Genomic DNA, 47948 nt, shown 5'->3' with positions numbered 1-47948 from the left:
ACAGCGACAATGACGGCACCGACGACGTGATTGAAGGGGGCTATGTTGACGGTGACGGCGATGGAGAAGTCGATGGCCCCGATACAGACAACGATGGTATTTCGGATGTGGTCGATGGTGCGCCCAGTACCTTTGGTGATGCGGGCACCCCCGGTTCTCAAGATACTGACAACGACGGTGTCTCGGACATCTATGACCTCGATTCTGATAATGACGGCATTGTTGACACCAAAGAGGGCACGGGTGACCTGGATGGCGATGGTATCCCCAACTACCTCGACCTCGACACCGATGGCGATGGTCTCAGCGACCTGCAAGAGTCAGGACTCAGCCCGGCGGACATTGCTGCCCTGGATACCGATAACGATGGCGTCATTGACCCTAGCAATGCCTTCGGCCCTAACGGTCTATCTGACGATGTTGAAACTGCGCCTGAGTCTGGCGTGCCGGACTATGACGGTGATGGCACACCCGATGAGCCAGCCGATACGGATGGCGACGGGGTTGATGACTACAAAGACCTCGACTCGGACAACGATGGCATCAACGATGTCTTGGAAGTGGGAGGTACGGACACCAACGGTGATGGCCTGGATGACAATACCGGGGGCGCTGACACCGATGGCGATGGCATTCCCGATGCGCTAGACCCCAGCAACGGCGGCACGCCTGTTACCAATCCCGACACGGATGGCGACACCATTGCTGACTTCCGTGACCTGGATTCTGATAATGACGGCATCAACGATGTGCTGGAAGCGGGCAACGCTGACAGTGATGGTGATGGTCTGGTTGACGGTAGCGACACTGACGGTGACGGCATTCTCGATGCAGTTGACCCCAATGCGGGCTTCGGCGACAGTGGCGATATGCCTGCGCCTGACACGGATGGTGACGGCATTGCTGACAACCTAGACCTAGACAGTGATGGCGACGGCATTAACGATGTCCTGGAAGGCGGTAACACGGATAGCGATGGGGATGGCTTAGTTGATGGGCCTGACACAGATGGCGACGGCATTGCTGATGCAGTTGACCCCAATGCGGGCTTCGGCGACAGTGGCGATGTGCCTGCGCCCGACACGGATGGTGACGGCATTGCTGACAACCTAGACCTAGACAGTGATGACGACGGCATTAACGATGTGTTGGAAGGCGGTAATACCGATGGCGATGGGGATGGCTTAGTTGATGGTCCCGACACGGATGGCGACGGCATTGCTGATGTGGTTGACCCCAACGGTGGCTTTGGCGACAGTGGCGATACGCCTGCACCAGATACCGATGACGATGGGGTTACCGACAATTTAGATCTAGATTCCGACAACGACGGCACTAACGATGTCATTGAGGGCGGTAATCCTGATACGGACGGCGATGGTTTAGTCGATGGCCCCGACACGGACGGTGACGGCATTGCTGATGCGGTTGATCCTAATCCTGGCTTCGGTGACCAAGGTGATCCGCTACCGCCCAACAATGACACGGACCCCACTCCTGACTATCTTGACCCCGACAGCGACAACGACGGCACCGATGACGTCATTGAAGGCGGCTACACCGACACTGACGGTGATGGTGAAGTGGATGGTCCTGATACCGATGGTGATGGGATTCCCGATGATGTTGATGGTCTGCCCAATACCTTCGGTGACAGTGGCGATCCGGGTGCTCAAGACACCGATGGCGACGGCATCCCAGACATCTATGACCTGGACTCCGATAACGACGGCATTGTCGATACCGAAGAGGGCCTAGATGACCTCGACGGCGACGGTATTCCTAACTACCTTGATTTGGATACCGATGGCGACGGTCTCAGTGACCTGCAAGAGTCGGGCCTGAGCCCAACCGAAATTGCAGCACTCGACACCGACAACGATGGTGTCATTGACTCCAGTAATACCTTTGGTCCCAACGGTCTTGCCGATGATGTTGAAACTGCGCCTGGGTCTGGCGTGCCGGACTATAACAATGATGGTGTGGCCGATGAGCCAGCGGATACGGACGGCGACGGGGTTGATGATTACAAAGACCTCGACTCTGACAACGACGGCATCAATGATGTCTTAGAAGTGGGGGGCACTGATACCAACGGTGATGGTCTCGACGACAATACCGGCGGAACAGACATCGATGGCGATGGCATTCCCGATGCGCTAGACCCCAGCAGCGGCGGCACGCCTGTCACCAATCCTGATACGGATGGCGATACCATTGCCGACTTCCGTGACCTGGACAGTGACGACGACGGCATCAACGATGTGTTAGAAGGTGGTAACCCGGACGGTGATGGGGATGGACAGATCGATGGCCCCGACACGGATGGTGACGGCATTGCTGATGCGGTTGACCCCAACGCCGGCTTTGGCGACAGTGGTGACATGCCTCCACCGGATACCGATGGTGACGGCATTGCCGACAATGTTGATTTGGACTCCGACAACGACGGCACTAATGATGTCATTGAGGGCGGTAATCCTGATACGGACGGCGATGGTTTAGTCGATGGCCCCGACACGGACGGTGACGGCATCGCTGATGCGGTTGATCCTAATCCTGGCTTCGGTGACCAAGGTGATCCGCTACCGCCCAACAATGACACGGACCCCACTCCTGACTATCTTGACCCCGACAGCGACAACGACGGCACCGATGACGTCATTGAAGGGGGCTACACCGACACTGACGGTGATGGTGAAGTGGATGGTCCTGATACTGATGGTGATGGGATTCCCGATGATGTTGATGGTCTGCCCAATACCTTCGGTGACAGTGGCGATCCGGGTGCTCAAGACACCGATGGCGACGGCATCCCGGACATCTATGACCTGGACTCCGATAACGACGGCATTGTCGATACCGAAGAGGGCCTAGATGACCTCGATGGCGACGGTATTCCTAACTACCTTGATTTGGATACCGATGGCGACGGTCTCAGTGACCTGCAAGAGTCGGGCCTGAGCCCAACTGAGATTGCGGCGCTTGATGTAGACAATGACGGTGCCATTGACCTAACCAATAGCTTTGGTCCGAATGGTCTTGCCGATGGCGTCGAAACGGCTCCTGAGTCTGGCGTGCCGGATTACAACAATGATGGCGTTGCCGATGAGCCTGCCAATACGGACGGCGATGGGGTTGACGACTACAAAGACCTCGACTCCGATAACGACGGCATCAACGATGTCTTGGAAGTGGGGGGCACTGATACCAACGGTGATGGTCTCGACGACAATACCGGCGGCACCGACACGGATGGCGATGGCATTCCTGATGCGCTAGACCCCAGCAACGGCGGCACGCCTGTTACCAATCCCGACACGGATGGCGACACCATCAAGGATTTCCGTGACTTGGACTCTGACAACGATGGCATCAATGATGTGCTGGAAGGCGGCAATCCTGATGCTGACGGTGATGGTCTGGTTGACGGAGGCGACACGGACGGTGACGGCATCCTGGATGCGGTTGATCCTAAAAATGGCTTTGGTGATAGTGGCGATACGCCGGCACCGGATACGGATGGTGATGGCATTCCCGACAACGTCGATTTAGATTCCGATAATGACGGCACCAATGATGTGCTGGAAGGCGGCAATCCTGACGGCGATGGAGATGGTCTAGTCGATGGCCCGGATACGGACGGTGACGGTATCCCCGATGCTGTTGATGCGGACCCCGGTTTCGGTGACCAGGGCGATCCGCTTCCTCCTAACAGCGACACGGACCCCATACCCGACTATTTGGACCCTGATAGCGATAACGACGGCGAGAACGACGTTGTTGAAGGGGGGTATCCAGACAGTGACGGTGATGGCGAGGTTGATGGGCCGGATACGGACGGTGACGGCATTCCGGATGTCGCTGATGGTCAGCCCGATCGCTTCGGTGATGACGACAGTGCTGGACCTCTCGATAGCGACGGTGACGGTGTACCCGATGCCCTCGACGTGGACTCCGACAACGACGGCATCATTGACACCGAAGAAGGCAATGCCGATCTCGATGGCGATGGCATCCCCAACTATCTTGACCTAGATAGTGACGGCGATGGCCTCACCGATTTGAAAGAGTCCGGTCTCAGCCCTGCGGACATTGCCGCACTGGATACCGATAACGATGGCGTCATTGACCTCACGAACCCGTTTGGTTCCAACGGTTTAGCGGACGCTGTGGAAACGACTCCTGACTCTGGCAGCCCCGACTATAACGGCGATGGTGTTCCTGACGAGCCGGTGGATACCGATGGCGACGGCGTTGACGACTACAAAGATCTCGATGCTGACAACGACGGCATCAATGATGTGCTGGAAGTCGGGGGCACGGACGCTAACGGTGATGGCATTGATGACCATACAGGGGGTACCGATAGCGATGGCGATGGTATTCCCGATGCCCTCGATCCCAACAGTGGTGGCACTCCTGTTCTGAACCCTGACACCGACGGTGATGGAATTGTTGATAACCGCGACCTTGACTCCGATAACGACGGCATCAACGACGTGCTTGAAGGGGGTAATACTGATGCCGATGGCAATGGGCTAGTCGATGGACCGGATACCGACGGTGACGGTATTGCTGATGTTGTTGACCAGGCCAATGGCTTTGGCGACAGTGGCGATGTGCCCGTGGACACCGATGGGGATGGCATTATCAATAGTCGTGATTTGGATTCTGACAACGACGGCGTCAATGACGTCCTGGAAGGGGGCAACGCCGATGCGGACGGTAACGGGCTCGTCGATGGTCCCGATAGCGATGGCGATGGTATTGCCGATGTCGTTGACCAACTGAGTGGCTTTGGCGACAGCGGCGATACCCCTGCACCAGATACCGATGGCGATGGCGTTGCCGACAGTGTTGATTTGGATTCCGACAACGATGGCATCAATGATGTCTTGGAAGGAGGCAACACCGATGCGGATGGTAACGGCCTCGTGGATGGTCCTGACACGGACGGTGATGGCATTGCGGATGTCGTTGACCCTGTAAGCGGCTTCGGTGATGGTGGCAACCCACCTGCACCAGATACGGATGGTGATGGTGTTGCCGACATTGTTGATTTAGATTCCGATAACGATGGCATTGGTGATGTTCTGGAAGGGGGCAACACCGATGCGGACGGCGACGGTCTTGTAGATGGTCCCGACACGGATGGCGACGGCATCGCCGATATCGTTGACCCAGTCTCTGGATTTGGCGGTAGCGGCACGACAACTGCTCCCGACACCGATAGTGACGGCAAACCCAACTATCTCGATCTTGATACCGATAATGACGGCATCTTTGATATTGCTGAAAGCGGCAATGGAGATAAAGACAGTAACGGTGACGGGATTGCTGATGGCCCTGACACGGACGGCGACGGCATTATTGACAGCGTCGATCGCACGAACGGGTTTGGTGGTGTTGACAACAGTGGCAATCTAGACGCCAACGGTGACGGTATTCCTGATTACTTGCAGACTGTCACTAACCGGGGCAGCGGTGGTCAAGACAACATCACAGGCGGCGACGGGAATGACATCATTAACGGCCTGAGTGACACTGATACCCTCGATGGTGGGGGTGGCGACGATATCGTTAATGGCGGTAGCGACCTCGACAAGGTTCTGGGGGGCACTGGCAACGACATTCTGAACTCGGGTAGCGATAACGATAACGTTGAGGCTGGCAGCGGCGATGACATCGTCAATGCGGGCAGTGGTCACGACACGGCTTACGGACAGGAGGGTAAAGACCTGCTGAACGGCGGCAGTGGTAACGACACGCTGGATGGCGGCGCAGGGGATGACCTATTGGACGGGGGTAGCGACAATGATGTGCTTCACGGTCAGGAGGGTCAGGACCTGCTCCGAGGCGGTTTAGGCAACGACGTTCTAACAGGAGGACTCGGACCTGATCTGCTGTTTGGCGGCCAAGGGGACGATGTGTTCCGCTATGAGCAGGTCGGTGATTTTGGCGACATGATTCTCGACTTTGAGATTGTGCGCGATCGCATCGACCTCAGCACCTTCCCAGAAGCAACAGCAGACGCCCTTCAGCTTGAGCAGGCCGGCGTCAATACCCTGGTCAAGCTGAACATCAACGGTTCTCCCCAAACCGTTGTGACCTTGCAGAATGTCAATGCCGATACGTTGAGAGATGAGCATTTCATTCTGCATGGCGAAAGCGTTGTCTTGACTGCGGGAGCACCGACCACGGTCAATAGCACGGCAGCTGCTTTACCCGCCAATCAGGCGGATGATTACATTGCCTCTCATCCAGACCTCATTGCTGCCTTTGGTTACAACCTGGAAGCGGCCCAAGCCCACTATGCTCAATCGGGGTCCCAAGAAGGGCGTGCTGTAGATACCTTTGCCGAAGACCTCTATCTGGCCTCAAACCCAGATTTGATAGCTGCCTTCGGGTACAACTTAGAAGCTGCAACCCAGCACTATATCGAGCGTGGCTTTGCTGAGGGGCGTAATACAGCCCTCTTTGACCCTCAGCGCTATTTAGCAGCCTATCCAGACCTGCAAGTCGCTTTCGGAAATGATTGGACGGCTGCCACTCGACACTATATCGAGTCGGGACATGCAGAAGGTCGTGACCCGCTGCTGGGCGTTGATTTTGGGGCCTACGTTGCCTCTTATGATGACCTCACTAGCGGCATTGGTTATGACTTGGGTATGGCACGGCAGCACTATGCCGAGTTCGGAGTCAAAGAGGGACGAACCATCTCCTTCCAGGCAGATGACTACATCGCCTCTCACACCGATTTAATCCCTGCCTTTGGGTATAACCTCGATTTGGGAACAGAGCACTTTGTTCGCTTTGGTATGGCGGAAGGACGTGCTCGTGATGGCTTCGATGAGTCAACTTATCTAGGTCAGTATGCTGACTTGCAGGCCGCTTTTGGTAGCGATCTCCAAGCCGCAACCCAACACTACATTGAGTTTGGTTTCTTTGAAGGCAGAACGGTTGGGTAGTTGATGGTTTAAGAGCGGTCTGACTCAGTCAAACCGCTCTCGGTGGAGTTCCTGATCATTGTTCGACAACCGAGCCGCAATAGAGAGGATGCTTGTCCTCCTGTTGCGGCTTTATCAATAAAGGAGGGAGGTTAACTTGAACTCTGGCTGCCTAGACGAGGTTCGGTTCCAGCCATCAGTCGCTGGATATTAGTACGGTGGCGGAGAATGACATAGAAGCTACCGGCGATCGCCAACAGAATATACGGCAACGGCTGATGAAGAGCCAACATGAGTACGACGGAGGCCAAGGCGGCCATAATCGACCCCAAGGAGACAATTCTAAAGACGGTCAGAGTCAACGCAAAGATCCCAGCGACACCGAGTCCCACAGGCCAGGACAAAGACAGTAACACCCCTAACCCCGTCGCCGCCGATTTTCCACCAGTCCAGTTCAACCAGACAGAACGGCTGTGCCCCACGATGGCTAATAGGCCAGCGATCGTCATCCACCAGGGAACAGTCTCTAGAAAGGTCGGAAAATTGGCGTAGGCGATGGTCAAGATCCATTGGGTTAACAGAACTGCGGAGACCCCTTTTAATAGGTCAACCACTAAGACACTCGCGGCTGCTTTTTTGCCGACAACTCTGAGAACGTTAGTTGCGCCTGTATTACCGGAGCCGTGCTCTCGAATATCAATTCCTTTAACTGCTTTGGTCGTCAAATATCCCGTCGGGATTGACCCTAGGAGATATGCCGTAAGTAGTAAGAATACTCCAAAAATCCAAGCCATTCTCCGTCTCTCTGACAGAACTCCACTGTTCAGTTTACTGTTCAGCGTTAACCTGGAAATTTCCTTCACAATGAAGTTTTGCGAAGGAAAATCGTGCTTTGAGAGGTCAAATCTGAGCCTTTGATTTCGCTGATTTCTGCCTTCAGTCTTGATGCGATCAATCGGTGCGATCCGCTTAGCTGAGAAACTCCGTTCCAGAAAGCTTATATAGCAAACGCTTTGCTTTATGTTCTATGCTTCCTAAGCCACCGTTCTGAATGTGCCCAATGGAATAATGGGCGTTATTTTCCGACGCTATAAAAGAAAGATTATTGGATTCATTTATGATTCTTTTTCATCTGCATGAGGAGGATTAATCGAAAGTCTAGGATGGCCTCCGTCGATGCGAGTAGACGATCTGTTTTTTTCCAAAAAGTCGACGATCCAAGCTTCTTCAATCCAAGTTTTACAAACGACCGCGAGAGGTAATGCCAAAATTAACCCTAGTAGCCCCAAAAACTTGGCAAAGAAAATTTGAACAATCAAAGTTGCTGCGGGTAATAAAGCGACTCGCTTTTGCATCATCATTGGGCTAAACCAATAGCTTTCCAAATTCTGAATGAAGATATAAAGAATGAGGACCGCGATCGCGCTGCCAAAGGTTTGCGACAGAGCAACAATAATGGGGAAAATCGCACTCAGGGCTGGGCCGATATTAGGAATGAAATTGAACAGTCCTGCCAGCACAGCATTGGCAAATGGATAAGGAACCCGCAGAAGAACTAGCCCGACAAAGCTCAACGTAGCAACAAACAAGGCATTGATGGAAACGCCCCCCAACCAGCACAGCAAGGCCTGCTCGCACTTCGAGAGAATTTCATCAGCACGTCGTCGATAGAACGAGGGAAATAGACGTAGGAGTAAGTTGCGATAGGCATGGGGATCGCTCAAAAACATCAGTGTGAGCACGACTAGAAGCAAAAGCTGTAGCAGAGTCGCCACTGAGCCAGAGAAAAAGCTGACGAAGTTGCCAAAGAATTGACTGCCAAACGTTGCAAATTGCTCAATCAACTCGGATGGTTCTGGCAAATTGAATTCGGCATTAGTGTCGATCCACCAGCGCGGCGGATTTTCCAGCGTCCTTGCCAGCCAGCTATCTAAGCGGTTGAGACCTTCGGGTACGAGCTGTAGAAGCTGCTCGAACTGTCCCACAAAGAGCGGCAGCACCAGCACAATAAAAATCGTCAACCCCAAGAACACGAGACCGAGCGTGGCTAAAACAGCCCTGGAACGGCGGAGATGAAAGGTATTCATAAAGCGCCGAACTAGACTGTTGAGGGCGATCGTCAGAACCACTGCCGCAAACACCAGCAGCAACACTGCGCGGAACTGCCAGATCATGACCAAAGCAATGACAAAGCAGACCAGACCAATCCAATCCGAAAGCTTCATCTTGTAACCCCGTTATCGCGATTGACTATCGTGACGGCAGACGCTTTGAGCCTCGACTCAAAATTCAAAACTCAAACCTGATATCCAAAAGTACCCTAGCGATCGCCCTACTCTGACCCGCTAAGCACTGAAGTATTTTGCAACCGGATGATAAGCCATAATCGCCGTCGTCGATTGTTCGGGATAGAGCTGCTCACTCTCATCCATATACATGCCGATGCGATCGGTCTTTAATAGATCGAGCTGTATGGCCTGGTCAGGAATATAGGGGCAAGCAGGATAGCCGAAGCTGTAGCGAGACCCCTGATAGCGCTGTTGCAAAACCTCACGAATCGTCTCTGGCTCCTGATCGCCGTACCCCAATTCATGACGGATACGGGCGTGACCCCATTCCGCCAGTGCTTCAGCAGTCTGCACCGACAAACCATAGTAATAGAGATAGTCAGTGTACTGATCGGCCTGAAAGAGTTTCTGAGCAAACTCCGTTGCCACTTCACCGACGGTGACCGCCTGCATCGGGAACACGTCAAATTGTCCCGGCTTAGCTTGGTCTTTGGGTAGAAAGAAATCGGCAATGCAGAGACGGCGGAGGGATTTTTGACGGGGGAAAGTGAAGGTCGCCAGGGGAGCCGGTGCAGACGACAGAATAGGGTTTGTCGTGACCGCTGGATCGTAGATGTGAAGGGAGTTGCCCTCAGCTAAGCAAGGAAAATAGCCATAGACAATTTGAGGATGCAGCAGGTTTTCAGCTAGAATCCGCGCCTTCCAAGTGTGCAGGATGGGATATACCTTTTCTTTTAGAAAAGCATCGTAGTCCTCCCGTGACTGATCTTTGGGTTTGCGGAACTGCCATTGACCTACAAAAAGAGCCTGCAAGTCGAGATACCAAAAGACCTCGTCTAAAGGAATGTCGTTTGGCTGCAAAATGCGCGTTCCCCAAAAAGGAGGCGTTGGACGAAGAATATCAGCGTCAACCGCCTCAGACCGTTGAGTATCTAAAATGAATGGCGGTGCCTCGGAAGCAGCGGACAGATTATCCCCCGTTTCAACCTCTGCCTTCTCTTCTGACGGCTGACTCCCATCTCCTGACTCTACGGGCTCCACTTCATCTAAAAATCCCTGTAAATCATCCCAATTGTCAGCGGACTTTGCCGGCATGAGCTTGTCCATAAAGTGGAGATCTGCAAAGGCATCTTTGCCATAAATGACCTGTCCTTTATAGGTATTTTGACAGTCGCCATGAACAAATTTGGGGGTGAGGGCAGCTCCTCCCAAGATGACAGGAACAGTGATGCCCTCCTGATTGAAAGTCTCCAGGTTATCTTTCATGAAAGCGGTGGACTTCACTAAAAGACCACTCATGGCAATGCAGTCAGCCTGATGTTCTCGGTAGGCCTGAATGATGGTTTCAACAGGCTGTTTGATACCCAAGTTGACGACTTTGTAGCCGTTGTTGGACAGGATGATATCAACTAGGTTCTTACCGATATCGTGAACGTCGCCTTTGACTGTGGCAATCACGAACGTACCCTTGCCGGAACCATTACTGTCAGACTTGTCCATAAAGGGTTCCAGATAGGCAACAGCCGCTTTCATCGTTTGGGCTGATTGCAGGACGAACGGTAACTGCATCTGACCCGAACCAAACAGTTCTCCAACAACTTTCATGCCGTCTAGCAGAAACACGTTAATGATATCGAGGGGGGCGTATTGCTGAAGGGCATTCTCTAACGCTTCTTCTAAACCAATGCGTTCGCCATCAATGATGTGCTGCTTAAGGCGTTCTTCGATGGGCAAATCCTTAGCGATCGCCTCTTTCTTTTTCAGGCTCTTACCTTCAAACAGTGTCGTGAGCTTAGTGAGGGGATCATAGGTGACAATATCGCCATCATATTGGCGGCGATCGTAGATCAGGTCGCGGCAGATTTTCTGATGCTCGGGGTCAATCTTGGCGAGGGGCAGAATCTTGGCCGCGCTGACGATCGCACCATCCAGCCCGACCTGCATCGCTTCATGGAGGAATACCGAATTGAGGGTGACGCGAGCCGCTGGGTTAAGGCCAAAGGAGACATTTGAGACGCCCAGCATAATGTGGCAGCCTGGTAGAGCTTCCCGAATCATACGAATCGACTCAATGGTCTCCTGTCCATTGACACGGTCTTCCTCAATGCCGGTAGAGATAGGTAGGGCCAGCGTATCGAAGAACAGTTCGTGGGCGGGAAGGCCATATTCCAGCGCATCGCGGTAGGCTCGCTGGGCAATCTGGAACTTTTTCTGGGCAGTTCGGGCCATGCCGTCCTCGTCGATGGTGCCAATGACGACCCCAGCACCGTACTTCTTGGCAAGTTCCAGCACTTGAAAAAAGCGCTCCTCACCATCCTCATAGTTCGTAGAGTTGAGGATGCACTTACCGCCAGCTACTTTCAGACCAGCCTCCATCTTGGTCCACTCAGTGGAGTCCAACATCAACGGCAGCGTGACGTTCGTGACGAGGCGAGACACGAGTTCATGCATGTCTTGTTCACCATCGCGCCCAACGTAGTCCACGTTGACATCCAGGACGTGGGCACCTTCTTTGACCTGCGATCGCGCCAGCGCCACCAGACCATCCCAGTCTTCGTCGTTGAGCATAGTGCGGCACTTCTTGGATCCACTTGCATTCAAGCGCTCACCCACAATGAGAAAGGAGTTGTCTTGATCGTAGGGCTGCGGGCTGTAGATAGAGGCGGCAGAAGGGACGTAGTTGAGGGCAGGACGAGGGTCGGTCTCTTTGGATAAATTTTGAATTTTGAATTTTGAGTTTTGCATGGTCTGCTCTCCCCGCACGGGTCGTTCTTTGGGGTGTAGAGTTTTGGCAATTTCTGCCAGTTGAGCAATGTGATCGGGGCGGGTGCCGCAACAGCCGCCAATAACTTGGACACCCAAGTCCTCAACAAAGTGCATAAGGGCCATCCGCAGCTCTATGGGAGAGAGATGGTACACGGCGTGTCCACCAACGTTTTCGGGCAGTCCTGCGTTGGGAATACAAGAGATGGCGAAAGGAGACTGCTCTGAGAGGTGTTTGACGTGATCTTTCATCAGGTCCGGACCGGTGGCGCAATTCAGCCCCAAAACGTCGATGGGGTAGGGTTCCAGAATGGCAAGCGCGGCGGCCATTTCGGTACCGACCAGCATGGTGCCCTGCTGTTCCATCGTGACGGAGACCATCAGCGGAATCCGCTCTCCCCGTTCCTCAAAGACTTCCAGAATGGCGTTGAGGGCAGCTTTGATTTGCAGCACATCTTGACAGGTTTCCACCAGCATGAGATCGACACCACCATCCAGCAGTCCCTGAGCCTGCTCCACATAGGCTGCTTTCAGCGTATCGAAATCAATGTGTCCCAATGTGGGCAGTTTGGTGCCCGGCCCCATGGACCCGGCTACAAATCGCGGCTGTTCTGGAGTGGAATAGTCTTCGGCAATTTGCTTGGCTAGAGCGGCAGCTGTTTTGTTAAGTGCGTAGGCGCGATCGGCCAAGTCATACTCAGCCAATACAATAGACGTCGCGCCAAAGGTGTCTGTCTCAATAACATCGGCACCGGCTTCTAGAAAACCACGATGGACTTTCGCGACCGCTTCGGGTCGAGTCATCACCAAGTATTCGTTACAGCCCTCATACTCTGGCCCACCAAAATCTTCTGCGGTGAGGTTTTGGACTTGCAGATTAGTGCCCATGGCCCCGTCAAACACGATGACAGGACGCTCAGGGCTATGAAGGCGATCAAGAAAAGTGCTTGGCATGATTCCACGGATGGGGTGTCAGACAGCGGTTCGTTGAGAAACAGCTCTAGGTGCAAACCGTCGAGACTTCTATTATTCAACAATCTTAAGACTTACGCACCAGCCGCTGCGCTCGTAGAACTGATATCGCTAAGGAATGGAATCGCTTAGGACAGCAGTAAATCAAATAGGCCGTCGTCGATTTCGTAGCCCAGCATTTGAGTCATGAATTTTAAGCGCGTCATTTGCTGAACGCCTTGCTGCTGCAGCCAGTTTGCCACGACAAAGATCTTGTTCATCACAAAAATTTCCAGCGCTTCAGGGTTGTAGCGGATGCCGTCTTTGGGGCTGAACTGATGCGGCACCAGCATCGCTGCATAGCGTCCCAGCTCGCCTGCCTCCCAATCCAACACAAACGGCAACCACGGATAAGTCGCGTCCAAACGGATAAACCAAAGGCGAATCTCGGGGATTTCGGAGAGTTCTCTCGGGTCGGTGGGGTCGCGAGGAAAATCAATGTCAAAAGCGAGTCGGACGTCGGAGTCAAGCAGGGTTCCTTTTTCGATCAGTGAGTCAATCAGCTGCTGTGCTGCGGTGATGTCTAATTGGGTCAGCACATCTGCTGTGAGTTTGAGCGTGTGGGCCATGAGCGATCGCGTCCAATTGCGTCTTCTCTATTTTGGCAGGAACTCTGGCGAGTCTAACCAATCGTGCCATGATAGTGAGGTTTGTTAGCGGTCTTGCAGGCTGCGATCGCTGTCGTCTGAATTGCGCTGGTTTATGTCTACGTCGCCCATCCGAGTTTGTATCACCCTTGGCACTCGTCCTGAAGCCATTAAGCTGGCCCCAGTGATTCAGGCCTTTCGTCAGGCTGGCGATTTTGAAACATGCGTTGTCCTCACTGGGCAGCATCGTGAGATGGTAGCTCAGGTGATGGAGCTGTTCCAGCTGAGTGCTGATGAAGATCTCGACATTATGCAGCCGAAGCAGACGTTGACCGATATTACCTGCCGCAGTTTACAGGGCTTAGAGCAGTGCTTTCAGCGACTACAGCCTCAGCTCGTGATCGTTCAGGGCGATACCACAACGGCCTTTTCAGCTGCCCTTGCTGCCTTCTATCAGCGCATTCCCGTCGGTCATGTGGAAGCGGGTCTGCGAACCGACGACTTGCTGAATCCGTTTCCCGAAGAAGCCAATCGACGATTAATTTCCCAAATAACGCGCCTGCATTTTGCTCCCACGGAAACAGCGGTTGGCCATTTGGCTAAGTCTGGCGTTATCGGTCAGGTTCATCAGACGGGCAATACCGTGATCGATGCCTTGCTGACGGTTGCGGATCGCAATCCCCCCTGTTCGATCAACGGTTTGGATTGGAACCAGCATCGTGTTTTGCTCTCCACGGTTCACCGCCGCGAGAATTGGGGTGCGCCTTTGCAAGACATCGCGAAGGGATTTCTCAATATCCTGGAAGCCTGCCCGGATACGGCTTTACTGCTGCCCCTGCATCGCAATCCGACTGTCCGGGAGCCTCTCACTCAGGCGTTAGGCCATCATGATCGCGTCTTCCTCACGGAACCGCTGGACTATGGTCAACTGGTGGGAGCCATGCAGCGCTGTACGCTGCTGCTAACCGATTCGGGTGGTCTTCAAGAAGAAGCACCTGGATTAGGCAAGCCCGTTCTGGTGTTGCGAGAGACCACTGAGCGGCCAGAGGCGATCGCCGCAGGTACCGCTAAGCTGGTTGGCACCAGTCCGCAAGCCATTGCGACGACTGCTTTAGATCTGCTCAACTCGTCTGACGCTTATGATGCTATGGCAAAAGCCGTCAATCCTTTCGGAGACGGTCGTGCCTCTCAGCGGATTGTGGAGAGCGTGCGCCAGTATTTCAGTTCGCTGTAAGGGATGTCATCCATTCTAGATAGAGGACCCTTCTGAAATCGCCCCTATCCCGCAATAATGAATGATGACCCTCAGCGACTCCCCTAGCTATGAAGCGTAATCTGACGGAGGGCCCGGTTGGTCCCCATCTTGTAAAACTCACTTTGCCAATGGTGTGGGGCCTGTTCGCACTTATCGCGTTCAATCTGGTAGACACCTATTTCGTGGGGCAATTGGGCACTGCCCAACTGGCGGCCATGAGCTTCACGTTTCCTGTCGTTTTGACGTTGGGTAATCTCGCTTTCGGATTGGGGGTTGGCACCACTTCAGTGATTGCGCGGGCGATCGGAGAAGGGGACATGCAACGGGTGCAGCGCTTCACAACCAATAGTTTGACCCTGGCGCTGACGGCTGTCCTGCTCTTTGCCAGCATCGGCTTGTTCACGATTGATCCGCTGTTCCAGGCCCTGGGAGCGGGTCCCGACATCTTACCTTTCATTCGCGAATACATGCGGGTTTGGTATTTCGGCATCGTGTTTTTGGTGGTGCCGATGGTCGGCAACAGCGCGATTCGGGCCGCAGGAAACACCCTCACGCCCAGCATCATCATGACTGTGGCAGCGGGCACCAACATTGTGCTCGATCCTCTCCTCATCAACGGCGCTTTGGGCTTTCCTCGACTGGAGCTACAGGGGGCAGCGTTGGCGACGGTCATTGCCCGGGCGGTCTCGCTGGTAGCTGCCTTGCTTGTTTTACGCTTCAAAGAAAAACTGCTTTCGACCCAAATTCCCAGCATCCAGGAAACGCTTTGGTGCTGGCGCGACATTCTCACTGTGGGTTTGCCGGCTGCCGCTGCCAGCATGATTACACCCATTTCGATTGGCGTCGTCACCAGTTTCCTCGCGATCCACGGAGCCGCTGCCGTCGCTGGGTTTGGCTTGGCGTCTAGAGTCGAATCATTGGCCTTGATTGCTATTTTTGCCCTGGCATCAAGTATGGGACCCTTTGTCGGGCAGAACTGGGGCGCCCATCACATTGGCCGAGTCCGTCAGGCTCTGAGCCAGGGATACCGCTTCTGTCTTGGCTGGGGACTGCTGATGGCGGTCATATTAGGGGTGGTTGCGAGACCCTTGGCCGGTATTTTTAATCCTGACCCCACGGTGATTGCGATCGCCGCTCGATACTTGTGGCTAGTTCCCATTAGCTACGGGGCGGCAGGTATGCTCCAAGTGACCAGCTCTGCCTTCAATGCTATGGGGAAGCCGATTCCATCCATCATTATCACCAGCGCTCACATGGTCGGATGCTACATTCCGCTAGCCTACATCGGTAGCCGTGTTGCGGGTCCTGTTGGCATCTTTGGTGCAGCGGCGATCGCGAATCTCTTGGTTGGATTTAGCGCTTATGGGTGGAGCCGCAGAACCTGCCTACGGCAGACAAAAGTCGTATCGGCTAGCGGCTGAGATACTTGAGTCTTAGTCTCTTGCTCATAGGACTTACGCACGGGCCCCCTTGCATCCCCCAATTTTGGGGGACGTTGCATCCGGCTTCCCCATATTTGGGGATTAAGGGGCCAAAGTCGGATGCAACTGCGTAAGTCCTGGCTCAGTTGAATTGTCCAGGCATAAGGTTGATTGTGAATTTTAAGTCTGCACAGCAGTCATTACTCAAATGATTACCTTTTCTGAGCGGCGTGATATTGCGATTAGCCAGATCTTGCCGATTTATTTTGCCAACAGTTGGTCTTCAGCCCAGAAACCTCAAGCGCTGCACCAGGCTCTGCTCAATTCTCACAGTCTGATTTCAGCCTGGGACGGGGCTAGACTGGTTGGCATTGGCAACGCGATTTCTGATGGTTTCCTGGTGGTTTATTACCCGCACCTGCTGGTGCATCCAGACTATCAAGGGCAAGGCATCGGTCAGGGCATCATGGATATGATGAAGCAGCGCTATCGGGCAATGCATATGCAAATGCTGGTGGCTGATAGTGAGGCGATCGCATTCTACGAAAAATGTGGATTTACCAGAGCGGGTCAAACAGAACCCATGTGGATCTATGCCGGGACTGATCATTAGGCCAAAGCGCAGGAAGCGGAATGGGGAACTGTGTCGAACTTGGGCCGAAATTGGTTTGATAGAGTGAAAGCAACGATCAGGATACGTTGAACCCATGACTCTTGCGATCGATCAGCAAATCCAACAGGGACCGCTAAATTTTGAGGAGTTTCTGCTTCGATACAGTGGCGACAACCGTTATGAACTGATCGATGGAGAGGTATTTGATTTGGAGCCAACAGGGCCGCATGAAGAAGTTGCAGCCTTCATCACCACCAAGATTTGCGTTCAAATTGACCGAGCAGCTTTGCCCTGGTTTGTGCTTCAGCGAAGTTTGCTGAGACCTGCCAATGTGGGTATGACAGCATTTCGCCCTGACGTCGTGGTGATCAAACGGGAAGAACTGGTTAATGAGCCGCTTTGGGCTGATCAGTCAATCTTGACTCTGGGTAGCGCTATCCCATTTGTGGCAGAAGTCGTTAGCGGCAATTGGCAAAACGATTATGCCCGTAAAGTGGAAGACTATGCAGTTCTGGGCATCCCCGAATATTGGATCGCCCATTACGCTGGGCTAGGGGGGACTCGACATATTGGTAAACCCAAATGCCCTACCCTCTCTATCTGCACATTGGTCGATGGAGAATATGTAATTCAGCAATTTCGCGGTGATCAGACCGTTGTGTCTGAAACCTTTCCAGACTTGCGATTGACTGCTGATGAGGTCTTGAAAGCGGGTCAATAAAACGCGGCCATATCAGATTCGCTTATGCAGGGGATGAGACAGTGCCGTAGAGATCGTAGACATCTGCGGCATCAATACGCACTGTAGTTAACTGTCCCAGGGGGGCTGTGCCTTGGAGATAGACTAAGCCATCGACGTCGGGTGCGAATCGGGTCGATCGCCCAATCATTTCACCCGACGCTGGATTGACTTGCTCGACCAAAACATCGACCGTTTTGCCAACTTCGGCTTGGTTGTGCCGTAAGGAGATTGGCTGTTGGGCCTGCATAATGCGATCGCGGCGATCGTCCATCACCGACTGCGGAATTTGATTGGGCAACGTGGCGCCAGGAGTACCTGCTTCAGCAGAGTAGGTGAACACACCAACGTGATCAAACTCATGGCGCTGCACAAAGGCCAACAGGTGTTCGAAATGCTCCTCCGTTTCGCCGGGAAATCCCACAATAAAAGTCGTTCTCAACACGGCTTCTGGGAGAGCATCTTTAATGCGGTCAATGATGTCGTCATTCACTCGTCCCTGCCAAGGACGGTTCATTGCCCGCAATACGTCAGGGTGTGAATGCTGGAGCGGTAGATCTAGGTAAGGCAGTACATTCGGCACGTCTTGAATAGCCTGAATGACCTTGGGAGTAAGTCCAGTGGGATAGGCATAGTGCATCCGAATCCACGGCACATTAACCTCCCCCAACGCCTGAAGCAGTTCTGCTAGCTGTGGCTTGCCATAGAGATCGACGCCGTAGTTGGTCGTAATTTGGGAAATCAGGACCAGCTCTTGGACACCCTCGGCGGCTAGCTGATGGGCTTCCGTCACGATGGATTCAATGGAGCGCGATCGCTGATCGCCCCGCAGATGAGGAATGATGCAGAATGCACAGCGATAGTTGCACCCTTCAGCGACTCGTACATAGGCCGTTCCCTCAGCTGTCGTGCGATAGCGAGGAACCGTTTCGTCCGCAATATAGGTGGGTTCAGCCGAGACCTCTTTGACGCGCTCCCCAGCCTCAGCTCGTTCAATGACATCCACAATCTTGTTGTAGTCGCCTGTGCCAACTAGCGCTACAGCTTCTGGAATTTCCTCTAGCAATTCATGCTGAAAGTGCTGTGCCAAACAGCCTGTGATGACAATTTTCTTTTGGGCTTCTGCCAGTTCGACTAAGGTGCGAACCGATTCCTCGCGGGCAGACTCAATGAAGCTACAGGTGTTGACAATCACATAGTCGGCCAAGTCTTCATTGGAATCGACCCCGTAGCCAGCCTGCACCAGCAGTCCCAGCATATGCTCGGTATCAACGCGATTTTTTTCACAGCCTAGATGAGTAATCGCGATCGTGGGTCGGCTAATGGCAACAGTCATAAGTCGTGTCAGTCTGAATCGAGGATTAACGTGCTTTCAACCTTTCATCGTAAAGCCTTTGTTCTATTTCGTGGGAAATGTTTCAGCAGAAGGCTGTTTTTAGCGGCAATGAAGGCTCAAGAAGGGGAACGCTTGGGGTAAATTGGGTTAGGTAGAGGAGCGTGTGACGTAGCTTTAGCCGTTTGGGTTAGTGCACCCAGGAGCGTCTATTGACTTGGCGCATAGCCAGATAGCTTGCCGTCTTGTTCTAATGGAACTGGTGACAGCTACAAACCATCCGCTACTTCTGATTGGCGATTGAGTTTTCGCATTCGAGACCAGTTCACGTGAGCCTAACGACTATCTTTAAAACGATAACTCCAGTGCTTGGAGTCGTTCATCTCTTGCCGCTACCGACATCCCCTGATTGGGGCGGAGATTTGCAGCGAGTGATCGACCGTGCTGAGCAAGAGGCCACCGCTCTGGCTTCTGGTGGCGTTAACGGCATCATTGTGGAAAACTTTTTCGATTCTCCCTTCACTAAGGGTGTGGTTGATCCCGCTGTGGTGAGCGCCATGAGTTTGGTCATTCACCGCATGCAGCAATTGGTGACGGTCCCCATTGGTGTCAATGTGTTGCGAAACGATGCCAGAAGTGCAATGGCGATCGCCTCGTGTGTCAATGCTCAGTTTATTCGGGTTAATGTGCTGACGGGCGTCATGGCCACCGATCAGGGACTCATCGAAGGGTGTGCCCATGATCTGCTCCGCTATCGTCGAGAACTGGGCAGCGATGTCAAAATTTTGGCTGATGTACTGGTCAAACATGCTCGTCCTCTCGGCTCACCTAATCTCACCACTGCCGTTCAGGAAACGATTGAGCGGGGACGGGCCGACGGTATTATTCTCTCCGGTTGGGCTACTGGGAGTCCTCCGAGTCTAGAAGATTTAGAACTGGCGAAGGCCGCTGCTAAAGACAGCTCTGTGTTGATTGGTAGTGGTGCCAGCTGGGAAAATATTGGCAAACTCATTCAATCCGCTGATGGTGTCATTGTCGCTAGCTCCCTTAAACGCAAAGGTGATATTCATCAACCCATTGATCCCATTCGCGTCCGTCAATTCATGGAATCTTTAGAAGCAGGTGTCTCTATTCGCGAGTCTGCATCGGCCTACCAGCCCGTCGTTGCAACATAAGTTGTTGGGTCTGACGGGTAACTCATGGACTAACCGATGTTGATCGAGAAACCTGTATAGCGATCTTGATTTACTGCCCGGATCGGCTTGGGCACACTAATACTGCTTCTGTATGAAGCTATTGCGTGACCTTTTGTCCGATAGCTGATGTTTGTTGGCGCTTGGATTAGCTTGAAAGATATCGCTCCAGCCTTAGGCTGGTGTACCCAATAGCATCCGGGTGCGGCCTATAGTCCAACGGCTCGCCGTCTTGTTCTAATGGAACTGGTGACGGCTATGGCAAGCGTTCTCTTTGTTCCCACTAGTAGACAATCCGTGCATCTTACCGACTCCCTATCAAACCGCACAATTTTGCGATCGCACCCGAAACATCCGCGATCGCCACACCATGTTATGAGGTATTTCAACGATGGGAATGCGTAGAACTGATCGGCGGGACAATTCCTATGACAACAGTGTTAAATACCCGCATTCACGATCATCCGAACCTGTATCGCCCCACCATGCAGAGAGTTTGCTGGCAACTATTCGATCGCAGCGTGATGAAGCCAAGCAGCAGGCCCAAAAAAAGGCCGAAGAAGCAGAGCGCAGCTATCAGCTCTACTCTGAAGAGCAGCAGAGGTATCAAAGCACGCTGACCCTGTATCAGGAAGAACAAGAGAAGGCAGCGTCCTATCTCACACTGTACGACCAGGAAAAGATTCAAAGTGGTCAGTGGTTGGCGAAATACGAAGAGGCTCAGGCCGAGAGTCAAAAATATCTTGCGCTCTACACCGAAGCTGAAACACAACTCAAGTTTGAGCGCCGTTCTAAGGCGGGTATTAAAGGGTGGGAAACTCGTCGTAAGCGAGAAAACGAGCGTTTGAAGCAAGAGATCGCCGATATGATGGTTGTTCTACGCGACTCTATGGCGCGTGAAGGCGAAGCGGTGACGGCATTAGAAGAGGTGGCGGGTCGTATGGATCGAATTCAATCTTTAGTGAACTCGGTCGATGACGAGACGGACGATACGCCTCTGGGCATGCTGCAAAAGCTGAAGCGTATCTGGCAAGCTATCAAAGACATCATGGCGGAGTAGGGAGGACGCAGCATGAGCAATGATCTGACGACGCCAAAATCCTCTCTAGGCGATCGCATTCGTCAACTGACGCAAAAGCTTAGACAAGAGAGCGAGATTCAAGCCCACGCTACGGCTAGAGTATTAGGGGCAGCAGCAGCGATCGCGCAAAATCAGGACGCTCTGATTGATGAAGTGGTTGACATGGTGGAGGATGACCTTGAAACGCAAGCCGCGATCGCCGATGCCCAGTCTTATACGGTAGAGGCTCTGAAGCAGCAGTTTGAAGACTTTGCGACAGCTAAAGCGCACTTTAACCTGAAAGCTAGAAGTTGGGCGGCATTAGTCAACAAGCTCAATCAACAAGCTGCTGCGCCATCAGGATCTACTCCTGCAACGCCGGCTCAAGCAAAATCGACTCAACAAGATGTTGTGCAAAAGCTGGAAGCTATTGACGCCAAGGTGGATGGGCTAAGAGCTGACATGAATCAAGTGGTGCAGCTTCTCACGTTGTTGGTCGAGAAAGAATTGAACTGATCTGAATTTGCGGGCACAGTACTTTTCCGCCTTGCTCTCAAACGACTTGAGGTGAAGCGCTAAGATTAACCCACTGAGACCTCTGTCAAGCTTTAGGTTTTTGGGCCAGGATGGCACGGTGACGTGGGTCTGTTTCAGCAGTCGTAATGTGCTGATAGCCGATGTCTGCTAAAGCGGCCTCAATATCAAACGTGTAGTAGTCGTCGCTCCAGGGTTCGGTACTCTTCATCAGGGTGAATAGAACCGGTGGGAGCTTTTGGATGACGGCTGATTTGGGATTATTATCCGCGATCGCTAACGTGCCCCCTGGTCTCAGCAACCGCAACGCTTCCTGAAAAATGGCGCGGGTGGCAGTGCGCGGCAGCTCATGGGTCACGAACTGAAGGGTAATCACATCAAAGGTGTTGGCCGGTAGACCCGTGCTCTCAGCGTTGGCATGAAGCCACTGCGCGATTTCATTGTGACTGTCTCGCTGCTGGGCAACTGTCAACATGTAAGGGGACAAGTCCAGCCCTATTGTTTGCACCGTGTCTGTCTGCTGCTGAAAAAAGCGATGCAGGGTTAGGGTTGAGAGACCGACAGAACAGCCCATATCCAGCACATTGTGGACTGGGTGGGTGATGTAGGTTTTCAGCACCGCGTGAAAAGTGCTGCGTAACCGTTCGTGGGCTGCCTGCCAAGTTAGCGCCTCATCGGGCCAGACCCGCAGGGCCATTGAATAGGTTGCTGAAGCCGCTTCAAAGGCGGCTTGCCAACACAAATTACCCGCATCATAGGCATGAAACGGAACCTGATAATAGTCCGGATAGGTGATAGCTGCATTGTCCAGGACGGGCAGCAGCGATTGGATGTCCGATGCCTCTAGTTCAGCACAGGTTTGCCGCCAGGGAATGCCGTTTTTCTCAGCAGTCTTAATCAAGACTTGCCGCGCTTGATGCTTCATCAAGGCGTATAGCGGCTTGGTTCGAATCAGCTGGTTGACAACTTTGGATAAAAGGTCGTCACCGGCCCAAGCGGGTTTCTGAGTACCAGTTGCGGTCATAGACTCTGTCGCTCTGCATCTCCATTGATACTAAGCGACAGCCCCCATGAGAATCAAAAATTATTCGGGTCTAAAGAGCGTCCGCTATTAGGATTCAGCTGAGCCCCTGTACCACCATCAGCTGGATCTAAAAAAGGCTGAAGGTTGATGCCGCCGCGAGTGGAACTGCCTGAGGGAACACCCAAAATATCGTCTAAGCCATCTAGAGCGCTGTCACCTTCGACGAACGTGTTCACGCCATCGGTCGCTTGTCCCTGGTCGGCTAGAACGAGATTATCGAAGACGCGATCGCGGGTCAATACTGGGTCTTGTCCCTGGGGTACGGTGAATACGATGCGGCAGCTCGACACAGCTTCGGTGGTAACACAGACCGTGTTGTAACCGTTCTCCATCGCTGTTTGCAGCTCTAACAGACCATCAGGACGGTAGCTTTCGAGGCGGCGGCTAATTTCCTCACAGCGTCGTTCTGCTGGCCAAGCACTGCCCATGTCTTCAGGCGTTGCCCAGGCATACATAGCTCCAGGTTCGCTCCTAGGTGAGTACATCACGGTGTATTCACCATTCTCTAGTTGGCAGCTAAATCGGGCTATTTGATCGACATCGGGTGAGTCTTCAGGTAAGGGAACTTCGGCATCTTCGGTGTCAGGGGTTTCAGTTTCAGTAGATGATTCCGATGGTTCGGTTTCAGTCGATGTCGTTGTATCAGGGTCTGTCTGAGCGATCGCATAATCGCTGCCTGCCAGTCCGACTGAAATGCTTAAACTGCTAACTAAACCTGCTGACAACAAGCTTTGCCACACCTTGGCCATATTGATAATCCCCTGGCGATCGCCAACTAGATTCTTTTCTAAAAGTAATGACGATTTTTTAGGTCTGTGGGTTTCTGTGAAGAAGCTTTGCACAATGGGCTAAGTTGCCTCAAATGTTAATTCGCGATCGCAAACACGATTTCGAACATCATCGTCATGAAAAATGCCGATCAAAGCACAACCTTGGGCTTTGCGTTCTTCAATTAACTGCATGACGACTTCACGATTTGCTCCATCGAGTGCAGCTGTCGGTTCATCAAGCAACAGGATGGGATAATCCATGGCAAATGCCCGAGCAATATTTACCCGTTGCTTTTCACCGCCTGAAAAAGTTGTCGGGGAAAGATACCACAAGCGCTCTGGTAAATGGAGCCGATGAAATAAGTCCTTGATTCTGTCTTGAGCCGTTTCAGCATCTAGACCTGCGCCCATCAGAGGTTCAGTTGCGATATCGAGTGCCGGCACCCGAGGAATCACCCGTAGAAATTGGCTGACGTAACCAAGGGTTTGCTGTCTAACGGCAATCAGTTCGTGAGGCTCTAATGTTGGCAAGTTGACCCAAGTTCCTTGATGCTTGACCCAAATAGCTCCTGAATCAATGCGATAGTTGGCGTAGAGCGATCGCATGAAGGTTGATTTACCTGAGCCAGAAGGACCTTTGAGTGCAATACATTCTCCGGCCTGAACGAGTAAGGAAACGCCATTGAGAACAGGTAAACGAATGCCGCCTTGGGGATGTAAAACAAAACATTTCCACAAGTTCTCTGCATAGAGTAAGACATCCTCCGGTCGGTCAGTTTTTGCATGCAGATCGGGTTGATTTAGTGCTTCTATCATCATTTTCTGTCCATAAAATGTATAGAAATCTTCTCCAAGAGCACAATTAAAAGCCAGTGCAAGATTATGCTTCTAAAATAGTCGTAACAATCAAAGCCAAAACTTTTTGAGCTGCTTTTATCGTCTGTTGAAGACTTGTTTGAATCGGCAAAGTCTGATTTTTGAACATAGTCGTTGTGATAGCAGCATCCAATTGATAAAGTGCTTCGCACAGGGCATATCCTTGACGAAGGTAGGCTGTGGTTTCCCGCTTTTGAGTCGCTAGAGTGTCTACTGCTCTAATGGTGGTGTGTAGGAGTGCGTGGCAGGCTACAGGACTGGCATGGGTCCATGCTGATACAAGAGTTGATCTCGCGTCATACTGATGCGAGTCTTTGCAGGATTGGGATATTAGCATTTCTGATCGCTCTAACCAGTAATTGCAACGAGTTTGTGTCCACTGGATTAGCATCGGAAAGGATAGCTTGAGGCGATCGCAGAGAGGCAACCGTCCTTGATAGGGTGGAAAAGTCTGTGGCATCTCTATTGCCGGTAACTTCACTGACAGTGTATTTACAGACCGTAGCCAAGCAGCGATCCCCTCATCTGTAATGGAGAGTGTTAGCCATCCCTGGTCATTGCTGTTAATAGATATGTATTGGGTGAGCGCTTGTGCGTCCGCAGGTTGAAACAGGATTGGAGGAACGGTTACTCTCAGAATGTCTACCAACTGGAGAGATACGGCGACCGGATCTGCTCCAAGGCTGGTAGCGAGTGCGAGTGCGATCGCTGATCGATAGCCTATTGTCTCACGAGTAATCAGATCACTAACGCTTATTCTCTCTTCAAGTAAATATACTGAACTCAAAGATTTAGCACCTTCGAGGAGTATACTTTTTGACATTACTTTCAGGGAAACTATTGGGTGCAAGTTAGCTAGATTCTCGGATGTCCCCATTTATTCTGAGATGAGTATAATCGGCCAATAATCTTGGAAGAGAATTCTTAGCAATTTCCGGTACTCGATTTCACCTAATCAGTAGTCTATTTAATAGAAACAATACGTAAGCTTTAGTTTAATATGGAGAAAATTCACAAAATATTTTGCGTGGATTTTTCCATTAGGTGCTTATATCGTTTGCCCCCAAGCTTATATTGTTTGCCTCGATTCATGGATGGAGCTGCCTTAGGCCTTTTCCAGAATTAGGCCAGTTTGAGTCTGCAAGGTCACCGTAGTCAATTTCAATGGATGTACATATGTACCCAACATCTTCGGCTAATCAGGCACGTCCTTTTCTCACCTGGCAGAGAATTTCAGACTGGGCGCAAGAGCATTATCGCTGTCGTACTTTTGTGAAAGATGAGCGCATTCCCTCTCGACCAGGATTGCTATATCTAGTTCAAAGAGGCGCTGTACGGCTGACGGGCAATGCCCAACTCAGCGTTGACGTTTCTTCGGAAGAGGATGTTGTCACCACTCCTTTGATGGCTCAAGACGAAGAAGCCTTTTTGGGTTTTGTAGGGGCGGGGCAACCTTTCGAGATCATTGCTCAGTCTCCATTTTCGCTTCAGAGCTTTGCTCATGTGGATCAAACAACGGTTATCTGGCTCTATTGGCACGATTTGGATAATTGGCCGCATTTTCGTCGTGAGGTTTTGGAGGCCTTTCGGCATCAGCATCAGCGCAAGTTATTGTGGCTCAGTACTCTGGGACAACGCCGCACTATTGATCGGCTGATAGGATTTTTGACGCTTTTGATTGAAGAATTTGGTGAAGCGTCTGCCGAGGGCTACTATCTTCCTTTTCCACTTACCCACGCTCAGATTGGTAGTGCAATCGGTTCGACGCGGGTAACGGTGACTCGGTTGATGGGTAAGTTACGTCAACGCGGCATCATTACGAGTCATGGCGACGGCCTAATTTGTCTGCCCGGAGAAATGCCTCTCAGCAAGGAAGCCTAATGGCCTAACTCCGGTGGCGTAGTCTAGCAATGCCTCCAAAGCTTTTCAAGACAGGTTGTTTACCGATGAGACTGTCAAGGGTGTCATAAGTCGATCATTTCCAATGCTGATTTGAGCGATAACCCTTTAGGATGGAGACTCTGCTTTGAAGGTGAAGTGATCGTGAAGTTTGTTGATTTAGCCGAAGTGGCTGTAATCGGGGGGCAAGGCGGCGATGGAATGGTGTCCTTTCGTCGTGAGAAATACGTACCCGCGGGAGGCCCTTCTGGCGGCAATGGCGGCAATGGTGGGTCTGTTTATCTCATCGCTGAACCTAATTTGCAAACACTATTGGACTTTAAATACGCTCATCAGTTCAAGGCAAAACCTGGCGAAAGGGGTGGTCCTAGCAATCGGACAGGTGCTCGTGGAGAGGATCGATATATTGAGGTCCCCTGTGGCACAGCGGTCTACGATGCGGATACGGATGAATTGTTAGGTGATTTGATCACGCCTAAGCAAACATTATGCGTGGCAGCAGGTGGGAAAGGGGGTTTGGGTAATCGTCATTTTCTCAGTAATCGCAACCGTGCCCCAGAACATGCGTTGCCCGGTCTACCTGGCGAAGAGCGAACAATCCGCCTCGAACTCAAACTATTGGCAGAAGTTGGCATCATTGGTCTGCCTAATGCAGGTAAATCCACTTTAATTGCAGCACTTTCAGCAGCTCGTCCTAAGATTGCAGACTATCCTTTCACCACACTGGTGCCTAATCTAGGGGTTGTGCGGAAACCGACTGGTGACGGTACAGTGTTCGCAGACATTCCTGGTTTGATTGAGGGTGCTCATGATGGACTGGGGCTAGGCCATGAGTTTTTGCGTCATATTGAACGGACGCGGCTTTTGCTCCATTTGGTTGATGCAACTGCACCTGATCCGCTTGGAGATTATCACACCATTCAGCAGGAGCTGGAAGCTTATGGACAGGGTTTGAGCGATCGCCCTCAATTCCTCGCCCTCAACAAAATCGATGCGATGTCCTCTGAAGATGCGGAAGTTCTGGTTGAGATGATGGAAGAAGCTACTCAGCGGCACGTTTTTTCCATCTCGGCAGTGACCAGACAACACTTCGATGGTTTATTGCAAGCCATCTGGGATACTTTGGACCAGCTGGAGCCTGCTGAAGCGATCGCAATTCAGAATTACCCCGCCAATCTTGTTAGCGATCCAGCCGAGTTGCGATCGCTCTAAACCCCCTCCTTATCTGCTCCCAAAGGCAACAGACAACATCAAATCCTTTACTCTTCTGCACTCTCAGGATTCGATGCGGTGGTATCTACCGTGCTGATATCAGCTTCTTCAGAGACAACGACCCTCGGTTCAAGAGGGGTTTCGTTCTCATCCGTTTCGTCGTCCTCATCATCCGACTCCAATGCTGAAGGAACGACTGCAACGGCTGCGATCGCATCATCATCATCTAGTCGCTGTAAGCGTACCCCTTGAGCTGAGCGGGATTGAATTGAGATGTCGTTGACTCGCTGGCGAATAATAATACCGCGATTCGTAACTAGCATCAGTTCCTCGTCTTCATTCACCACCAAAACGGCAACGAGTGAATCTTCATCCAGCCGGAACTTGATGGCCCTGAGGCCCATGCCTGCTCGGTTTTGCAACCTAAACCGAGCAACGGGAACACGTTTACCCATGCCGCCTGACGTGATCACCAGCACCCAGGGGCCTTGACCGTTATCAGCGGTTTCGTCATCCGAGTCTTCTACATCCTCCGTAACATCTGCTGCTTCAACTGCATGAGTAATTTGAGACGGTAAGATGTCCATGCTGATCAGCTCATCATTACCCCGCAAGTTCATGGCTTTGACTCCACGGGTCGGGCGTCCCAAAGGTCGCAGCTGGTCATCATCAGCTTTGAAGTGGATGGTCATCCCATTCTGAGAGCCGATCAAAATGCTGTCGCTCGTGCGGGCAAGACGAACCCAACGCAGCTGATCGCCTTCCGCCAAAGAAATCGCGATGAGACCGTTGGCCCGAATATTGCTGAATGCAGACAGTGAAGTCTTTTTGACATAGCCGCCCTGGGTCAGCATGACTAAATACTCGTCATCCGTGAACTCTTCCACAGCAATGACTGAGGTGATTTTCTCCTCCTTAGGAATGGGCAGCATCTGAACGATGGGCACTCCCTGAGAGGTTCTTGACCCTTCGGGTAGCTGATAGGCTCGTAGCGAATAGGCCACACCGCGATCGCTAAAGAACACGATATGGTCATGACAGCCGCAGGTCATAAAGTGCTGAATGCCATCATCGTCTTTGATTCTAGCTCCGGCTTTGCCTCGGGTTGCACGACTTTGCGCTTCAAAGGTATCGACTGGCATCCGTTTGATGTAGCCATATTCTGTCACGAGGATAACGACTTGCTCATTGGCGATCAGTGAGATATCAGTCAGATCGCCAGCGTCCCTTTCAATCATCGTGCGCCGCTCATCACCAAAGCGATCGCGCAGGTCCTCCAACTCCGAAACGATGATGTCTAAAATCCGCTCTCGTTGGGCCAAGATATCGCGCAGGTCCGCAATTGTCGCCTGCAAGTCTTCGTGCTCTTGCTGAATTTTGTCGGTTTCTAAAGCGGTCAGACGTCGGAGCTGCATTTGCAGAATGGCGTCCGATTGCAGTTCAGTCAGTCCGTAGTTCTCGATCAGCTCTTGCTTTGCCGTGGGCGTATCTGCCGCCTGACGGATCAGGGCAATGATGGCGTCCATATTATCTAGCGCAATCAAATAGCCTTGCAGGATGTGATCCCGCTGTTCGGCTTTGCGAAGCTGATATTGAGTGCGGCGAGTGATGGTTTCAACGCGGAAGTCAACGAAAACCTCCAAAAATTGCTTGATCCCCAGCAGCTGGGGTTCCCCATCCACTAAAGCCAGCATGTTGACGCCAAAATTATTTTGCAGAGGCGTTTGCTTATAGAGGTTATTGAGCACGACACGGGGATAAGCGTCTCGCTTCAGCTCAATGACGATCCGCATACCATCGCGATCACTCTCATCACGAATGTCAGAGATGCCGTCCAAACGGCGATCGTTGACCATCTCTGCAATCTTTTCAATCAGCGCTGCTTTGTTCGTCTGATACGGCAATTCTGTAATAATGATGGCATCGCGATCAGGACGGCCTCGCTGCTCAATCGTTTCAATATTGGCGACTCCCCGCATGGTGACTGAGCCGCGTCCAGTGGTATAAGCGTCCCGGATGCCACTTGTCCCTAAAATCTGGGCGCCCGTTGGAAAGTCAGGCCCAGGGATGATTTGCATTAGCTCGGCAGTCGTAATCTCCGGATTGCGAATCAGCTGGATGACGCCGTTGAGAAGTTCGGTCAGGTTGTGAGGCGGAATGTTGGTCGCCATTCCTACCGCAATTCCAGAGGATCCGTTCAGCAGCAGCTGCGGCACCCGAGATGGCAGAACAATCGGTTCTTGCTGTGAACCGTCAAAGTTATCAGCAAAGTCAACAGTGTCGGCTTCAATGTCTTGCAGGAGCGATTCACTGGTGAGCGCTTGTAGGCGACACTCCGTGTATCGCATAGCGGCTGGTGGATCGTTGTCGATGGAGCCGAAGTTGCCGTGGCCGTTGATCAGGGGCGCACGCATGGAGAAATCTTGCGCCATCCGTACTAGCGCATCGTAAACAGCGGTATCGCCATGGGGGTGATATTTACCCAGCACTTCCCCGACGACACGGGCACACTTTCTAAAGGGACGATCAAAGGTCAACCCTAACTCATGCATGGCATAGAGGATGCGCCGGTGCACTGGCTTCAGGCCATCTCTTGCGTCTGGCAGTGCTCGCCCCACGATTACGCTCATGGCGTATTCCAGATAAGAACGGGACATTTCGTTCCGCAAGTCTGTGGGGATAATTGTCATGAGTTAAAAAGCTCCAAAATCGCAAAAATTTAGCCAAAAACCAAGGGTTTGAATCGCATGTGGTTAAAGCGGCTAAATTCGTCGAAAAACGTGTGACAGTATGCCTATTTTAACACGCTTTTTCGCCTTCCTTGAGATAGCGGTATGCTGGGAGAACAGACGTTCAAAACCGCTTCAGCGTAGTTTTTCAACGCATGACTTCTCAGCTAACTGTCATCTATTCCGATGCCTTTCTCAACCATGACACTGGGTACATGCATCCAGAGAATTCGGGTCGCCTCGCCGCGATCGCGAAAGCTCTACGGGCAGCTCCGTGGTCATCTCAATTGCGCTGGCAGGTGCCGACGGCGATCGCCGACCGAGATCCGCTTCCCTGGGTGCGTGCACAGCATCATTCGCAATATGTTGACAGTCTGGAACAGTTGGCGAAAACGGGCGGGGGTTTGCTCGATCCGGATACGCCTATTTCGTCAGCCAGCTTTGAGGTGGCGTTGCTAGCGGTGAATGCTTGGCTGGATGGTGTGGATCGGGTTTTGCAGGCGTCACAATCAACGTTTGTGCTCTCTCGTCCTCCAGGACACCATGCTGTGAGCGATCGCGGCATGGGATTTTGCTTGTTTGGCAATGCGGCGATCGCGGCTCACTATGCCCTGCAACAGCCCAACATCAACCGAATTGCCATTTTGGATTGGGATGTACATCACGGCAACGGTACTCAGGCATTGGTGGAAGACAACGCCAACATTGCTTACTGTTCGCTGCATCAGTTTCCTGCTTATCCTGGTACGGGACGTGCAACCGAACGAGGACTGCACAACAATGTCCTGAATATTCCCATGTCTCGCGGCAGCACCCTACCGGACTATCAGGCTCAGTTTGAAGACGCTGTGATGCCCTTCCTCAGAGATTTCAAGCCCGATTTTCTCATCATCAGTGCTGGATATGATGCCAATCTGGCGGATCCGCTGGCGGGCGTTTCGCTACAGCCGGCTGACTACGCCGTCTTCACGCGATATTGTCGAGAAATTCAGCCTAATATTCTCTTTGGATTAGAAGGCGGCTATGACTATGATGCTCTGGCTCAGTCAGTCGTCGAAACGATTTCGGCTTGCTTAGAGACCGAACTATCTGTGATTTGATCGGTCAGTGATTGGAGCGGTCAAAGGTATTTGATCATAGCCACTTGGTCATAGTCTGACAGAGCAGCAGGCTGAAAGACGGCGTTCATCTGTCGAAATCCAAATAGGCAAGCGAAATGTCAATACTAACGGAGCAGTATCTCAATCTTGTCAATCGACAACTGCCTGCAGCTGCCCAAAAGGGTGGTTATCCTGTGCGCTTCAATCACTGCTTCGCCAGAATTATTCTGGATAATATTTGTGGTTGTGAGTGGTATCAGGTGATTGAGAAGCCTGCTTACAAAAACATGACTGAGGAGCAGCTTCAGCAAGCGATCGCGTTGGGAAAAACCTTTCTTGTCGATCCTCAAGCTTGTGTTGAGGCGAACCAAACCAGTCTGCGATATCGAAACAAGCAGGCTTAATGTGGACTTGAACATCGCCAGTTCCGCTAGGACAAAACGGCGAGCCATCTAGCCTATGCTAAGCACCCGGATGCTATTGGGAATGCACAAACCTAGATGGCTACAGCTGTAAAAAGCTGAAGAATGACGTCCTTCGATACTCCATCAGCACTGGCATACTTATGATTACGATCAAAGCCAAAGACAGCATTTTTGAAGACATTGCAGCGATTCTGTGGGACAAAGATGGTACGTTGGCGGACTCTCACGGGTTTTTGCAGGAATTGGCAAAAGCTCGATCGCGCTATCTCAACCAGCACAGTCCTGGAATTGAGCAGGCGTTGATGCGGGCGTTCGGCTGTGCGGAAGCATATGATCCAACTGGATTAATGGCTGTAGGGACTCGTTACGATAATGAGATTGCTGCGGCTGCCTATATTGCGGCGACGGGAAAACCCTGGGCGGAGGCGCTGGATTTAGCACAGCAAGGATTTGCAGAAAGCGATCGCAGCTTCACGCGCAAAGCTGATTTCACCCCTCCGTTTTCAGGCATTGTGGAACTCCTGAGCAACCTGTGGGACAGTGGCCTGAAGCTAGCTGTGTTATCGGGAGATACAACTGCCAATATCCAGGATTTTCTGCTGCGATACGATTTGGTAAATTACGTGACTTGGTGCGCTGGCAGTGAAGCCCCTCCGGTTAAACCCAATCCGCAAATGGTTTGGACAGCCTGTGAAAATTTAGGTATTTCTCCGGAAAACAGTCTGGTCGTTGGGGATTCAAAGCTGGACGGCCAATTGGCTGAGGCAAGTGGCGCGGGTGGCTTTATCAGTGTTACTTGGGGCGGAAGTCCGGCGATCGCAGGCGCAGATGCTGTCTTAGATCATCCCGAACAGTTGACAGTCTATCTAAATCATGGGGTTCTCAAGTAGAGAACGCTTTGCGGTAGTCTGAAGATTGCCTTGAAAAAACTGTAATGGTTATTGCCCGTCTCTGAGACGTTAAGAATTAGGTGACGCCCAGTACTTATCGACTCTCAGGAAAACATCTTGTTACTATATGAAGTTGGTTGAAAGAGGATTTGCCCGTGTCTCGTCGTTATCTATTTACCTCGGAGTCAGTCACTGAGGGGCATCCCGACAAAATTTGTGATCAGCTATCGGACACAATACTGGATGCTCTGCTGACCCAGGATTCGAACAGCCGAGTGGCCGCAGAAGTGGTTGTCAACACTGGTCTGGTTTTGGTGACCGGGGAAATCTCGTCTAATGCCACCGTGAACTATGTGTCGCTGATCCGCAAAAAGATTGCCGAAATTGGCTACACCGACCCCACCAATAATGGCTTTTCTGCAGATAGCTGCTCGGTATTAATTGCCCTGGATGAACAATCAGCAGACATCGCGCAGGGAGTTGACCAGGCCTTTGAGACGCGCGAGGCTGACAGTCAAGAAAGTTGGGATACGATTGGCGCGGGTGACCAAGGCATTATGTTCGGGTTTGCGTGTAACGAAACGCCAGAATACATGCCGCTTCCCATCAGCGTCGCGCACCGCATTTCTCGCCAGCTTTCCGTAGTTCGCAAAAACCAGGTCTTACCTTATCTTGGACCCGATGGCAAAACTCAAGTGACGGTTGCTTACGAAGATGGCCGTCCTGTTGGGATTGATACCATTTTGATCTCGACGCAGCACACGGAAACCATCGACACCATTACTGATCCTGCTGCTGTACAAGATCGCATTAAAGAAGATTTATGGGCGAAGGTCGTAATGCCTGTCTTCGCAGATTTGTCGGTTCAGCCGGACGACAAAACCCGCTTCTTAGTTAACCCGACTGGAAAATTTGTCATTGGCGGACCGCAGGGTGACTCGGGTCTCACTGGCCGCAAAATTATCGTGGATACTTACGGTGGCTATTCTCGGCATGGAGGAGGGGCTTTTTCCGGCAAAGACCCGACGAAAGTAGACCGAAGTGCGGCTTATGCTTGCCGTTATGCTGCTAAGAATATTGTGGCCGCAGGGTTGGCTGAGAAATGCGAAGTGCAGTTGAGCTACGCGATTGGGGTTGCTCGTCCTGTCAGCATCTTTGTAGACACCTTCGGGACGGGTCGGGTTGATGAAACTGTTTTACTGGAATTAGTGCAAAAACACTTTGAGCTAAGACCTGCGGGCATTATCCATACGTTTGATTTGCAACGCCTACCCGCTTTACAAGACGGCTGTTTTTATCAGAATGTTGCGGCTTACGGACACTTCGGCCGCCCTGATTTGGAATTGCCTTGGGAAAAAACGGACAAAGCTGACTTGCTGAAAGACGCAGCTTCTCAATCGCTGGCTGGCATTGGGGCTTGACGCATGAGCAGGCAGTGGGCGCTGAAAGAGTGGGCGATCGCAATTGATGCCTTGCTGTCAGGGGATCTAATCCTCCTGATTCGCAAGGGCGGTATCCGAGAATCCCGCCCGGTTTTTGAAGTCCCTAGCGATCGTGCTTTGCTGTTCCCCACCTACGAGCACCAAGCGATCGCGGCTATTCGTCCACCCTTCCAAGCGGGGTTTACGGCACGCTCTGTGCCCGCAACTGGCGAAGAGATTCCGCTCCAGGGTTGGGCAGAAATGACCCATCAGGTTCCCCTTCAGGGAGATGGGATTGTTCAGTCCTTGCATCCGTTTCACATTTGGACTGATGCGTGGTTGACGGAACGGTTGGCCTGGAAACCTGAACGCCCTGCCTATGGGCTACTGCTGCGCGTTCATCGATTTACACACCCGTTTGGCATGGCTTATCAGAAGCGGTATGGTGGGTGCCGTTCATGGATCGTTTGGGACGACCTGGATTCTTTACCGGAGAGTGAACCTGTTTTATCTGAGGCAGACTACGAAGAGCGAGTTGCTCAAATTCAGCAGGCGATCGCCGCTCCGGTTAGTTCGTAAGCATCATCAGACAACGCCCAAGGCCTACAAGCATTTTGTCAGGTTACGTTAGATTGAACAAAATCCGTCTTTGTCCCTCGCTCCACCCCTATTCGGTATGCGACCAAAGCAGACAATAGCCCTATCTAATCGTGATCAGATCTTAGTCTGTGGGCTAGGCAGTTTGGGACAGCATTGTGTTGCCAATCTGCAAACCTTTGGTGTACGGGTCAACGCGATTGATCTAACTCACCCTGATCGATGGGAAATCGCTCACCTCCCCAAAGCGATTAATAATCTCGTCATTGGTGATTGCCGCCAGTCAGATATTTTGGAGCAGGCAGGAGTCCGTCGGTGTCGGGCTGCTCTGCTAGTAACTGAAAACGAACGAGTCAACTTGGAAGCGGCGCTCAGCGCTAGAGTGTTGAATCCCGATATCCGGCTGGTGGTGCGATCAGAAAAACAAAATCTGAACAACCTGCTAGAGCAACAGTTGACGAATTTCATTGCGTTTGAACCCACTCAGCTGGCGGCACCCGCCTTCGCACTAGAGGCCCTTGATGAAGCGATGACTGGTTTTTTCAAGGTAGACAATCAGTCTTTTCGAGTGGTGACGCGGACGATTCAGCCTCAGGATTCCTGGTGTGACACGCGCAAAGTTTATGAGGTGATTAATCGCGATCGCCGTGTGCTGAGATATCTCAAAGCTGAGACGGCCAGACTAAAACCCGAAGAGATGGCGCTACGGTCCGATCATCCTGCCAGTGCATCGGCTCAGTTTTACACCTGGCTTCCCGATTCCATTATTCGCGCTGGAGACGTAGTGGTTTCTGTCGAGGCAGAGTCTGCAGATGACGGTTCTGTCATTGACTACGCCCGGAATACTCGCAGGGGGATGCTACAGCGGGTGAGACAAGGACTGCGCAACTGGCGAGATTGGCGTCCTCGTGAAGCCTTGAGGACATTCTGGCGCTATAGCTACAACAATCAGATCCGGCGAGTTGCCCTGCTCTGTGGCATTACCGTAGTTAGTCTTTGCCTAATTGGCAGCGTATTGATGGTGATGACGGGAACAGCGCCCTCCTTCCCAGATGCTTTTTACGCCACGGTTGTCCTGCTGTTGGGGGGATATGGTGATGTCTTTGGTGGTGTTGAGCTGACCGAACCTGTGGTTTGGTGGCTACGCTTGTTCAGTCTCACCCTCACATTGGCCGGAACAGCATTCATTGGTGTCCTCTATGCTTTACTGACGGAAAAGCTGCTGACCTCGCGGTTTGAGTTTTTAACCAAACGCCCTCCGGTGCCTGAAGCAGGACATGTGGTTGTGATCTGGCTAGGTCGGGTCGGTCGTCAAGTGGTTGAAATATTACAGGATCTGAAACAACCTGTTGTTGGCATCACTAGTCAATCGATTGAGCCTGATATTCTGCCTCATATGCCGCTGGTTACGGGCCCTATACGTGACATTTTGGACAAGACCAACCTAGCAACAGCTAAAAGTATCGTGGCGGTCAGTGATGATGAAATTCAGAACCTAGAGCTAGGACTCATGGCCTATCGCTCTAATCCAAAAAGCCGCCTGATCATCCGCACCTACGATCAGATTTTCACCGATAAAGTCGCTCATTTGTTTCCTTATGCTCAGGTGCTCTGTGCCTCAGCTCTATCTGCCGAAGCGTTTGCAGGCGCAGCTTTTGGTGAAAACGTCATGGGCTTATTTCGACTCTACCATCAGACTGTTTTGGTGACTCAGTATGCCATTAAAGCGGACGATACCTTGCAGGGATTGCTGCTAGCTGAGGTTGCCTACGGCTATGGTGTTGTGCCGATTTGGCATCAGCAAAAGGGACAACGATCGCGGGTCATGCCATCCGACGATATTCAACTGCACGAGGGCGATCGCTTGGTTGTGCTGTCCACAATTCGCGGTCTGCGTCGTATTGAGCAGGGTGACACTGCTCCTAAACAGTGGCAGGTTGAATTATTGCAGGCAAACGCGGCTGACGCTATTTTTGAAGGCGGCACTGAGATTGCCCGAGTGACGGGCTGCGCCATTGGTGAAGCTCACGACTTAATGAATCAACTCCCTGCGATTTTTCCTCACAAGTTATATCTTCACCAGGCCATCCGTTTGGTCAGACGTTTGGGTCGTTTGCGAGTGGCTGCCAAAATTCTGCCCCTCGAAGATCGTGTCGGAAGAAATTTGTAAGGCTTGATACGCTGATAGATAGCTTTAGCCATCTAGGCTAGTGCACCCAGCCGCATCCAGCTGTTGAGCGCATAGCCCAATGGCTCGCCATTTTATCCTAACGGAGCTGACGACGGCTATGGCAGCTGGGCAGTTCGACTCGACTTCTCAAAGGCTTTTCCGATGGCACCTCTTTGGCCTTATGCAACTCCTGGAATTCCTGATCACTTTTTTGAGCAGCTACCGGGAATCCCTATTAGCAAACGCGAAGTGAGGCTGCTGATTGTGGGTGCGTTGCGATTGCAGCCCAACGCGCAGCTTTGGGATATTGGAGCTGGGACAGGCACGCTCGTGGTGGAAGCAGCCTTGTTATGTCCCCAAGGCCGAATGATTGCGGTAGAGCGAGATACAGAGGTTGCTAATCTGATACGGCACAACTGCGATCGCTTCGAACTAGCCAACGTGGACGTTGTTGAAGGAGTTGCCCCGGATTGCTTAGCAGAACTACCGTCCAATCCAGACTGCATCTTGGTGGAAGGCGGAAAATCAATTAAAGATATTGTCAAAGTCGCTTGGAACTATTTAGCGAGTGGCGGCAGACTTGTCGTCACCACAGGCACTCTAGAAACCCTTTACAGTGTTTCGGAAGCCTTTGCAGAACTCTGTGTCCGTAACGTCGAGATCGCTCAACCTGTAATCAATCGTCTCGAAACCCGTGGGCATCAACAAGTCTTCAAAGCGATCAACCCTATTTTCATTTTGAGTGGTGAAAAAGTCGATTAGGGCTTTGACGGTTCGTTAATCCTGTCCAGAGTCTTGCAACTGTTGGTTGACGTCTTCCAAAGTCATATTTAACGCTTGAGCAATTTGCTCTGGTGCTAATCCCATTTCATGCAGCTGGGCGATCGCGGTTAAACGAGCTTGCCTTTCTTGTTGAACCTGGAGTTGTGCTTGTTGTGCCTGTTGCTGAGCCTGTTGGGCTTGCTCGTCAGCCGAGAGATAACGGTTGCCCTGGGCATCAAACCAGGACAAGATCTCTCGTGGAATTCCACCCAGGCTGCCTTGACTGCGACCTATGCCCAGTCCAATTTCTGGCATCCAATAGGGTTCGCCAATCTGAAGCTGATAGCGACCATCAACGAGCTTGTAGACCTCAAAAGGCTGATGGCGATCGCGTTGCCAATAGTCAGGGTTGTAAATGACGTAGTACAAGACACCCAGGTTTTCATAGAGCGTGATCTTATCGTCGTATTCATTGCCGGGTGTCCAAGAGGCCATCTCCAACACGAACTTCGGAACTGTTCCGTCTTCTTCCCACACCACATAGCTTTTTCGAGACTTGTTACCGGGTTTGCGGCGAGGAACGCCAACACTCAAAAAGCCATCGGGTACGACAGGGACTTTCGGGCTGACTCCTGTCGTATGGTAAATCGCCATGTCTGCTCCAAAATACCAATCATGGCGATCTCCCCAGATCAGGTACAGCAGAAATAGCAGATAGTTTGGCAGTAAATTCTGATCTTCGTTATCCACAGGCGTATCGTCTGAACAGGGAAGTTCGTCGCTGGTCGGCAAGTTAGTATACAGATCGGTACGAACCATCACAGTCTTTAAAGAAAGGTTGGCCTTTATCATAGCGGAGCTACTTGCGGGGCAGTGTTGCTCTTAAGCTAATGGGTCAACCCGTAAAGTACTGCCGCTTTTGTGCAGGACCAGGCCACGCCAAAAGGACCACCTCTTCCTTTAGCTGAGCACCCGTTGCAGTTGCCAGTCGGGTACGGAACAAGTCGCGCCCCTTCACGACATAGCCCACTTCCGCAGCAATCTCCTCTAGCAGCTCTCCAGTGCGAACCATGATTTGAAAAAAAGACGCTTGGTCACCCACGACATAGGCTAGTTGAGCACCTGGTTTGAGGACAGGTTGTAGTTCTTGAAGATGATGCTTCATGCCGCCGAAGTACAGTGAGACGACACGGTGATATAGCCGCTCAAACCCTGACGTTTTCTGAAGCAAGAGACGACGCTCTTCAATCTCCTGTGCCAAGGCTGTAGCCCGGCTTTGAGTCGCCAAGAACTGATCGTCGTCATCTACCTTGTACACATTGCGTGTGTTGGAGCGGATCAGCGTTTGCTTAAACGATCGCAGGTCCTGCTTATTGTTCAAAAAGCCCAACAGGACTGACTCTAAACGAGTTGTGCGCGTGTAATCTTTCTCGTTGGGATAAGGGGGTGAGGTGATTACAGCGTCAATCGAGTTGGGTGGCAACAGCGATCGCACCACGCGCGCATCTCCATGACGACATTCGGACGATATCTGAGCGAGTGCTTGGTGACGCTCCAAATCTGCCGCCATCTGATCGACTTTGGCGTACCACTGTTCCAGGACGGGGGCATCTGCCCGCTTTTGGCGACGCAAGCCAACTTCTGGGCCAAACTTGAGATTGCTGGCATCGTAGACAGCGACATAGGCCAACGCCAGCGATAGAACGCCTTTAACCGGTTGAGGAACGCTGGTTGCGATCGCTTCCTGTAAGGCCAAACACTTATGCAACGGAACTGGACTAATGGAATTTTTCAGCAGAATGGCCGTTTGTTCCGGCTTCAAACTGAGATGAGGCAGGCTTTGAACTCGCTCATGGGCCTGTTGCCTAACCACCTGCTGCCAATGGTGAAGTTCACCTAAATCCACTTGCCATTGCACTTTGGTACTACAGGCAAAATGAGACATGGGTACTGCTTCGATCCCCACTGAGGTGATGCCGTTTTTCTTCGCTTCAACGATGGTGGTTCCAGTCCCACAAAACGGATCGAGGAGAGTTGCATTGGCATCAAGGTCAAACTTGTTGATGTAGTGTCGAACCAAGTGAGGCGGATAAGACAGAACAAAGCGATACCAGTCGTGAAAAGCGCGATCGCTTGGCTGTAGTTTGTTGTTGCTCAGGTCTTCAGGATTTGTCCGCGTTACAGAGGAGGTCATGGAAGGGGAGCGATCGCTAGTGCGAATGATCTAAAAAAGTTTCCCCACTATATCGGCTTCGCCCTAATCCTGCACCCCTGGGACAGAGCCGTAAAGCTAATCCCCTGCTATCACTCTTTCTGAAGAAAAGCTTGATATTGAGACGCTAGATGGGCATAGGCCGACTCAGCCTGATGCATTCTCGGGTTCAGCATTCGTTGAATGGGAGCACCGTCTGAAGCCAGGTGTTCATTCACAATAGTCTCCACATCTTCAGGCCGAACCTGGCAGTACCAAACATTCTCAGGCATAATCCGCACGGTTGGTCCAGACCCACACTGACCCTGGCATTCACACTGACTGACCATCACGGTGTCAGACTGATGCTTCTGAAACTCACTCAAGACTTGCTCAGCCCCATTACGGGAACAAGAACGATGCTGACAAACCATGATCAAATACCGTTGATTGTCATCAGCCATAAAGCAGAATGTCGCCGCATAGGTCACCTCCCAATATACAGAACAACTATGAAGACACCACGGCAGAGGTCACAACCTCGCGTTTTCCTGCTCGCCAGCTTTCAGACGTCCACTCATTGCCTGCCCCTCTCTAGAGACTGACGCAGACTGTTTTGTCTCTTGTTTTGGGTTTCTGCAAACGAGTTATGGAACTCCTCAGTGAATACGAGATGAGCAGTGCCTCACCCTACTGGGCAACCCAGTCACTTGCCCAAAGGAATTGCCTGTTTCGCTGTATGGTGTTTGTCATACTTGCCTATTGTCTTTCTGGTTCCTATGGCCCGTTCTAATGCACTGCGGTATTACATTCTGACCCGGTTGTTGTTAGCGCCGCTGATGATTTGGACCATCACCACGGTAGTCTTCCTGCTGTTGAGGGCTACTCCTGGTGATCCTGTCGATGCTCTGCTAGGTCCCCGCGCTCCTGAATCGGCCAAAGACACCTTACGGGCACAGTTAGGACTCGATGCCCCCCTGATGATTCAATACCTGCGATATTTGAGGAATTTACTCTCTTTTGATTTAGGCACTTCGGTCGCTAGCCAGGGCCAAACGGTCTGGGAAATTATTGGCGATCATTTTCCCGCGACGGTTGAACTCACGCTATGTGGAATGCTGGTAGCTGCTGGCGTAGGGCTGACGGTTGGCGCGATCGCGGCGTCTAAACCCAATTCCCCCCTAGATGCTGGAGGGCGATTGTTTGGGATCGTCACCTATGCAGTCCCGATGTATTGGTTTGGGATGCTTCTCCAGCTCTTCTTTGCGGTACAGCTGCGCTGGTTTCCCATCGGTACTCGGTTTCCCCTGGGTGCAACGCCTCCCCAAGGTCCAACTGGACTCTACCTCCTCGACAGCCTACTAACAGGGCAACCCGGTCTCTTTTTCACAACGGTTCACTATTTAGCATTGCCAAGCTTAACCTTGGGCATCCTCATCAGCGGCGTGTTTGAACGGATCGTGCGCGTTAACTTGAAGCAAACCCTGCGGGCTGACTATGTCGAAGCGGCTAGAGCGAGAGGTATTCCCGAAGTTCGGATTGTTCTGGCCCATGCTCTCAAAAATGCTCTGATTCCTGTTGTTACCGTCTTGGGTCTAACCTTTGCGTCCCTTTTAGGGGGAGCTGTTCTGACAGAAGTTACCTTTTCCTGGCCGGGTCTTGCCAACCGTCTGTATGAGGCCATCTCCCAACGAGACTATCCAGTCGTACAAGGACTGATGGTCTTCTTTGCCATGATTGTTGCCGTTATCAGCATTGCGATCGACATTCTCAACGCCTACGTTGATCCCCGCATTCGCTACTAGAGCTTGACAATGCCGGAATTTGAATAATGTGAGGTCAAAAAGTCGAACCTGCATTGGCTATTGCATGGCTTTTCTTACCCAATTCTCGATTCTCAGTGGCAAATGAGGGACTGACCTCCTAAAATGGCTCGTAAATGAATTGCGTGCCTTATTAGTAATGTCAGGTCGCTTTCCACGAAAATCGCCGTTGTCTTCAGGTCAACCCACCGACGTATCCTCTGCACTCTTTCGACGCCAACAGTTGTGGGTGAAGTTGGCGGCCTATCGGCCACTGGCTGTCCTTGCGGGTATTTGGGTCGTCCTGTTGGCGATCGCTCTCTTTGCTTACGGTCAGCTCCTACACACCGTCAATGACGCGAAAGAGGCGGATGTCTCTACGGCTGATCTCAATGTCTATCCCCATGAACGGCTAAACGAAGGTGAGAATTCTCAACCTAGCGAGTCCGAAGAGGCTGATCCGCCCTCTGAGGAGGCTCCAACCGAGCCAGAGAATGCTACCGCCACTCCACCTCCTGCCGAAACCGGATTCTCTGGATGGACTCTGGTCGCTTTGGTGGGAACCTGTGCCGTGGGCTGTTGGCTCGTGTCGGCTCAAGTGAAGTCGTCCGCTTCTCGGTCTCGCTACAAGGCGAAGAAATCTGCTCAAAAGCCAGCTAAGAAGAGGGTTTTGATATCACCTAATCAACCTTCAGCGACTCCTTCTCGGCGATCACAAACGACTGCTTCCTCTTCCTCTCCCAAGCCTCTCCCGCCTTACGATCCAACGCAGCCATTGATGGTGCCTCAGCAGGAGCGCGAAGTTCCTCCTCAGAAGACACCAAGCTCTACCGTTTCATCACGGGCAAACAACAATACGACGCCTCCTACACCGGTTGCCGTCGTCTCAGAGGATGCGCACCATCGTCTGGATTGGCCTGAGGACAGTTTGGTTAATACGGCAGACGTCCGACAACGGCGATCACTCTCCTCTTTCCTGTAAAGGCTGTCGGATATTGGCTCTAGAAGCCTCACTCTGTGAAGGCGTGTTTGACGTTCAGGTCAGCTGATAGACCGCAGGCCATTGAGAAAGGCGAGCGGATTACCGCGATCGCCCGTAAAGCTTAAGAAAACTGGGTGACGGTTTGAGGTTGGTAGCGCTCTTGCCGAAAATTGATTCGTAGGGATTGCTAAGCAGCGTTCCGCAGCGTAGACTCTGCGAGGGCTAAGCCCAATTTATCCATTTAGGAGAGAATATGACCCGAGCAATTATGGAAACCGACAAGGGCACCATCAACCTGGAGCTGTTTGATGCGGATGCTCCCAATACGGTCAAAAATTTTGTGGACTTGTCTCAAGCTGGCTTTTACGACGGCTTAAAGTTTCACCGCGTCATTCCTAATTTTATGATTCAGGGAGGATGCCCCAAGGGCACGGGGACCGGGGGCCCAGGTTACACTATCAAGTGCGAAATTAACGACAATAAGCATGTTGCAGGTAGCCTTTCAATGGCCCATCGAGGTCCAGATACGGGTGGTAGCCAGTTTTTCATCTGCCATGAGCCTCAACCTCACCTAGATGGAGTCCACACTGTTTTTGGCAAGACTGAAGACATGGATGTAGTCAATTCCATCAAGCAAGGCGACAAAATCAACTCTGTCAAGATTGAGCAGTAGGCTCTCCGCTTCCAAGAATCCCGGTTTCTCACTCGCAATATGACCGACGTAGGTCGTTCTCCGCAGAAACCGGGATTCTTTCCCTTAGAGCTTTTTGCAGAGGATAAGTGCGAACCATTGTTGTTCGTCAGTAAACGTGTCGACCACTGTCAACCCGTGGTTAAACAATTCTTGAGACAACTCATCTAGATTGAATTTGCGAGAAATTTCGCTCAATAGTCGCTCTCCTGCGCGGAAAGAGGCATCTAGATCGAGAGACTTGAGGGTCACAGTTTGCGATCGTAGGCTTTCGATATACATTTCGATCTGGCGATCGCGCTCGTTATACCGGGCAACATGCCGAAACTGCGACAGATCAAAATTGCCTTGAAAACGCCAGTTTAAGTGACTCAACATATTGAGGTTGAATGCCGCAGTCACGCCTGCTGAGTCATTGTAAGCAGCGTTGAGTACGTCACTGTCTTTGTGCAAGTCAACTCCCAACAGAAAATAATCGTTGCTTTCTGAAGCCTGACTAACACTTTGAAAAAATTGCTGGGCTTGAAAGGGGGATAAGTTGCCTAGAGTACTGCCAATAAAAGCAATCATGCGACGAGGTAGCTTTGCCGGTGGCAATTCGGCTAGAGCCGCTTCGTAGGTACTGATCAAACCGTGAATGGTCAACTTGGGATATTCATTTAGCAAGGCATGGGTGCTTTCTTTCAAGATGCCACTGCTGACATCAACAGGAATATATCGGAGCGGGGTAGTGCTTCGCTGATAGGCGTCAAACAGGATCCGAGTTTTGCTAGAGCTACCGCTGCCCAACTCGACTAAGTCGCAGGCCCCGACCTGATCGGCGATCGCCCCAGCAAACGTTTCCAAAATGCGTCGTTCAGTGCGTGTTAAGTAGTATTCAGGCAATTCCGTGATGGCTTCAAAGAGCTGGGATCCCTGATCGTCGTAGAAATATTTGGGCGGTAGTGACTTGGGGGTTTGCGAGAGTCCTGCAATCACGTCTCGACCCACTACAGCAGCGTCATGGCTCTCAGCAGTCAGACGGTGTTCGATAATGAGGCGATCGCGAGACAGGACAGGTGGCTTATGCAACCTAGACGGCTTTTCACTGGAGAAAGACGTTGGATGAGAAGAAGCTGGCATAGTGTCACGTAATTCATCTAGGGGCGACGAACCCCCGAGTATTTTGACACTTGTTATACAAAACAACTATGCAGACAGCACACATCTAAACCCAGCAAAGAGTTGCCGCACCTCTGGTTGGTACCAATTTCGAAAGGTAGGACGCAATACCCAGCGACGTGTTGCCCAGCTGCCTCCCCTCAAGACCCGATGACGCTTGTCAAAATAGGCTTGTGAATAGTCTGCGTAGGGATAAGGTGTAAAGCCCGGATAGCCATCAAACCAACTGCTCGTCCATTCCCAAACGTTGCCCAGCATGTCGTCGCACCCCACCGCGCTACGTCCTGCTGGAAATTCTCCGACCGGGGTCACGCCTCCCCGCTCCCCATCGAAATTACCTCGATGAACTGTAGCAGGTGCATCTCCCCAAGGCATCGGTTGTACAGTACCGGTAGCAGGTTGCCACTGAGCAGCCCGCTCCCACTCAGCTTCTGTCGGCAGACGCTTGCCCACAAAACAAGCATAAGCATCCGCCTCATACCAGCTCACACCGCAGACTGGAGTGTTAGCCCATTCTGCTTCAGGACGCCAGTAGAGGGGCTGCATGATTTCGTTGGCTGCTACCCAATGCCATCCTTGAGGATGCCACCATTGGCTATTTTGATAGCCTCCTGCCGCAACAAATTCACTGTATTCAGCCACAGTTACGGGCGTGCGGTCAATCCAGTAGTCGGTGAGTTGTACAGCACGTTGAGGCTGTTCATTATCTAAAGCCTCAACAGATTCATGCCCCAGCGGAAACTCCCCGCTAGCGACAAAAACCATATTATCTTTTGAGGCGGATAGGGGAATGGCAATTTCCTCAGCAGTGCAGGGAGCTGTAGAGATTGGCTGCTCTTGGCGATGCAGAGCAAGGATGTAGGTCGCGATTTCCGCATGTTGACTTTCATGCTGCAATATCCACTGCCAAAGACGTAGCTGTTGATGGAGTGGAGCTGTTTCTAAATAGGTAAGAGTGCGATCGCGAATCGTCTCCATGAACGTCAAGATTTCTGCCAGACTAGGTAAAACTTGGCGTTCAGTCTTTGGTAATCCATCTGCGGCAAACAGTCTCTGATACTGCGGATAGGCACACTTGTCTCGCTTTAGATACTCCAGCAGCCATAAAGATTCTGTGAATGCAATATGTCCTAAGTGCCAACCAACAGGACTGAAGTCAGGATGCGCCTGCTGAGAAAATTCAGCGTCAGTTAGGACGTTAATTAAACCTAAGGTGCTTTGGCGGCAGGCAGTCAAGTTTGCCCTCAAAATTTGTCGTAGTTCAGTGGGCGTTAAGTCCGCTGAAGCGATCAAGGGGATGGAACTGGATGTCACAATCTGAAGTGATAGTAAACAGCGAAAATTCGTCGAAGGACGCCCAGTTTCCATCGAAAAAGGGTTCGGATGCCACTAATACGGCATCTGGGAAATGGGGATCGTCTCTTAGCCAGTATAAAGAAGGAGCACGATTATGAGACGCAAATCGTGAGCCAACCAATTGTTCTCCATCGCTAACTAAGACGTTAGCCGCTACGGAAACGTCGTAATCAGCTGCCAGCCTTGCTAATTTCTCTATTGCGATTTGTAACGCTTCTCTCAGGGAAAGCGTTGGCTGAGTGGCCAAAGCGGTCAATAACACTCCCCAAATATGTTCTGAATCGGTGCTGCCATTGATGGCGGCATAAATGCGATCGCTCATCATTTGCCGCATAGGTTGATAGAGCGTCTTGCGAAAGCGCTGAATGTAGCCATTGTGCGTGAAAAGTAGTGGATTGGATTGAAACGGCTGGCAATTGCTGATATCCACTCCCTGACCCGGCGTGGCGCTCCGTACGTAAGCCACCGCACAACCGGTTGTGACGTAGCGACATAACGGTTCCAGATTCGGATCATTCCAAATCGGCAGTATGTTGCGATAGGTAAAGGGTTCGGTTGTGCCTGTGGCGCGATACCAGCCCAGGCCGAAACCATCGGCATTCAGTTTGGCAACCTCCAGTTCCTTCGGCGCATAGGACTGCACCATCAAAGAATGAGGCGGTTCTAGCAGGAGCGAATCCAATTGAATCGGTGGGCCTAAATACCCTAAAAGACGACACATAAGCTAGCGAAGAGTGAGGAGTGTGTTGCAAACATTGGTCCGGGCTTGTTTCATGGTCTCATAGGGTATTCCGTTTCTTGAAGCAGGCTGTTGGCGATCGCGGCATGTGTTAATCTGATAGTCCACCATGCGGGTGTAGTTTAGTGGTAAAACCCTAGCCTTCCAAGCTAATGATGGGGGTTCGATTCCCCCCACCCGCTTATTACACTTCTAAAACTTCTTTGAAGCCGTTCATTTCAGAGAGTTTATATGGCTTGCATAAAGCTTGTCTTCTAGTTCTGCGATTCTGATTTGCGACAAAGTCTGAGACTCTGCTTACAGCACACATACTGTAAATTGACATCATCGATACAGGCAGTGCCGAGATTGATGAAAACGGATTCACTTAAAGCTTTATATAGACAAGACAACAAAAGTGGGAACATAAAATTCCCAATCTAAATTCTAGGTGGTCTGCAAGTTTAATAGATGCTTTGTTTTCGAGGATAGGTTTGAGGGCGAAGTTACCAGGCTAGTATCTATTATTTAATTCAGGAGAGTGGTTGCATGAACAAGCTCTACGGCAAGTTAGACCCGAGGAGCATACCAACATACTCAATTGGAGATGCTGCCCGGTATTTACGTATTCCTGCAGCAACAATTCGCTCTTGGACGGTAGGTCGCAAGTATCCAAAGGCTGAGGGGGAGGGATTCTTCGCGCCTTTGATCCCCATTCCAAATCGGAGGCCGAAGCTGCTCTCTTTCACCAACATGGTTGAGGTGCATGTGCTGCGGGCAATCCGTCAGCATCACAACATTGATTTGGGTAAGGTGCGTAAGGCACTCGACTATATGGAAGAGAACTTACCTGTAGCTCACCCATTAGCCCATACTGAGTTTCGGACTGATGGGGTAGACCTGTTTATTGAGCGGTATGGAGAACTGATTAACGCTTCGGATGATGGGCAAAGCCAATTAAAAATCGCACTGAATGCTCATTTGGAACGGATTGAACCGGATGATTCGGGTTTGGCGATTAAACTGTATCCCTTTACTCGCACCCATGAAGAAGATAATCCGCGCATTGTGGTGATTGACCCACGAATTTCATTTGGTCGTTTGGTGGTTGAGGGAACAGGGATTCCGACCAGTATTTTGGCGGAGCGATATCGGGCTGGGGACTCGATAGATGATTTGGCTGAAGATTACCGTTGCGATCGCTTCAAAGTGGAAGAAGCCATTCGGTGTGAATTGCCCATCGCTGCATGACAGAGACGGAGTTCAACCCCGCAGAGACGGAACCCAAGCCAACTGTTTTCTTCATTAATAAAACAACACAGCCAGCCTCCACAACAAACGCACTCCATTTCCTGTTCCCGATTC

Annotated in this window: 37 protein-coding genes and 1 tRNA gene; 22 read left to right on the top strand and 16 right to left on the bottom strand. The window is 51.7% G+C overall.

Annotation, left to right across the window (positions count from 1 at the left end; all coding sequences use genetic code 11):
- Positions 1-26 precede the first annotated feature (26 nt).
- A complete protein-coding gene (locus PN498_RS23285; protein ID WP_272065807.1) occupies positions 27-6971 on the top strand; it encodes a hypothetical protein in 6945 nt (2314 codons plus the stop codon).
- Positions 6972-7102: 131 nt separating this feature from the next.
- Here PN498_RS23285 and plsY read toward each other — a convergent pair whose 3' ends face one another.
- From plsY to PN498_RS23265, 4 genes are all read right to left on the bottom strand, one after another.
- On the bottom strand, positions 7103-7744 hold the full coding sequence (gene plsY / locus PN498_RS23280; RefSeq protein ID WP_272065806.1) for a glycerol-3-phosphate 1-O-acyltransferase PlsY: 642 nt from the start codon (positions 7742-7744) through the stop codon (positions 7103-7105).
- A 321-nt stretch (positions 7745-8065) separates the two neighbouring features.
- A complete protein-coding gene (locus PN498_RS23275; protein WP_272065805.1) occupies positions 8066-9175 on the bottom strand; it encodes an AI-2E family transporter in 1110 nt (369 codons plus the stop codon).
- A 120-nt stretch (positions 9176-9295) separates the two neighbouring features.
- Entirely contained in the window at positions 9296-12955 is a 3660-nt protein-coding gene (metH, locus tag PN498_RS23270; RefSeq protein ID WP_272065804.1) for a methionine synthase, read from the bottom strand.
- A 146-nt stretch (positions 12956-13101) separates the two neighbouring features.
- Positions 13102-13581, bottom strand: coding sequence for a CRR6 family NdhI maturation factor (locus PN498_RS23265; RefSeq protein ID WP_272065803.1), 480 nt, complete (start codon positions 13579-13581; stop codon positions 13102-13104).
- A gap of 133 nt (positions 13582-13714) precedes the next feature.
- Here PN498_RS23265 and wecB point away from each other — a divergent pair, with 133 nt between their 5' ends.
- From wecB to PN498_RS23245, 4 genes are all read left to right on the top strand, one after another.
- Positions 13715-14833: a non-hydrolyzing UDP-N-acetylglucosamine 2-epimerase gene (wecB, locus tag PN498_RS23260; RefSeq protein ID WP_272065802.1), complete on the top strand. Its 1119-nt coding sequence runs from the start codon at positions 13715-13717 to the stop codon at positions 14831-14833.
- 89 nt (positions 14834-14922) lie between these two features.
- Positions 14923-16275: an MATE family efflux transporter gene (locus PN498_RS23255; protein ID WP_272065801.1), complete on the top strand. Its 1353-nt coding sequence runs from the start codon at positions 14923-14925 to the stop codon at positions 16273-16275.
- 208 nt (positions 16276-16483) lie between these two features.
- Positions 16484-16888 (top strand): GNAT family N-acetyltransferase, encoded by a 405-nt coding sequence (locus PN498_RS23250; RefSeq protein ID WP_272065800.1) that lies wholly within the window; start codon positions 16484-16486, stop codon positions 16886-16888.
- Between the two features lie 94 nt (positions 16889-16982).
- Positions 16983-17609 carry a Uma2 family endonuclease gene (locus PN498_RS23245; protein ID WP_272065799.1) on the top strand — a complete coding sequence of 209 codons (627 nt, stop codon included), beginning with the start codon at positions 16983-16985 and terminating at the stop codon, positions 17607-17609.
- A 22-nt stretch (positions 17610-17631) separates the two neighbouring features.
- Here PN498_RS23245 and rimO read toward each other — a convergent pair whose 3' ends face one another.
- The gene (gene rimO, locus PN498_RS23240; protein ID WP_272065798.1) at positions 17632-18963 is read right to left on the bottom strand and encodes a 30S ribosomal protein S12 methylthiotransferase RimO; all 1332 of its coding nucleotides are present in this window, start codon (positions 18961-18963) and stop codon (positions 17632-17634) included.
- A gap of 326 nt (positions 18964-19289) precedes the next feature.
- Between rimO and btpA the strand changes: the two genes are divergently transcribed.
- The 3 genes from btpA (at position 19290) to PN498_RS23225 (ending at position 21729) form a co-directional block, all read left to right on the top strand.
- Positions 19290-20135 carry a photosystem I biogenesis protein BtpA gene (btpA, locus tag PN498_RS23235; protein WP_272065797.1) on the top strand — a complete coding sequence of 282 codons (846 nt, stop codon included), beginning with the start codon at positions 19290-19292 and terminating at the stop codon, positions 20133-20135.
- A gap of 409 nt (positions 20136-20544) precedes the next feature.
- Positions 20545-21213 carry a hypothetical protein gene (locus tag PN498_RS23230; RefSeq protein WP_272065796.1) on the top strand — a complete coding sequence of 223 codons (669 nt, stop codon included), beginning with the start codon at positions 20545-20547 and terminating at the stop codon, positions 21211-21213.
- Between the two features lie 12 nt (positions 21214-21225).
- A complete protein-coding gene (locus tag PN498_RS23225; RefSeq protein WP_272065795.1) occupies positions 21226-21729 on the top strand; it encodes a hypothetical protein in 504 nt (167 codons plus the stop codon).
- A gap of 85 nt (positions 21730-21814) precedes the next feature.
- Here PN498_RS23225 and PN498_RS23220 read toward each other — a convergent pair whose 3' ends face one another.
- From PN498_RS23220 to PN498_RS23205, 4 genes are all read right to left on the bottom strand, one after another.
- Positions 21815-22771 carry a class I SAM-dependent methyltransferase gene (locus PN498_RS23220; RefSeq protein ID WP_272065794.1) on the bottom strand — a complete coding sequence of 319 codons (957 nt, stop codon included), beginning with the start codon at positions 22769-22771 and terminating at the stop codon, positions 21815-21817.
- A 53-nt stretch (positions 22772-22824) separates the two neighbouring features.
- The gene (locus PN498_RS23215) at positions 22825-23673 is read right to left on the bottom strand and encodes a COP23 domain-containing protein (protein WP_272065793.1); all 849 of its coding nucleotides are present in this window, start codon (positions 23671-23673) and stop codon (positions 22825-22827) included.
- A 6-nt stretch (positions 23674-23679) separates the two neighbouring features.
- A complete protein-coding gene (gene phnL, locus PN498_RS23210; RefSeq protein WP_272065792.1) occupies positions 23680-24420 on the bottom strand; it encodes a phosphonate C-P lyase system protein PhnL in 741 nt (246 codons plus the stop codon).
- A gap of 61 nt (positions 24421-24481) precedes the next feature.
- Positions 24482-25264, bottom strand: a complete 783-nt coding sequence (locus PN498_RS23205) for a hypothetical protein (RefSeq protein WP_272065791.1) — start codon at positions 25262-25264, stop codon at positions 24482-24484.
- 389 nt (positions 25265-25653) lie between these two features.
- Between PN498_RS23205 and PN498_RS23200 the strand changes: the two genes are divergently transcribed.
- Positions 25654-26358: a Crp/Fnr family transcriptional regulator gene (locus PN498_RS23200; protein WP_272065817.1), complete on the top strand. Its 705-nt coding sequence runs from the start codon at positions 25654-25656 to the stop codon at positions 26356-26358.
- A gap of 162 nt (positions 26359-26520) precedes the next feature.
- Positions 26521-27588, top strand: coding sequence for a GTPase ObgE (gene obgE / locus PN498_RS23195; RefSeq protein ID WP_272065790.1), 1068 nt, complete (start codon positions 26521-26523; stop codon positions 27586-27588).
- A 47-nt stretch (positions 27589-27635) separates the two neighbouring features.
- On the opposite strand, the gene gyrA is transcribed toward obgE, so the two are convergent.
- Positions 27636-30278, bottom strand: coding sequence for a DNA gyrase subunit A (gene gyrA, locus PN498_RS23190; protein ID WP_272065789.1), 2643 nt, complete (start codon positions 30276-30278; stop codon positions 27636-27638).
- 194 nt (positions 30279-30472) lie between these two features.
- On the opposite strand from gyrA, the gene PN498_RS23185 reads away from it, so the two are divergent.
- The 7 genes from PN498_RS23185 to cbiT all read left to right on the top strand — a co-directional run bounded on the left by PN498_RS23185 (position 30473) and on the right by cbiT (position 37682).
- Positions 30473-31417: a histone deacetylase family protein gene (locus tag PN498_RS23185; RefSeq protein WP_272065788.1), complete on the top strand. Its 945-nt coding sequence runs from the start codon at positions 30473-30475 to the stop codon at positions 31415-31417.
- 116 nt (positions 31418-31533) lie between these two features.
- Positions 31534-31821, top strand: coding sequence for a hypothetical protein (locus PN498_RS23180; RefSeq protein ID WP_272065787.1), 288 nt, complete (start codon positions 31534-31536; stop codon positions 31819-31821).
- Positions 31822-31982: 161 nt separating this feature from the next.
- On the top strand, positions 31983-32732 hold the full coding sequence (locus PN498_RS23175) for an HAD family hydrolase (RefSeq protein WP_272065786.1): 750 nt from the start codon (positions 31983-31985) through the stop codon (positions 32730-32732).
- 155 nt (positions 32733-32887) lie between these two features.
- A complete protein-coding gene (metK, locus tag PN498_RS23170; protein WP_272065785.1) occupies positions 32888-34153 on the top strand; it encodes a methionine adenosyltransferase in 1266 nt (421 codons plus the stop codon).
- A gap of 3 nt (positions 34154-34156) precedes the next feature.
- Positions 34157-34732 carry a DUF1802 family protein gene (locus PN498_RS23165; RefSeq protein ID WP_272065784.1) on the top strand — a complete coding sequence of 192 codons (576 nt, stop codon included), beginning with the start codon at positions 34157-34159 and terminating at the stop codon, positions 34730-34732.
- 97 nt (positions 34733-34829) lie between these two features.
- Positions 34830-36920 carry a potassium channel family protein gene (locus PN498_RS23160; protein ID WP_272065783.1) on the top strand — a complete coding sequence of 697 codons (2091 nt, stop codon included), beginning with the start codon at positions 34830-34832 and terminating at the stop codon, positions 36918-36920.
- A 162-nt stretch (positions 36921-37082) separates the two neighbouring features.
- Positions 37083-37682 (top strand): precorrin-6Y C5,15-methyltransferase subunit CbiT, encoded by a 600-nt coding sequence (gene cbiT, locus PN498_RS23155; protein WP_272065782.1) that lies wholly within the window; start codon positions 37083-37085, stop codon positions 37680-37682.
- Positions 37683-37697: 15 nt separating this feature from the next.
- Here the strand turns inward: cbiT and PN498_RS23150 are convergent, their stop codons facing one another.
- The 3 genes from PN498_RS23150 to PN498_RS23140 form a co-directional block, all read right to left on the bottom strand.
- Positions 37698-38501, bottom strand: coding sequence for a Uma2 family endonuclease (locus PN498_RS23150; protein ID WP_272065781.1), 804 nt, complete (start codon positions 38499-38501; stop codon positions 37698-37700).
- Positions 38502-38577: 76 nt separating this feature from the next.
- Complete coding sequence (locus PN498_RS23145; protein WP_272065780.1) at positions 38578-39876, bottom strand: DNA methyltransferase; 1299 nt, start codon at positions 39874-39876, stop codon at positions 38578-38580.
- A gap of 110 nt (positions 39877-39986) precedes the next feature.
- Positions 39987-40364: a (2Fe-2S) ferredoxin domain-containing protein gene (locus PN498_RS23140; protein WP_272065779.1), complete on the bottom strand. Its 378-nt coding sequence runs from the start codon at positions 40362-40364 to the stop codon at positions 39987-39989.
- A 288-nt stretch (positions 40365-40652) separates the two neighbouring features.
- Between PN498_RS23140 and PN498_RS23135 the strand changes: the two genes are divergently transcribed.
- The 3 genes from PN498_RS23135 to PN498_RS23125 all read left to right on the top strand — a co-directional run bounded on the left by PN498_RS23135 (position 40653) and on the right by PN498_RS23125 (position 43330).
- Complete coding sequence (locus PN498_RS23135; RefSeq protein WP_272065778.1) at positions 40653-41678, top strand: ABC transporter permease; 1026 nt, start codon at positions 40653-40655, stop codon at positions 41676-41678.
- 157 nt (positions 41679-41835) lie between these two features.
- Positions 41836-42657, top strand: a complete 822-nt coding sequence (locus PN498_RS23130) for a hypothetical protein (protein ID WP_272065777.1) — start codon at positions 41836-41838, stop codon at positions 42655-42657.
- A 253-nt stretch (positions 42658-42910) separates the two neighbouring features.
- Positions 42911-43330, top strand: coding sequence for a peptidylprolyl isomerase (locus tag PN498_RS23125; protein WP_272065776.1), 420 nt, complete (start codon positions 42911-42913; stop codon positions 43328-43330).
- A gap of 84 nt (positions 43331-43414) precedes the next feature.
- Here the strand turns inward: PN498_RS23125 and egtD are convergent, their stop codons facing one another.
- The 3 genes from egtD to egtC all read right to left on the bottom strand — a co-directional run bounded on the left by egtD (position 43415) and on the right by egtC (position 46586).
- Complete coding sequence (gene egtD / locus PN498_RS23120; protein ID WP_272065775.1) at positions 43415-44470, bottom strand: L-histidine N(alpha)-methyltransferase; 1056 nt, start codon at positions 44468-44470, stop codon at positions 43415-43417.
- A gap of 66 nt (positions 44471-44536) precedes the next feature.
- Positions 44537-45823, bottom strand: a complete 1287-nt coding sequence (locus PN498_RS23115; RefSeq protein WP_272065774.1) for an SUMF1/EgtB/PvdO family nonheme iron enzyme — start codon at positions 45821-45823, stop codon at positions 44537-44539.
- Positions 45771-46586, bottom strand: coding sequence for an ergothioneine biosynthesis protein EgtC (egtC, locus tag PN498_RS23110; protein WP_272065773.1), 816 nt, complete (start codon positions 46584-46586; stop codon positions 45771-45773). Before egtC ends, PN498_RS23115 begins: the two co-directional genes overlap by 53 nt.
- 129 nt (positions 46587-46715) lie before the next feature.
- Between egtC and PN498_RS23105 the strand changes: the two genes are divergently transcribed.
- Both PN498_RS23105 and PN498_RS23100 read left to right on the top strand, forming a co-directional pair.
- Positions 46716-46786: transfer RNA gene (locus PN498_RS23105), tRNA-Gly, on the top strand.
- Between the two features lie 346 nt (positions 46787-47132).
- On the top strand, positions 47133-47834 hold the full coding sequence (locus PN498_RS23100; protein ID WP_272065772.1) for a DUF433 domain-containing protein: 702 nt from the start codon (positions 47133-47135) through the stop codon (positions 47832-47834).
- The last annotated feature ends 114 nt before the right edge of the window (positions 47835-47948 follow it).

The sequence above is a fragment of the Oscillatoria sp. CS-180 genome (genome assembly GCF_028330965.1).
Taxonomy (GTDB): domain Bacteria; phylum Cyanobacteriota; class Cyanobacteriia; order Phormidesmidales; family Phormidesmidaceae; genus Halomicronema.
The sequence above is the reverse complement of the archived record's forward strand: the minus strand, read 5'-3'. Positions and strand labels throughout refer to the sequence as shown.

What these genes read in the sequence shown, in the direction of transcription:
- PN498_RS23130 (WP_272065777.1), top strand. Translation starts at nt 41,836, where the DNA reads ATGTCAGGTCGCTTTCCACGAAAATCGCCGTTGTCTTCAGGTCAACCC.
- PN498_RS23145 (WP_272065780.1), bottom strand. Translation starts at nt 39,876, where the DNA reads ATGACCTCCTCTGTAACGCGGACAAATCCTGAAGACCTGAGCAACAAC.
- PN498_RS23100 (WP_272065772.1), top strand. Translation starts at nt 47,133, where the DNA reads ATGAACAAGCTCTACGGCAAGTTAGACCCGAGGAGCATACCAACATAC.
- PN498_RS23165 (WP_272065784.1), top strand. Translation starts at nt 34,157, where the DNA reads ATGAGCAGGCAGTGGGCGCTGAAAGAGTGGGCGATCGCAATTGATGCC.
- egtC (WP_272065773.1), bottom strand. Translation starts at nt 46,586, where the DNA reads ATGTGTCGTCTTTTAGGGTATTTAGGCCCACCGATTCAATTGGATTCG.
- egtD (WP_272065775.1), bottom strand. Translation starts at nt 44,470, where the DNA reads ATGCCAGCTTCTTCTCATCCAACGTCTTTCTCCAGTGAAAAGCCGTCT.
- PN498_RS23125 (WP_272065776.1), top strand. Translation starts at nt 42,911, where the DNA reads ATGACCCGAGCAATTATGGAAACCGACAAGGGCACCATCAACCTGGAG.
- PN498_RS23255 (WP_272065801.1), top strand. Translation starts at nt 14,923, where the DNA reads ATGAAGCGTAATCTGACGGAGGGCCCGGTTGGTCCCCATCTTGTAAAA.
- metH (WP_272065804.1), bottom strand. Translation starts at nt 12,955, where the DNA reads ATGCCAAGCACTTTTCTTGATCGCCTTCATAGCCCTGAGCGTCCTGTC.
- wecB (WP_272065802.1), top strand. Translation starts at nt 13,715, where the DNA reads ATGTCTACGTCGCCCATCCGAGTTTGTATCACCCTTGGCACTCGTCCT.
- phnL (WP_272065792.1), bottom strand. Translation starts at nt 24,420, where the DNA reads ATGATGATAGAAGCACTAAATCAACCCGATCTGCATGCAAAAACTGAC.
- PN498_RS23245 (WP_272065799.1), top strand. Translation starts at nt 16,983, where the DNA reads ATGACTCTTGCGATCGATCAGCAAATCCAACAGGGACCGCTAAATTTT.
- PN498_RS23185 (WP_272065788.1), top strand. Translation starts at nt 30,473, where the DNA reads ATGACTTCTCAGCTAACTGTCATCTATTCCGATGCCTTTCTCAACCAT.
- rimO (WP_272065798.1), bottom strand. Translation starts at nt 18,963, where the DNA reads ATGACTGTTGCCATTAGCCGACCCACGATCGCGATTACTCATCTAGGC.
- PN498_RS23230 (WP_272065796.1), top strand. Translation starts at nt 20,545, where the DNA reads ATGGGAATGCGTAGAACTGATCGGCGGGACAATTCCTATGACAACAGT.
- PN498_RS23150 (WP_272065781.1), bottom strand. Translation starts at nt 38,501, where the DNA reads ATGGTTCGTACCGATCTGTATACTAACTTGCCGACCAGCGACGAACTT.
- plsY (WP_272065806.1), bottom strand. Translation starts at nt 7,744, where the DNA reads ATGGCTTGGATTTTTGGAGTATTCTTACTACTTACGGCATATCTCCTA.
- PN498_RS23275 (WP_272065805.1), bottom strand. Translation starts at nt 9,175, where the DNA reads ATGAAGCTTTCGGATTGGATTGGTCTGGTCTGCTTTGTCATTGCTTTG.
- PN498_RS23175 (WP_272065786.1), top strand. Translation starts at nt 31,983, where the DNA reads ATGATTACGATCAAAGCCAAAGACAGCATTTTTGAAGACATTGCAGCG.
- PN498_RS23265 (WP_272065803.1), bottom strand. Translation starts at nt 13,581, where the DNA reads ATGGCCCACACGCTCAAACTCACAGCAGATGTGCTGACCCAATTAGAC.
- gyrA (WP_272065789.1), bottom strand. Translation starts at nt 30,278, where the DNA reads ATGACAATTATCCCCACAGACTTGCGGAACGAAATGTCCCGTTCTTAT.
- PN498_RS23250 (WP_272065800.1), top strand. Translation starts at nt 16,484, where the DNA reads ATGATTACCTTTTCTGAGCGGCGTGATATTGCGATTAGCCAGATCTTG.
- PN498_RS23200 (WP_272065817.1), top strand. Translation starts at nt 25,654, where the DNA reads ATGTACCCAACATCTTCGGCTAATCAGGCACGTCCTTTTCTCACCTGG.
- PN498_RS23225 (WP_272065795.1), top strand. Translation starts at nt 21,226, where the DNA reads ATGAGCAATGATCTGACGACGCCAAAATCCTCTCTAGGCGATCGCATT.
- PN498_RS23220 (WP_272065794.1), bottom strand. Translation starts at nt 22,771, where the DNA reads ATGACCGCAACTGGTACTCAGAAACCCGCTTGGGCCGGTGACGACCTT.
- PN498_RS23160 (WP_272065783.1), top strand. Translation starts at nt 34,830, where the DNA reads ATGCGACCAAAGCAGACAATAGCCCTATCTAATCGTGATCAGATCTTA.
- PN498_RS23135 (WP_272065778.1), top strand. Translation starts at nt 40,653, where the DNA reads ATGGCCCGTTCTAATGCACTGCGGTATTACATTCTGACCCGGTTGTTG.
- PN498_RS23180 (WP_272065787.1), top strand. Translation starts at nt 31,534, where the DNA reads ATGTCAATACTAACGGAGCAGTATCTCAATCTTGTCAATCGACAACTG.
- cbiT (WP_272065782.1), top strand. Translation starts at nt 37,083, where the DNA reads ATGGCACCTCTTTGGCCTTATGCAACTCCTGGAATTCCTGATCACTTT.